General features: G+C 73.9%; 52 protein-coding genes, 1 tRNA gene and 3 pseudogenes (1 of these 56 cut by a window edge). 25 read left to right on the top strand and 31 right to left on the bottom strand.

Going from position 1 to position 55,729, the window contains the following annotated elements:
* Positions 1-507, bottom strand: the start of a protein-coding gene (locus LQ51_RS27505) for a DUF1501 domain-containing protein (RefSeq protein ID WP_231605906.1). It extends 867 nt beyond the left edge of the window; 507 of the gene's 1,374 nt are visible here — the first part of the coding sequence; the start codon lies at positions 505-507; its stop codon lies beyond the left edge, outside the window.
* Positions 508-521: 14 nt separating this feature from the next.
* A complete protein-coding gene (locus LQ51_RS27500; RefSeq protein ID WP_046570682.1) occupies positions 522-2,543 on the bottom strand; it encodes a DUF1800 domain-containing protein in 2,022 nt (673 codons plus the stop codon).
* A gap of 450 nt (positions 2,544-2,993) precedes the next feature.
* Between LQ51_RS27500 and LQ51_RS27495 the strand changes: the two genes are divergently transcribed.
* The gene (locus LQ51_RS27495; RefSeq protein WP_046570681.1) at positions 2,994-3,251 is read left to right on the top strand and encodes a DUF3040 domain-containing protein; all 258 of its coding nucleotides are present in this window, start codon (positions 2,994-2,996) and stop codon (positions 3,249-3,251) included.
* A 67-nt stretch (positions 3,252-3,318) separates the two neighbouring features.
* On the opposite strand, the gene LQ51_RS27490 is transcribed toward LQ51_RS27495, so the two are convergent.
* The 3 genes and pseudogenes from LQ51_RS27490 to LQ51_RS34645 form a co-directional block, all read right to left on the bottom strand.
* Positions 3,319-4,254: an SWIM zinc finger family protein gene (locus tag LQ51_RS27490; RefSeq protein WP_046570680.1), complete on the bottom strand. Its 936-nt coding sequence runs from the start codon at positions 4,252-4,254 to the stop codon at positions 3,319-3,321.
* Entirely contained in the window at positions 4,251-6,197 is a 1,947-nt protein-coding gene (locus LQ51_RS34650) for a DEAD/DEAH box helicase (RefSeq protein WP_369799902.1), read from the bottom strand. The genes LQ51_RS27490 and LQ51_RS34650 overlap by 4 nt, the downstream gene beginning before the upstream one ends.
* 695 nt (positions 6,198-6,892) lie before the next feature.
* Positions 6,893-7,547 (bottom strand): annotated as a pseudogene (locus tag LQ51_RS34645) (ATP-dependent helicase); the annotation flags it as partial.
* Between the two features lie 64 nt (positions 7,548-7,611).
* On the opposite strand from LQ51_RS34645, the gene LQ51_RS27480 reads away from it, so the two are divergent.
* Positions 7,612-8,484: a carbohydrate kinase family protein gene (locus LQ51_RS27480; RefSeq protein ID WP_046570677.1), complete on the top strand. Its 873-nt coding sequence runs from the start codon at positions 7,612-7,614 to the stop codon at positions 8,482-8,484.
* 121 nt (positions 8,485-8,605) lie between these two features.
* Here LQ51_RS27480 and LQ51_RS27475 read toward each other — a convergent pair whose 3' ends face one another.
* On the bottom strand, positions 8,606-9,127 hold the full coding sequence (locus LQ51_RS27475) for a DinB family protein (RefSeq protein WP_046570675.1): 522 nt from the start codon (positions 9,125-9,127) through the stop codon (positions 8,606-8,608).
* A gap of 85 nt (positions 9,128-9,212) precedes the next feature.
* On the opposite strand from LQ51_RS27475, the gene LQ51_RS27470 reads away from it, so the two are divergent.
* Positions 9,213-9,419, top strand: a complete 207-nt coding sequence (locus LQ51_RS27470; protein WP_046570673.1) for a hypothetical protein — start codon at positions 9,213-9,215, stop codon at positions 9,417-9,419.
* Between the two features lie 29 nt (positions 9,420-9,448).
* Here the strand turns inward: LQ51_RS27470 and LQ51_RS27465 are convergent, their stop codons facing one another.
* Together LQ51_RS27465 and LQ51_RS27460 are read right to left on the bottom strand one after the other, a co-directional pair.
* Positions 9,449-10,597 carry a polysaccharide pyruvyl transferase family protein gene (locus tag LQ51_RS27465; RefSeq protein ID WP_046570671.1) on the bottom strand — a complete coding sequence of 383 codons (1,149 nt, stop codon included), beginning with the start codon at positions 10,595-10,597 and terminating at the stop codon, positions 9,449-9,451.
* A 68-nt stretch (positions 10,598-10,665) separates the two neighbouring features.
* On the bottom strand, positions 10,666-11,274 hold the full coding sequence (locus LQ51_RS27460; RefSeq protein ID WP_046570669.1) for a TetR/AcrR family transcriptional regulator: 609 nt from the start codon (positions 11,272-11,274) through the stop codon (positions 10,666-10,668).
* A 161-nt stretch (positions 11,275-11,435) separates the two neighbouring features.
* On the opposite strand from LQ51_RS27460, the pseudogene LQ51_RS27455 reads away from it, so the two are divergent.
* Together LQ51_RS27455 and LQ51_RS27450 are read left to right on the top strand one after the other, a co-directional pair.
* Positions 11,436-11,672, top strand: a pseudogene (locus LQ51_RS27455) (dihydrofolate reductase family protein); the annotation flags it as partial.
* Positions 11,673-11,712: 40 nt separating this feature from the next.
* A complete protein-coding gene (locus LQ51_RS27450; protein WP_046570705.1) occupies positions 11,713-12,648 on the top strand; it encodes a phosphotransferase in 936 nt (311 codons plus the stop codon).
* A gap of 224 nt (positions 12,649-12,872) precedes the next feature.
* On the opposite strand, the gene LQ51_RS27445 is transcribed toward LQ51_RS27450, so the two are convergent.
* The 3 genes from LQ51_RS27445 to LQ51_RS27435 all read right to left on the bottom strand — a co-directional run bounded on the left by LQ51_RS27445 (position 12,873) and on the right by LQ51_RS27435 (position 15,760).
* Positions 12,873-13,670, bottom strand: coding sequence for an alpha/beta fold hydrolase (locus LQ51_RS27445; RefSeq protein WP_046570667.1), 798 nt, complete (start codon positions 13,668-13,670; stop codon positions 12,873-12,875).
* Between the two features lie 156 nt (positions 13,671-13,826).
* Positions 13,827-14,519, bottom strand: a complete 693-nt coding sequence (locus LQ51_RS27440) for a response regulator (RefSeq protein ID WP_046570666.1) — start codon at positions 14,517-14,519, stop codon at positions 13,827-13,829.
* On the bottom strand, positions 14,516-15,760 hold the full coding sequence (locus LQ51_RS27435; RefSeq protein WP_046570665.1) for a sensor histidine kinase: 1,245 nt from the start codon (positions 15,758-15,760) through the stop codon (positions 14,516-14,518). Before LQ51_RS27435 ends, LQ51_RS27440 begins: the two co-directional genes overlap by 4 nt.
* Before the next feature lie 201 nt (positions 15,761-15,961).
* Here LQ51_RS27435 and LQ51_RS27430 point away from each other — a divergent pair, with 201 nt between their 5' ends.
* The 3 genes from LQ51_RS27430 (at position 15,962) to LQ51_RS27420 (ending at position 20,641) form a co-directional block, all read left to right on the top strand.
* Positions 15,962-16,369 (top strand): DUF6220 domain-containing protein, encoded by a 408-nt coding sequence (locus tag LQ51_RS27430; RefSeq protein WP_046570664.1) that lies wholly within the window; start codon positions 15,962-15,964, stop codon positions 16,367-16,369.
* Complete coding sequence (locus LQ51_RS27425; protein ID WP_046570663.1) at positions 16,366-18,348, top strand: multicopper oxidase family protein; 1,983 nt, start codon at positions 16,366-16,368, stop codon at positions 18,346-18,348. Before LQ51_RS27430 ends, LQ51_RS27425 begins: the two co-directional genes overlap by 4 nt.
* 103 nt (positions 18,349-18,451) lie before the next feature.
* The gene (locus tag LQ51_RS27420) at positions 18,452-20,641 is read left to right on the top strand and encodes an MMPL family transporter (RefSeq protein ID WP_046570662.1); all 2,190 of its coding nucleotides are present in this window, start codon (positions 18,452-18,454) and stop codon (positions 20,639-20,641) included.
* A 65-nt stretch (positions 20,642-20,706) separates the two neighbouring features.
* Here the strand turns inward: LQ51_RS27420 and LQ51_RS27415 are convergent, their stop codons facing one another.
* Positions 20,707-21,189: a GNAT family N-acetyltransferase gene (locus tag LQ51_RS27415; RefSeq protein WP_197087933.1), complete on the bottom strand. Its 483-nt coding sequence runs from the start codon at positions 21,187-21,189 to the stop codon at positions 20,707-20,709.
* 220 nt (positions 21,190-21,409) lie between these two features.
* A complete protein-coding gene (locus LQ51_RS27410) occupies positions 21,410-22,891 on the bottom strand; it encodes an NCS2 family permease (protein WP_082159690.1) in 1,482 nt (493 codons plus the stop codon).
* Between the two features lie 340 nt (positions 22,892-23,231).
* Between LQ51_RS27410 and LQ51_RS27405 the strand changes: the two genes are divergently transcribed.
* On the top strand, positions 23,232-23,900 hold the full coding sequence (locus LQ51_RS27405; protein WP_231605903.1) for a TOPRIM nucleotidyl transferase/hydrolase domain-containing protein: 669 nt from the start codon (positions 23,232-23,234) through the stop codon (positions 23,898-23,900).
* Between the two features lie 15 nt (positions 23,901-23,915).
* On the opposite strand, the gene LQ51_RS27400 is transcribed toward LQ51_RS27405, so the two are convergent.
* The 5 genes from LQ51_RS27400 to LQ51_RS27380 all read right to left on the bottom strand — a co-directional run bounded on the left by LQ51_RS27400 (position 23,916) and on the right by LQ51_RS27380 (position 27,810).
* Positions 23,916-24,614 (bottom strand): lysophospholipid acyltransferase family protein, encoded by a 699-nt coding sequence (locus LQ51_RS27400; RefSeq protein ID WP_231605902.1) that lies wholly within the window; start codon positions 24,612-24,614, stop codon positions 23,916-23,918.
* A 2-nt stretch (positions 24,615-24,616) separates the two neighbouring features.
* A complete protein-coding gene (locus tag LQ51_RS27395) occupies positions 24,617-25,225 on the bottom strand; it encodes a TetR/AcrR family transcriptional regulator (RefSeq protein ID WP_046570660.1) in 609 nt (202 codons plus the stop codon).
* Positions 25,226-25,363: 138 nt separating this feature from the next.
* Positions 25,364-26,248 (bottom strand): fructosamine kinase family protein, encoded by an 885-nt coding sequence (locus LQ51_RS27390; RefSeq protein ID WP_046570659.1) that lies wholly within the window; start codon positions 26,246-26,248, stop codon positions 25,364-25,366.
* A gap of 99 nt (positions 26,249-26,347) precedes the next feature.
* Positions 26,348-26,839: a hypothetical protein gene (locus LQ51_RS27385; protein ID WP_046570658.1), complete on the bottom strand. Its 492-nt coding sequence runs from the start codon at positions 26,837-26,839 to the stop codon at positions 26,348-26,350.
* A 164-nt stretch (positions 26,840-27,003) separates the two neighbouring features.
* Positions 27,004-27,810, bottom strand: coding sequence for a GNAT family N-acetyltransferase (locus LQ51_RS27380; RefSeq protein WP_046570699.1), 807 nt, complete (start codon positions 27,808-27,810; stop codon positions 27,004-27,006).
* A gap of 67 nt (positions 27,811-27,877) precedes the next feature.
* Here LQ51_RS27380 and LQ51_RS27375 point away from each other — a divergent pair, with 67 nt between their 5' ends.
* Positions 27,878-28,486, top strand: a complete 609-nt coding sequence (locus LQ51_RS27375; RefSeq protein ID WP_231605901.1) for a GNAT family N-acetyltransferase — start codon at positions 27,878-27,880, stop codon at positions 28,484-28,486.
* Positions 28,487-28,690: 204 nt separating this feature from the next.
* On the opposite strand, the gene LQ51_RS27370 is transcribed toward LQ51_RS27375, so the two are convergent.
* The 6 genes and pseudogenes from LQ51_RS27370 to LQ51_RS27345 all read right to left on the bottom strand — a co-directional run bounded on the left by LQ51_RS27370 (position 28,691) and on the right by LQ51_RS27345 (position 34,864).
* A tRNA-Val gene (locus tag LQ51_RS27370) sits at positions 28,691-28,765 on the bottom strand.
* Between the two features lie 82 nt (positions 28,766-28,847).
* Positions 28,848-29,315: a peroxiredoxin gene (locus LQ51_RS27365; protein ID WP_046570657.1), complete on the bottom strand. Its 468-nt coding sequence runs from the start codon at positions 29,313-29,315 to the stop codon at positions 28,848-28,850.
* Positions 29,316-29,393: 78 nt separating this feature from the next.
* Positions 29,394-29,831: a DUF3052 domain-containing protein gene (locus LQ51_RS27360; RefSeq protein ID WP_046570656.1), complete on the bottom strand. Its 438-nt coding sequence runs from the start codon at positions 29,829-29,831 to the stop codon at positions 29,394-29,396.
* Between the two features lie 112 nt (positions 29,832-29,943).
* A pseudogene (locus LQ51_RS27355) lies at positions 29,944-32,013 on the bottom strand (transketolase C-terminal domain-containing protein); the annotation flags it as partial.
* A gap of 891 nt (positions 32,014-32,904) precedes the next feature.
* Positions 32,905-33,396, bottom strand: a complete 492-nt coding sequence (locus LQ51_RS27350) for a MarR family winged helix-turn-helix transcriptional regulator (protein WP_046570651.1) — start codon at positions 33,394-33,396, stop codon at positions 32,905-32,907.
* Positions 33,397-33,427: 31 nt separating this feature from the next.
* On the bottom strand, positions 33,428-34,864 hold the full coding sequence (locus LQ51_RS27345; protein ID WP_052745084.1) for an MFS transporter: 1,437 nt from the start codon (positions 34,862-34,864) through the stop codon (positions 33,428-33,430).
* Between the two features lie 109 nt (positions 34,865-34,973).
* On the opposite strand from LQ51_RS27345, the gene LQ51_RS27340 reads away from it, so the two are divergent.
* The gene (locus LQ51_RS27340) at positions 34,974-35,765 is read left to right on the top strand and encodes a helix-turn-helix transcriptional regulator (RefSeq protein WP_046570692.1); all 792 of its coding nucleotides are present in this window, start codon (positions 34,974-34,976) and stop codon (positions 35,763-35,765) included.
* Between the two features lie 87 nt (positions 35,766-35,852).
* Here the strand turns inward: LQ51_RS27340 and LQ51_RS27335 are convergent, their stop codons facing one another.
* The gene (locus LQ51_RS27335) at positions 35,853-36,257 is read right to left on the bottom strand and encodes a YjbQ family protein (protein WP_046570650.1); all 405 of its coding nucleotides are present in this window, start codon (positions 36,255-36,257) and stop codon (positions 35,853-35,855) included.
* Between the two features lie 224 nt (positions 36,258-36,481).
* Here LQ51_RS27335 and aceE point away from each other — a divergent pair, with 224 nt between their 5' ends.
* Positions 36,482-39,226 (top strand): pyruvate dehydrogenase (acetyl-transferring), homodimeric type, encoded by a 2,745-nt coding sequence (gene aceE / locus LQ51_RS27330; RefSeq protein ID WP_046570648.1) that lies wholly within the window; start codon positions 36,482-36,484, stop codon positions 39,224-39,226.
* Positions 39,227-39,430: 204 nt separating this feature from the next.
* Here aceE and LQ51_RS27325 read toward each other — a convergent pair whose 3' ends face one another.
* Positions 39,431-40,390: a helix-turn-helix transcriptional regulator gene (locus LQ51_RS27325; RefSeq protein ID WP_046570646.1), complete on the bottom strand. Its 960-nt coding sequence runs from the start codon at positions 40,388-40,390 to the stop codon at positions 39,431-39,433.
* Between the two features lie 62 nt (positions 40,391-40,452).
* Here LQ51_RS27325 and LQ51_RS27320 point away from each other — a divergent pair, with 62 nt between their 5' ends.
* Together LQ51_RS27320 and LQ51_RS27315 are read left to right on the top strand one after the other, a co-directional pair.
* Entirely contained in the window at positions 40,453-41,037 is a 585-nt protein-coding gene (locus tag LQ51_RS27320; protein WP_046570644.1) for a DinB family protein, read from the top strand.
* A gap of 1 nt (position 41,038) precedes the next feature.
* Positions 41,039-41,476, top strand: coding sequence for a VOC family protein (locus LQ51_RS27315; RefSeq protein ID WP_046570643.1), 438 nt, complete (start codon positions 41,039-41,041; stop codon positions 41,474-41,476).
* A gap of 109 nt (positions 41,477-41,585) precedes the next feature.
* Here the strand turns inward: LQ51_RS27315 and LQ51_RS27310 are convergent, their stop codons facing one another.
* A complete protein-coding gene (locus tag LQ51_RS27310; RefSeq protein ID WP_046570642.1) occupies positions 41,586-42,032 on the bottom strand; it encodes an SRPBCC family protein in 447 nt (148 codons plus the stop codon).
* Between the two features lie 185 nt (positions 42,033-42,217).
* Between LQ51_RS27310 and LQ51_RS27305 the strand changes: the two genes are divergently transcribed.
* The 3 genes from LQ51_RS27305 (at position 42,218) to gltX (ending at position 46,358) form a co-directional block, all read left to right on the top strand.
* Positions 42,218-43,567, top strand: coding sequence for a GH1 family beta-glucosidase (locus LQ51_RS27305; RefSeq protein ID WP_046570640.1), 1,350 nt, complete (start codon positions 42,218-42,220; stop codon positions 43,565-43,567).
* On the top strand, positions 43,564-44,841 hold the full coding sequence (locus tag LQ51_RS27300) for an MFS transporter (protein ID WP_046570638.1): 1,278 nt from the start codon (positions 43,564-43,566) through the stop codon (positions 44,839-44,841). The genes LQ51_RS27305 and LQ51_RS27300 overlap by 4 nt, the downstream gene beginning before the upstream one ends.
* 107 nt (positions 44,842-44,948) lie before the next feature.
* On the top strand, positions 44,949-46,358 hold the full coding sequence (gene gltX / locus LQ51_RS27295; protein WP_082159687.1) for a glutamate--tRNA ligase: 1,410 nt from the start codon (positions 44,949-44,951) through the stop codon (positions 46,356-46,358).
* 69 nt (positions 46,359-46,427) lie between these two features.
* Here the strand turns inward: gltX and LQ51_RS27290 are convergent, their stop codons facing one another.
* Positions 46,428-47,030 (bottom strand): copper resistance CopC family protein, encoded by a 603-nt coding sequence (locus tag LQ51_RS27290; RefSeq protein ID WP_046570691.1) that lies wholly within the window; start codon positions 47,028-47,030, stop codon positions 46,428-46,430.
* Between the two features lie 224 nt (positions 47,031-47,254).
* On the opposite strand from LQ51_RS27290, the gene LQ51_RS27285 reads away from it, so the two are divergent.
* On the top strand, positions 47,255-47,917 hold the full coding sequence (locus LQ51_RS27285; RefSeq protein ID WP_046570689.1) for a hypothetical protein: 663 nt from the start codon (positions 47,255-47,257) through the stop codon (positions 47,915-47,917).
* Between the two features lie 21 nt (positions 47,918-47,938).
* On the opposite strand, the gene LQ51_RS27280 is transcribed toward LQ51_RS27285, so the two are convergent.
* Positions 47,939-48,268: a hypothetical protein gene (locus tag LQ51_RS27280; RefSeq protein WP_046570635.1), complete on the bottom strand. Its 330-nt coding sequence runs from the start codon at positions 48,266-48,268 to the stop codon at positions 47,939-47,941.
* 211 nt (positions 48,269-48,479) lie between these two features.
* On the opposite strand from LQ51_RS27280, the gene LQ51_RS27275 reads away from it, so the two are divergent.
* The 5 genes from LQ51_RS27275 (at position 48,480) to fabF (ending at position 53,295) form a co-directional block, all read left to right on the top strand.
* A complete protein-coding gene (locus LQ51_RS27275) occupies positions 48,480-49,781 on the top strand; it encodes a PucR family transcriptional regulator (protein ID WP_304413738.1) in 1,302 nt (433 codons plus the stop codon).
* Positions 49,782-49,859: 78 nt separating this feature from the next.
* The gene (locus LQ51_RS27270; RefSeq protein WP_046570631.1) at positions 49,860-50,795 is read left to right on the top strand and encodes an ACP S-malonyltransferase; all 936 of its coding nucleotides are present in this window, start codon (positions 49,860-49,862) and stop codon (positions 50,793-50,795) included.
* The gene (locus tag LQ51_RS27265) at positions 50,795-51,739 is read left to right on the top strand and encodes a beta-ketoacyl-ACP synthase III (protein WP_046570629.1); all 945 of its coding nucleotides are present in this window, start codon (positions 50,795-50,797) and stop codon (positions 51,737-51,739) included. Before LQ51_RS27270 ends, LQ51_RS27265 begins: the two co-directional genes overlap by 1 nt.
* An 87-nt stretch (positions 51,740-51,826) precedes the next feature.
* The gene (locus LQ51_RS27260) at positions 51,827-52,066 is read left to right on the top strand and encodes an acyl carrier protein (RefSeq protein WP_007072348.1); all 240 of its coding nucleotides are present in this window, start codon (positions 51,827-51,829) and stop codon (positions 52,064-52,066) included.
* 2 nt (positions 52,067-52,068) lie between these two features.
* Entirely contained in the window at positions 52,069-53,295 is a 1,227-nt protein-coding gene (fabF, locus tag LQ51_RS27255) for a beta-ketoacyl-ACP synthase II (RefSeq protein WP_046570626.1), read from the top strand.
* 103 nt (positions 53,296-53,398) lie between these two features.
* On the opposite strand, the gene LQ51_RS27250 is transcribed toward fabF, so the two are convergent.
* Positions 53,399-53,620 carry a hypothetical protein gene (locus LQ51_RS27250; protein WP_046570624.1) on the bottom strand — a complete coding sequence of 74 codons (222 nt, stop codon included), beginning with the start codon at positions 53,618-53,620 and terminating at the stop codon, positions 53,399-53,401.
* A gap of 111 nt (positions 53,621-53,731) precedes the next feature.
* On the opposite strand from LQ51_RS27250, the gene LQ51_RS27245 reads away from it, so the two are divergent.
* Both LQ51_RS27245 and LQ51_RS27240 read left to right on the top strand, forming a co-directional pair.
* On the top strand, positions 53,732-54,442 hold the full coding sequence (locus LQ51_RS27245) for a class I SAM-dependent methyltransferase (RefSeq protein ID WP_046570623.1): 711 nt from the start codon (positions 53,732-53,734) through the stop codon (positions 54,440-54,442).
* An 84-nt stretch (positions 54,443-54,526) separates the two neighbouring features.
* Positions 54,527-55,165, top strand: coding sequence for a lipoprotein (locus tag LQ51_RS27240; protein ID WP_052745083.1), 639 nt, complete (start codon positions 54,527-54,529; stop codon positions 55,163-55,165).
* Positions 55,166-55,168: 3 nt separating this feature from the next.
* On the opposite strand, the gene LQ51_RS33550 is transcribed toward LQ51_RS27240, so the two are convergent.
* The coding region (locus LQ51_RS33550) for a hypothetical protein (RefSeq protein WP_197087932.1) at positions 55,169-55,729 on the bottom strand (561 nt) is incomplete at its 5' end.

Here is a 55,729-nt window from a genome sequence, read left to right as displayed (position 1 = left end):
GAGCCGGGGGTCGGAGACCGCCGGCACGAAGCCGAGCTGGCCGGCCTTGAGCCACTTCTCCAGCGGAGCGAACGCGCTGGTCAGCTGGAAGCCGCGGCCGAGGGCCAGCGAGTCGTTGCCGAGCAGCAGGTCCGGACGCGCCTTGCCGAGCACCGGGTCGTCGGCGGGGGCGACCAGGCTCAGCCCGTCCAGCCCGCCGTAGAGGAAGACGTGGATCAGCGTGCCGGTCTTCGTCGCCGCGAACGACGCCGAGGTGGTGACGAACTGGGCGGTGGCCAGCGCGGTGGCGGTGGCGGCGGCGCCGGCCACGAAGGTCCGGCGGGTGACGCCCCGGCCGTCCTGCTGGGCCTCCTCCAGTTCCTCCAGCCGGCGGTACCGGTCCGTCTCGGCGGCGTTCTCGGCCGCCACGACGTCCGCCTCGGCGCGCAGCAGCGCCTCGGCCGGGTTGTCGGCCAGCCGCCGCAGGTCGGGGCATTCGGGGTGCAGGGGGTACGGGTTCACGGTCATCTCCATCGAATGCCTCACCGGAGGTGGTGCTGGGGGGACGCGAGGATCGTCCGCGCGACCGCGGCGATGGCCCCGTTGAACGTGGCGTCGACCTTCGTGCTGGCCGACACCCCGGCGACGGCCAGGACGAGGGCCTTCTCCCGGGCGCTCAGCTTCTGGTGCACCAGCCGCAGGGCCAGGGCGTCCAGGTACGCCCCGGCGGTGGCCGGCGGCCGGGCCACCAGCTTCTCGGGCTTCACGTAGGTGAACTGCTGGCGGCCGCCCGCGATCAGGGTGCCGGCCTCGTTCCAGCCGTCGACCATCGTCCCGGCCGACGTCCACGCGACGTAGACGTCGGCGTACCCGTCCGGGGTGGGCTTGCCCATCGGGTACTGGCCCAGCTCGCGGAGCTTGTCCTGGATCTGCCGCAGCCCTTGGGCGAACGGGGTGCGCCGGCCGTCGCCCTGGAAACCGGGGGACGCCTCCGGCCCCACCCCGAGGGCCCGGTACGTGGCGACCAGGTACTCCATCGGGCGGCGGACCTTCTGGCCGACCGCGGCCCAGAACTCCGAGGAGCGGAAGAGCGTGGCCAGCACCGGCCGGATCTGCCCCCGGTTGGTGGTGTACGCCTTGGCCAGCCGGTCCACCAGGGACTTCGGCGGGGTGTCCGAGACGAACCGGGTGGCCAGGTTGCGGGCCACGTAGCCGGCGGTCGACGGGTGCAGGGCGATGTAGGTGATGTACTGGTCGATCACCTTGTCGGCGCCCTCGGCGGAGCTGTTGGCGTGGCTGAACCCGAGGATCTTCACCTTGCCCAGGTAGTGCCGCTCCGGGAAGAACTTGTACTTCCCGTCGGCGACGCCCCGGCCGGTCTGCAGCAGCGCGGCCTGCCGGACGTCCTTCTCGGTGTAGCCACCGTCCACGCCGACCGAGTACAGCTCCAGGTTCTCCCGGGCCAGGTTCTCGTTGACCGCGTCCTTACGGGAGTCGGTCTGGTTCAGGTAGAGCAGCAGCGCCGGGTGCTTGTTGGCGGCCACCAGCATCTCCGGGTAGCTGCCCAGCGCGTGCTTGCGGATGACGTCCCGGTCGAACGCGTTGCGGTAGTTCTCGCCGCCGTCGAAGTCGGCGGCCACGTGCAGGAAGTCGTTCCAGAAGTCGACCATCACCTCGAAGAGCTGGCGGTCGGACCAGATCTGCCGGGCGATGGTGGCGTCCACGGTCTCCCGCGCCGGGTCGACCCCCCGCTCGTTGAGCTGCTCCCGCTGGTCGCGCAGCTGCGTCGGGCTCAGCTTGAGCGAGGGCAGCTCGGCCAGCTTCAGCTCGGCCTTCGTGGGGGCGATCTTCTCCGGCTGGAGCTGCCCGCGCAGCCAGTCGTCGATACCGACGCGCTTGACCTCGGCCATCATCGTCGCCGTCGGACCGAAGGTGGTCCGGCTCAACAGGTGCCGGATCGGGTCCTTGGCGAGCACCGTCTTCACGGTCACCTTGGTCGCCGCGGCGGCTTCGGCCGGGCTGCCGTAGAGCCGGCCGCCGGACGGCGAGTTCCGCTTCAGCGCCGCGCCGGCCCGGGAGCCCATGTAGCTCTCGTTCTGCTCGGTGTAGGTGCGCACCGTGCTGGGCTGCTGTCCGCTGGGGCGGGAGGCGGTGCCGTCGGTAGCCACCGTGCCGGTCGCGTCGCCGGCCTGCGGGCCACCGCCGAAGATCCCCCGCACCTGCGGGGACATCGCCAGGGCGGCGCCACCGGCGACCACCGCGGCGCCGCCGAGCGCGACGAGGGCACGCCGCCGGCCCGTCCGGGGCTCGTCGTCATCGTCCAGATCGGGCAGTCCGGGGTTGGCGGTCGGGGCGTACCCGGCGGGAGCGAAGCCGTCGGGGCCGACCCACTGCCCGCCCTGCGGCCCGGCCGCGCTGGGGTACGCGGCGTATCCGGAGCCGGCGGGTGGGCCGCCGTACGACGCGGCGTCCAGGTCGCGGTACCCGTCCGGGCGGGGGGTGTGGGGTCCGTCCCAGCCGCGATCGTCCCGGGGACGCCGCGGCGGCACGTTCAGCTCGGCCATGTTCCTGTCCCGTTTTCTTTCAGCGCCGGCGCGCCTGCGGCCGGTGAGGGCGGCGGGGCGGCGACGTGCCGGAGGAGTTGCTACGGGAAAGTAACCATGGGTTCCGGGCCGCTCAAGGGCCGCCGTCGGCGCCCCCGAGGGCACTTAAGGCACCACTCAGCCCTCGGTGCCGGCGCGTGGTACGCCCCGTTCCGGTCGCCACCGTCCGGAGCAGGGCAGACCCGGGCGCGACGCGCCGCCGGGTAACGTTTTCGGCCCCGGCTGCGCTGTGCGCGCCGTTAGCGGGCACAGCAAAACTTAAGTCACCGATAAGCCCGTGCTGAGGTGCTCCGACCGGAAGGTCCCGCGGGTCCGCGCGGCCGGCGAAAGTAGCGGCAGCAGCGGCGCGTGACCGGCGGCCGTTGCGGGTATGCCGCCGAACCGCTGAAGCCGTGAGGGGAAGGCACCGCCATGCTCAGCAAAGAGGATCAGCGCAGGTTCGAACAGATCACCCGCCAGCTGCGGGAGAGCGACCCGCACTTCTTCGCCCGGCTCGATTCCCGGGCCCGGGCCCGCCGTGGCCGGTACCTGATGCTGCTGACGATCGTGCTGTGGGCCTCGCTGCCGGCGATGACCGTTCTCGCCGGCCGGCTCGCCGGCGCGGTCTGTGCCGTGGTGCTGCTGGCCAACGCCGGCCTCATGTGGCGGTTCCGCCGACGCTGGCTGTAACCGTGCCGGCTCCGGCGGGGACCGGGGCGGCTCCGGCGATGCCGGTCGGGGCCGGGACGAGGTGGGGTCAGCGCGGCCCGGTCTCCGGGTCGGGCCCGCCGAATTCCCGGTACGCCCGGCGCAACCGCTCCACCAGACCCGGCCCGCCGAGGTCGGCGCCGGGCGGGGCGAGCTGGCGCAGCAGCAGTTCCGGCCCGGTCGGCAGGGTGGGCGGCCGGTCGGGCAGCGGCACCGGGGACAGCCAGAACCGGTCCACAGTGTCCGCCGCCGACACCGCCGGCAGCCCGGTCAGCACCCGCGCCGCCCCGGCCACGGGCAGCTCCGCGGGAGCCGGACCGTCCACCGCGACGGCCGGTCCGCCCGCCGGCACCGCCGGGCCGTCCGGCGCGGCGTCCACGGCGTCGGCGCCCCGCAGCGTACGCAGCCGTTCCAGCAGCTCGGCCCGGCCCCGGCCGCGCCAGTGCAGGAGCCGGAACGGGTCGGCGTCGAACGCCTCGGCCAGCAGGTAGAAGGTGGCCGCCAGGTGTTTGCACGGCACCGCGAAGTCGGGGCAGCCGCAGCGCTGGTCGAGTTCGTCCACCTGGGCCGGGAAGAGTGGCGCGCCGGCCGCCGCGAACAGCTCCTCCAACTCGGCGGGGAGGTCCCCGGCGAGCAACCGGGCGCTGAAGAACGCCTGTCCGGCCAGCTCGGCCGCCAGCCGCTCCCACACCTCGTCCGGGTACGCGGCGAGCCGGATCCGCACCGGGTACGGCTCGGGCCGGGAGCCCTGCACGCTGGCGGTGACCAGCCCGGGGGCGACGTCGAGCCGGACCACCTGCCCCCGGCGCGCGTACGCCCGGCCGCGGGTGAGCCGGGTGCCGAGCGCGAACGACTCCAGCACCTCCAGGAACCGCCGGGACCACCAGGAACGGCCGATCGCGCCACGGGTGCTGCGGGCCCGGAGTCCACCCTCGACCCGCCGGGGCGGCCCGAAGTCGGCGAACCGGGGCGGCTCGGGACTCATTCGACCACCGCCCCGGACTCCAGCGTGAACAGCTCGCGCAGGGTGTCGGTGGAGAGCTCGGTGACCCACTGCTCGCCGGTGCCCACCACCCGCTGCGCCAGCCCGCGCTTGTCCGCGATCATCGCGGCCACCTTCTCCTCGACCGTGCCGGCGCAGACGAACTTGCGGACCTGCACCCGGCGGCGCTGGCCGATCCGGAACGCCCGGTCGGTGGCCTGGTCCTCCACGGCCGGGTTCCACCAGCGGTCCACGTGCACCACGTGGTTCGCCGCGGTCAGGGTGAGGCCGGTGCCGCCGGCCTTGAGCGAGAGGACGAACAGCGGCGGCCCGTCCGGGGACTGGAACCGGGTCACCATGGCATCCCGGTCGGCCTTGCCGACGCCACCGTGCAGGTAGAGCACCTCCCGGCCGGTCCGGGCCGACAGGTGCCCGCGCAGCATGCCGCCGAACTCGGCGTACTGGGTGAAGAGCAGGGCCCGCTCCCCCGCCGCCAGCACCTCGTCGACGATCTCCTCGAGGCGTTCCAGCTTGCCGGAGCGGCCGGCCAGGGCCGAGCCGTCGTGCAGCAGCTGCGCCGGGTGGTTGCAGACCTGCTTGAGCCGGGTCATGGTGGCCAGCACCAGGCCGCGGCGCTCCATCCCGTCGCTGGACTCGATCTTCGCGAGCATGTCGTCGACCACCGCGCGGTAGAGCGCCGCCTGTTCCGCGGTGAGGTTGCAGAGCACCTCCATCTCCAGCTTCGCCGGCAGGTCCGAGATGATCGACGCGTCGGTCTTGAGCCGGCGCAGCACGAACGGGCCGGTGATCCGGCGCAGCCGACCGGCCACTTCGGCATCGCCGTGCCGCTCGATCGGCTCGGCGAACTTCTTCCGGAACGTGGCGGCCGGTCCGAGCAGACCGGGGTTGGCGAACTGCATGATCGACCAGAGGTCGGCGAGCCGGTTCTCCACCGGCGTACCGGTGACCGCGACCCGGTGCCGGGCGGGCAGCGCGCGAACCGCCTCGGCCTGCCGGGTGGCCGCGTTCTTGATGGCCTGCGCCTCGTCCACCACCACCCGGTGCCAGTCGATCCCGGCCAGGTCGTACGCGTCCCGGGCGGCCACCGAGTAGGTGGTGAGGACCAGGTCGGCCGCGTGCACGGCGGCGGCGAACTCCGCCCCCCGGGCGCGCTCCGCGCCGTGGTGCACGTGCACGCGCAGCCCCGGGGTGAACCTCGCCGCCTCCCGCTGCCAGTTGCCGACCAGCGACATCGGACAGACCAGCAGGGTGGGTCCGGCCGCCGGCGGATCCCCGGCGAGCAGGGCGAGCAGCTGCACGGTCTTGCCGAGCCCCATGTCGTCGGCGAGGATCCCGCCCAGCCCCAGCGACTGGAGGAAGGCCAGCCAGGCCAGCCCACGCCGCTGGTAGGGCCGCAGCGTGCCGGCGAAGCCGGGCGGCGGGTCGGCGGGGGTGAGCCGGCGTTCCGCCTCCCCGGCCAGCAGCTCGCCCAGCGCCCCGTCGGCGGTCACCTCCAGCACCGGCAGCCCGTCGGTCCGGTCGCCGTCGCCGGTCAGGCCCATCCGCAGCAGGTCGGCCACGGTCAGCTCACCGGTCGAGCGGAGCAGGCGCAGCCCGGCCTCCAGGCGGTGCGGGTCCAGCTCCACCCAGCGGCCCCGCAGCCGCACCAGCGGCGACTTCACCTCGGCCAGCGAGGCCAGCTCGTCGGCGGTCAACGGCTGGTCGCCCAGGGCCACCTCCCAGCGGTAGTCGACCAGGGCGTCCAGTCCCAGCCCACCGGCGGCGACCGTGCCCGGCGCGGTCCGGCCACGCGCCCGCAGCCGGGCACCGAGGCGGGACGAGGACCGCCGCCACCAGGACGGCAGGAGAACCCCGAAGCCGGCGGCGTGCAGCACCGGCGCGCCCTCCCGGAGGAACCGGTGCGCGCCCTCGGCGTCCAGCTCCATGCCCTCCGGTGTGGCGGTCCGCAGTGCCGCGTCCAGTTCGGGCCAGAGCCGGCTGGCCCGGCCCAGCTCGGCCAGGAGCGTCTCCTGCGGGTCGATCCCCCGGCCGGCCAGGGCCCGCGCGGCTCCCCGCCAGACCTGCGCGGCGGCCACCACGAGGCCCGGCTCGTCGACCGGTTGCAGGCCGAACTCGACCCGCCAGGCGCCGCCCTCGACCAGTTCGGCAACCGGGTCGGTCACCGGCTCGATGAGCCGGAACGCGGCCCGGACCGCGCCGCCGACGGCGTCGCGCTGCCAGGCGTCCAGCTCGGTGCGGAGCAGATCCAGGGCGGCGGGTTCGGTGGTGAAGGCGCGTTCCACGCCGGTCAGCGCGGCCAACCAGCGCGGCACCGGGCCGCCCGGACGCATCCCCCGGTGCAGCCGCAGCTCGCCGAGGGCGGCGCGGGCGGCCGCGTCGGCGAGCGCGTCGAGGGCGGCGGCGAGCACCTCGGCGGGCTCGGCGAGGCCATCCGCCCCGACCGCGCCCACCGACCCGGCCGGCAGGCTCTCCGTCGGGGCGGTACCGGCCGCCGGGACGTCGCCGGCGGCGCGTGCGGGCGCCGGGGCCGGCGCTGACCCGGAGCCGCTGTCCGGCACCGGGCCGGTCCGCGCGGGCGGCTGCGTGTCGGGCGCCGGGGTGGCGTGCGGCAGGGCCGCCGTCCACTCGACGGCGGCGCGGGCGGCCGGCGGCAGGGCCTCGGCGAGCGACCGGGCCCAGGCCGCGTCGGTGCCGGTGAGCAGCGGCCGCCACAGCGCCCGCGCGGTCACCACGTCGGAGGCGTCGACCGCACGCAGGTGCCGCCGGCCCCGCACGCCCGGACTGACCGGGCACGCCGGGGCCGTCGTGGGGAACGGGTCGGTGACCGCGGGCAGTACCCGGCCGCGGCTGACCAGGTCGGCGGCGAACGCGGCCAGCTCGACGAGGTGGCGCAGCCCGGCCCCCGGCACCGCGTCCCCCGGCTCCAGCTCACGGAGCAGCGCGTACGCGGCGTCCGGGGCGTACCGCAGGGCCGGGACCCGCCAGCCGGCGAGGGTGACCGGGCCGCGGACCGGCTCCCCGACGGTGGTCCGGACCAGCTCGGGCGAGTCCAGCGGCGAGCCGGCCCGGGTGGGCAGGCGCAGCAGCACGGCGGCGGGCCGGCCCGGCGGCCCACCGAGCGCGGCGGCCAGCGTGGCGTGGTCGGCGGCGAACGGGTGCGGCCGCTCGCGCGGGGCGCGGCCGGGGCGGCGCGGCGCCCGGGCCGGCAGGGTGCTCTCCTCGCCCCACACGGCGAGCCCGCCGCCGGGCAGCCACACCCCGTGGATGACCAGCACGCACTCCCCCTCGACGACGTCCGGGGGCAAGGATAGGCGGCCGGGCCGGACTAGTCTCGGCGCCATGGTCGATCTGCTCGTGATCGGTGGTCTCGGCGTGGACATCCGCGTCCGGGTGCCGGCCCTGCCGCCGGCCGCCGCGGACTCGCTGGCGGTGCCCCCGATCGACCTGCGGATCGGCAACACCGGCGCGGGCGTGGCGCTCGCCGCGCACGCCCTGGGGTTGCGGGTGACCGTGGTGGACGTGTTGGGCGCGGATCCGGCCGGCGACGTGGTCCGGACCGCGCTGGCCCGCACCTCGGTACGGACCGTGCTGGCCGACGCCCCGGCCGGCACCCGCCGCTCGGTGAACCTGGTCGACCCGGCCGGCCGGCGGATGTCCCTCTACGATCCCCGCCCGTGGTCTGGGCCGGCGCCGTTCGCCGCGGCCGAGCTGACCGCGCTGGTCCGGGACGCCGCGCACGTCCATGTGTCGATCATGGATTGGGCCCGGGACGCGCTGCCGGTGCTGCGCGCGGGGCTGGCCGACGGGGTGGTGCTCTCCACCGACCTGCACGACTGGGACGGCGAGAACGACCACCACCGCCCCTTCGCCGACGCGGCCGGGCTGGTCTTCCTCAGCGACGTCCGGCTCGGTGACCGGGCCGGCAAGGTGGCCGCCGGCCTGGCGCCCCGGACCGTGCTGGTGACCGGCGGGGCGGCCGGCTCGACGCTGCACGCCCCGGACACCCCGCCGATCCGGGTGCCGGCCGGTACGCCGCCGGGGCCGGTGGTGGACACCAACGGTGCCGGCGACGCCTTCGCCGCCGGCCTGATCGCCGCCCGGCTGCGCGGCGGGTCCCCGCTCGACGCCGCCCGGTACGCCGCCCGGGTCGCCGCCGCGGCGTGCACCCACGACGGGATGGAGTACCCGGCCGGCCTGCTGCCGCTCAACTGATCCCCGCCGGGGCCGTCCGGTCGCCGCCGCCCGGTCCCGCCGGGCAGACGCGCCCGGTCCCGCCGTGGGTCAGAGCGCCCCGGTCCCGCCGTGGGTCAGAGCGCTCCGGTTCCGCCGTGGGTCAGAGCGCTCCGGTCTCGCCGTCGGTCAGCTCGCGGAGGATGTCGGCGTGGCCGGCGTGCCGGGCGGTCTCCTCGATCAGGTGGATCAGCACCCAGCGCAGCGACACCTCGCCGAGTTGCGGGTGCGGCACCACGTGGTCCAGGTCGAAGCGGGCCGCTATCGCCCGGGAACGGTCGCACGCCGCCCGGTACGCGTCCGCGAGGCCCGCCACGGTCTCGCCGGGTGCGAGCGTGAAGCTGGCCCGGGCCTCCTCCTCGGTGGTGAGGTAGACGTCGCCGGGCTGCGGCGCGAAGAGGCAGGGCAGCCAGTTCCGCTCGACCAGGGCCAGGTGCTTCAGCAGGCCGGCCAGGGTGGTCAGGGAGGGCACCAGGCGCCGGACCGCTTCGGCGTCCGCCAGGCCGTCCGCCTTGCGCAGCACGACGGCACGGTGGAAATCGAGGAACGCGTCGAGCACCGCCCGTTCGTCACCCGTACGGGCGAGGACCGGACCGAGGGTCGGGTCGATCGTCGGGTTCGTCATTTCCGGACCCTAGTCCCGGCCCCGGCCGGCTCGCAGCCCCGCTATTCGCGTCCTGCCCCGGCGATCGCCGGGGCAGGATGGGCGCATGGCATCAACGGTGCAGATCCCCCTGGTGGGTGGCGGGGCCGACGGCGAAACGGTCACCGTGGAGCTGGACCCGAACGGCCGGCCGCCGCTGACCCACCACCACCTGGGGCCGGCGGGGCTGGCCGAGGCGCAGATCTACGAGCTGGAGTCGGACGACCAGGAGGGCCGTCCATGGATCTACGCCTGGCGGGGTCCGGCGGCCTGAGCGGCGGGTCCGGCGGCCTGAGCGGCTCCTCAGGCACCGACCCGGGTGAGGGTGCGCGACCGGATGCTCTCCAGCACGCCCCGGGTCACCGCGGAGGTGCCGTGGGCCTGCTCGCAGACGGCCGCCACCCGCCGGGCGGTCTCGTCGGCCCGCGCCTCCCGCTCGTCCCAGAGCCGGTCGACCTCCGCCAGCAGCGGGCCCTCCACCTCGCGCTCCACCCCGCGCAGCGCCGGCACCCCGAGCCGTTGGGCCAGGTCGAAGACCTTTCCGGCGTACGGCAGGGGCAGGAACGGGGTGCCCATCATGGCCGCGAAGATGAGGAAGTGCAGGCGCATGCCGACCGCGAGGTCGAAGTGCTTCATCAGGCCGAGCACCTGCCGCGGGTTGTAGGCGTTGTGCAGGATCCGGCCCCGCTCGGCGGCGACCATGTGCGACATGACTCCGTGCGAGTGCCGGATGTCGTCGCGTTCCATCGGCACGAAGAGCACGTACGCGTCGATCCGGTGCACCAGGAAGTCGCTGATCTGGGCGAGCAGCCGGTGGTAGCCGTCGACGTCGAGCCGTTCGGCGGCCCGGCCCGGCTCCCGCACGCTCAACCCGACCAGGCGCGTGCCGGCGGGTACGCCCTCCTCGCGCAGCCAGCTCGCCGGGAACTCCTCGGGCTCCAGCAGGAACGCCGGGTCGGCGGTGACGGTGATCGGATTGAGCAGCCCGGCCTCCTCCAGCACCATCCGCGACTCCTGGTCGCGTACGGTCAGCTCGGTCGCCCCGGCCAGGGTCTCCCGCACCATGCCGGTGTCCACCCCCTCGGTGAGCGGGCCGACCCCGACCGCGTACGTCAGCAGCGGCAGGCCGCGCTCCTGGGCGACCCGGACCACCCGCAGGTAGCGGCGGGCCTCCTTGTCGTAGAGGATGCCGCCGCCGCCGAGGATGAGCAGGTCGAGCTGGGCCAGGATGGCCGAGGAGTCGACCCGGCTGACACCTTCCCAGGGCACCGCCTCGACATCGGGGTGGGCCAGCGCGGTGTGCGCGGGGTTCCGGGAGAACACGATGATCCGGGCGTTCGGCTCCTGCTGGCGCAGATCGGCCAGGAGGCCGGTCAGGATCGCCTCGTCGCCGAGGTTGCGTCCGCCGTACGAGCCGAGCACACCGATGGTCAGTCCGGCGCCATCCCTCATCCGTTGCTCCTCCCCGAGGCTGGTTCCGCGCCGGTTTCCCGCTGGCCTCGGGGACATACCTGGTTTGATCACGATCGGCCGGTGGCGGTCGGCGGCGGTCCGTCGGGCGCGGCGCCGACCAGGCGGGACACCAGGGCGGAAACCACCTGCTCGGCGTCGAACCCGGCGTCGACGGAGGTGGTGAGCAGGTCCAGCAGGAACCCGTCCACCGCGTAGTGCAGCAGCGCCACCTCGAACGCGCCGCCGGGCAGCCCGGCGGCGACATGGAAGGCCACGTCGTCGGCGTACCCCCGGCGGAGCACGTCGCCGAGCGCCTGGCGCAGCTCGGGCCGGCGGGCGGCCTCCAGGCGCAGCTCGAACAGCGCCCGGGTGAGGTCGGGCTCGCGGGTGGTGCGCTCGACGATGTAGCGCAGGTAGTCGGCCACCAGTTCCAGCGACGGCGTACGCCGGCCGAGTTCGGCCAGGACCGCCGGGTCGGGCGCCAGCCGCGCGAAGATGCGCTGGGCCAGGCCGGCGAGCAGCGCCGCCCGGGACGGGAAGTAGTTGGAGGCGGTGCCGGTGGGCACGCCCGCCTCGGCGTCGACCGCTCGGTGGGTAAGGCCGCGCGCCCCGGCCGCGGCGAGCACCCGGAGCCCGGCGTCGGCGAGCAGGGTACGGCGTTCCGGGTTCCTGGCCATGCCGCCACCCTAGCAACAACCACGACAGGTGTTGTACATTCTCCCGACCACGACAGTCGTCGTGGTTATCCCGGACGTATCGGAGTCGGTTTGCGTAAGCTCGTGTACTACGTCGCCAGCACCCTCGACGGCTTCATCGCCGCCCCCGACGGGTCCTACTCGTCCGCGACCTGAAGCAGCGGCCCGGCGGCGACATCTGGCTCTGCGGCGGCGGCAGCCTCGCCGGTCAGCTCCTCGACGAGGTCGACGAGCTGGTGGTCAAGCTGAACCCGGTGCTGATCGGCAGCGGCATCCCGCTGGTCGACCGGGGCTTCGCCGCGCACCGGTTCACCCTGGCCGAGACCCGGCCGTTCGACAGTGGCGTGGTCGTCCTGCGCTACACCGCCGGGGCGCGGTAATCGGTTGCCCCGGCCGGGCGGCGTGGCGCACGGTGAGGCGGTGACCAGCGCGACGAAGACCCGGATCCACTGGACCGACCTGCCCGGCCACGTCCGGGCGGCGGTCGAGGAGATCCTCGGCGACCCGGTGACCGCCGCGGTCTCGCAGTCCGGCGGCTTCTCCCCCGGCACCGCCGACCGCGTCCGCACGGCCGGTGGCCGGCGCGCGTTCGTCAAGGCGGTCAGCCCGGCCCAGAACGACCGCAGCCCAGCTCTGCACCGGGCCGAGGCGCTGGTCGCCGCCGCGCTGCCGGCGGCCACGCCGGCGCCCCGGCTGCTCGGCAGCTACGACGACGGCGACTGGGTGGCGCTGGTCTTCACCGACGTCGAGGGCCGCCACCCGGTGACGCCGTGGGACGCCGCCGAGCTGGCCGCCGTGCTCGCCACCCTGGAGACCATGGCCGCCGTGCTCACCCCGGCGACCGTGCCCACCGCGCCCAACGCCGCCGACCAGCTCCGGTACGACTTCGCCGGCTGGCACCGGATCGCCGCCGACCCACCGGCCGACCTGGACGGCTGGGCCCGGTCCCGGCTGCCGCAGCTGCGCGCCGCCGCCGAGCGCGGGCTCGCCGCGCTGGCCGGGCAGACCCTGTGCCACCTCGACGTCCGGGCCGACAACCTGCTCATCGGCCCGGACGGCACGGTCAGCGTGGTCGACTGGCCGTGGGCCTGCCGTGGACCGGCCTGGCTGGACAGCCTGCTGGTGCTGATCAACGTGCAGGTCCACGGCGGCCACGACCCGGAGGCGCTGCTGCGGGCCCGGCCGCTCACCGCCGACGTCGACCCGGCCGACGTGACCGGCGTGCTGGCCGGCTTCGCCGGCTTCTTCCTGGACGGCGCGCGGCAGCCGCCACCGCCCGGCATCCCGACCGTACGGGCGTTCCAGCGGTTGCAGGGCGACGCGCTGCTGCCCTGGCTGGCCCGCCGGCTGGGCTGATCCGACCGAATGCCGGTCCCTGCCTTTCCCCCTGACGACCTGGCCGGCAGGCTACGGCGGGACGGACGGCCGGTGGTCGGCACATCGCCTGAAACCGATATGCCTCTGCGGCATCCTTATGCCTGAGAGGCATATCGCTGCAAAGTGGTGTGCCGAGGACGGGGCGTCACCGACGGTGAACATCGACGAGCCCGCACCGTCAACCTGGTGAATCCCGTGGGCGGTTACTCGGGGGCGCGCAGCGTGTGGGTGAGGAACGGCAGCACGACGCCGGGCAGCGCCGGCGAGCCGAGCACGTCGTAGTGGGTGAGCCCGGGCAGCACCGCCAGCCGGGACGCGGGCCGGTCGGTGCCGTCCCCGCCGGCGTCCCGGTGGCCGCCGCCGAGCAGCCCGAAGAGCTCGGCGACGTGGCGGACCGGGATCGCGTCCGCGTCGGCGTAGACCAGCAGCACCGGCATGGGCAGGGCGGCCACCTCGGTGGACCAGTCGTACTCGCGGCGCAGCAGCGCACCGGTCTTCGCCCAGAGCACCGGCCAGTCCTGCGGGCGCGGGGCGACCGACGCGTACCGCTCGTGCGGCGGGGTGCCGCGCATCCGCTCGCCGGTCCGGGCGTCCTGCGCGGCCATCGCCGCCAGCACCTCCGGGTACCAGCCCTGCCGGCGGCACGGCGTGGAGACCAGCACCAGCCGGCGGACCAGGGCGGGGTGCTGGATCGCGGTGCGCAGGGCCACCCCGCCGCCGAGCGAGTAGCCGAGCAGGTCGGCCGCCGGCAGGTCGAGGTGGCGCAGCAGAGCGGCCACGTCGTCGGCCAGCGACTCGTAGCGCAGCGGCCGGTCCACGTCGGCGGTGCGGCCGTGCCCCTGCAGGTCGACCGCGATCACCTGACGGCGGGCGGCCAGCGCCGGCCGGATGGGGGCGAACGTCTCCGTCGAGCCGTACCCGCCGTGCAGCAGGAGCAGCGGCTTCCCGGTGCCGTGCACCTCGTACCAGAGGTGTAGTCCGTTGACGTCCGCGTAGCTCACCCGGCGTCCTCCCGTCCGCGCGGCCGACGGCCTGCCGGTGTCACGTGCCCACCCATCTTCGCCTCCGGGCCCCGGTGGATGCGGGTGAAAGCGGGCGGCCGACGGCCGGTTCGGCGTTCCGCCAGCCGCGCCGGTGGTCGCCGGAGCGGTGGGCGGTTACGGGCCGACCAGTCCGGTCTGGTAGGCGACGACAACCAGTTGGGCGCGGTCCCGCGCACCCAGTTTCGCCATCGCGTGGCTGACATGGGTGCGCGCGGTTGCCGGGCTGAGGAACAGTTCGGCACCGATCTCGTCGTTGCTCAGGCCCTGGCCCACCAGGGCCAGCACCTCGCGCTCGCGCTGGGTCAGCACCGCGAGCCGGTCCGCCGCGGCCTGGGTCGCCGTTCGGTGCGCGGTGAACTGGCCGATGAGGCGTCGGGTGATCCGCGGCGCGAGCAGCGCGTCGCCGGCGGCGACCACCCGGATGGCATGCAGGAGTTCGGCCGGTCCGGCGTCTTTGAGCAGGAAACCGCTGGCGCCGGCCTGTAACGCGTCGAAGACGTACTCGTCGGTGTCGTAGGTGGTGAGGATGAGGACGCGGACCTGCTCCAGGCCGCGCATCCCGGCGATCTGCGCGGTGGCTTGGATCCCGTCCAGCTTCGGCATGCGGATGTCCATGAGGACGACGTCGGGGCGGGTGGCACGGGCCCGCTCGACGGCCTCGGCACCGTTGGTGGCCTCCCCCACGACCGTGATGTCGTCCTCGAGGTCGAGCAGCACCTTGAACCCGGAGCGCACGAGGCCCTCGTCGTCGGCGAGCAGCACCTTGACCGGGGCGTGGATCAGCGCCGACCCGGCCGCCGCGCTCATCGGCGGGGCCCGGTCGGGGCGAGGGGCAGCCGGGCGTTGACTTCGAACCCGCCGCCCGGCGTCGGCCCGGCGTCGAGTTCACCGCCGAGCAACTCACAGCGCTCGCGCATGCCGACGATCCCGCGGCCGGGCCCGGCCGACGTGCCGGCGCGGGCCCGGTGCTGGGACGGTAGGCGCAGGTCCGCGACGTCCTCCGCTGCGGCGGCGCGGCGGCCCTCGTCGGTCACCCGGATCTGCACGGCGTCGACGCCCGGGTGCAGCGCTATCGTCACCCGGGTCGGGCCGACGTGGCGGATCACGTTGGTGAGGGATTCCTGCACGATCCGGTAGGCCGCGCTACCGACCGCGCTCGGCAACGGCGTCTCCGGGGACGTTTCCTCGATCTTGATGTCGAGTCCGGCCTCGCGCGCCTTGACGGCGAGTTCGTCGATCTGCCCGAGCCCGGGGTACGGCACCCGTCCGTCATCGTCGTCACGCAGGACCCGGAGGATGGCCCGCATCTCGCGCAGCGCCCGGGAACTGGTCTGCTCGATCGCCCGCAGCGCCTCGCGTGCCACGTCCGGCCGCTTGTCGAGCACGTGCGCGGTGACCCCCGACTGGACGTTGATGATGGCGATGGCGTGCGCGACCGTGTCGTGGACCTCGCGGGCGATCCGGAGCCGTTCGGCGTCGACCCGCGCCCGCGCCTCCTCCTCGCGGGTCCGTTCGGCCAGCTCGGCACGCTCCTGAGCCTCGGCGGCGATGACCCGCCGGGACCGGAGGGACTCGCCGAGGGCCGCACTCATGACCGACGCGCCGATCCGGAAGAACACCCAGCCGATGGCGGCGCGTGGCTCGATGTCGGCCGCGGCGACCAGCCACCCGACGGTGAGCAGGCTCGTGCCCACGCCGGCCACCACCAGCGACCGGCGCCCGTCACCGTACGCCGTGAGGGTGTACAGGGCGACGAAGAGGCCGAGCCAGCCGGGCCCGTCCGGGAAGTCGAGACCGTAGTACACCAGGCTGGCGAGGGCGGCGGTGACGAACACCGGCACCGGCCACCGGCGACGGACGGCCAGGGCCAGGCCACTCACCGCGAGCAGCGCGTAGCCGAGGTTTCCGAAGTGACTGAGCGAGCGGAGTTCTCCCTCGCCGGCGACCTTGGCGACCGTGCCCTGCACCTGCATCACGGTGATGAAGAGCGCGAGCGCCACGTCCTGCCCCACCACCCGCAAGGGGAACGACACGGTACGTGGCTGCATGCCGTGATCGTACTGTTCCCGCCCACCGACGACGCTCGGCCGAGCTGCGCGACCGACTACGCCGACGGGCGTAGGGAGATCCGGTGCGGCTACGCCGGATTGCGTAACGCCCGCCATCCACGGCCAGAGGCGACAGCCGCCGCACCGGCGCGACGATCGCCGCCATGAGCGATCACCCCCTCCGAATTCGAGGAGCGCGCCATGCGTAGATTCTTCGCCGGCCTGGCGGCCCTGCAGATGCTGGCCGTCGTCACGCAGTTCTTTCTGGCTGCCAGCGGGGCTTTCGACACGGCACCCAACGACGAGTCCTTCCAGCCCCACCGCGCGCTGGGCGGCGTCATCGTGCTGATCGCCGTCCTGGTGACCGTCGTCGCCGCGGTGTCCCGGATGCCCGGGCGGCTGATCGGCATGAGCGGCCTGGTCGCCGGACTCGCGATTGTCCAGTTCCTGATCAAGGGAGTCGCCACGGCGCTCGACGGCACCGCCGGCGGGCTCGTCTTCGGCCTGCACGCGGTCAACGGGCTGGCCATCGTGGCGGTGACCGGGACGATCATCCGGCAGGCCCGGCAGTTGTCCAGGCCGGCCACGCCCGCGCTACCGGCGCCATGAGCACCGGCTCGTGGATCCTTCTGGACCACGTCGTCGCGCTGCTGAGCATCGCCGCGTGGTTCGCCGCCGGCGTGACACTGGCGCTGCGGCGGACCCGGCTGACGCCGGCCGTCCTGGGCACGGCGGTGCTCGTGACGCTGCTCCGGGTGGGCACCGTGGGAATGCTGGCCGGCCGGGGCTGGTGGTTCGTGCAGGAGAAGGTGCTGCTGGGGCTGCCGATGCTGGGCGCCGCCGGCGTCGGCGCCGTGCTGCTCGCCGGCCCGTACCTGCTCGCGGCAGGCCGGGGGCGCACCGTCGGTCGGTCGGTACGCGCCGTCGTCGCGGTCTTCACCGCGGCCTACGCCGCGCTGGCCGGCCTGGTGGTGACCTTCCTGGTCGGATATCCGCTCACCGCAGGCACCGCCCTGATCACGGTCTCGCTCGTCTGCGCCGGCGCGTTGCTGACCGCGCGGGTGGTCGCTGCCCCCGCCGAGAGCACCGCTGCGGTGGATGTCGCGCCGGCACCGGAGGATCGACGGGCGATCTCGCGCCGCCGGTTCATCGCCTGGACGGGTGGCGCGGTCGTGGTGACCACGGCGGGTGCCGGCACCGGGCTGTCGTTCCTCCCCGCCGAATCGGTGACCCGGGGCGGCGGCCCCGGGCGCCCGTCGCGGGCCGGCGTGTCGGTGGCCGACCTGCGGGGCGCTGACGCACCGGCGCCGGGTGGCACCGTGCGGCGGCACGTGCTCACCGCGAAGCAGGCCACGGTACGGCTCCCGTCCGGTCGAGAGGTCGACGCCTGGGCCTTCAACGGCCAGGTCGCCGGCCCGGCCCTCACCGCGACCGAGGGTGACCTGGTCGAAGTACGGCTACGCAACGCCGACATCGAGGGCGGTGTGACCCTGCACTGGCACGGCTACGACGTGCCGTGCGGCGAGGACGGCGTACCGGGGGTGACCCAGCGGGCCGTGCCACCCGGTGCGGACTTCGTCTACCGGTTCCGCGCCGACCAGGTGGGCACCTACTGGTACCACACCCACCACGCGTCCCACATCGGCGTACGTAAAGGGCTGTACGGAAGCCTCGTGGTGTCACCGCGCGCCGGCCAGCGGGCGGACGAGCAGGTGGACCTCACCCTGCCCGTGCACACCTTCGACGGCACCGTCGTGATCGCCGCGCGGGACGGCCGGACCGAGCACCCCGCGCCACCCGGTACGCCCGTGCGGCTGCGACTGATCAATACCGACTCGGATCCACACCGGATCGTCCTCGCCGGTACCCCGTTCCGGCTGGCCGCCGTCGACGGTCGGGACCTCAACCAGCCCGGGGAGGTCCGCGACGTTGGACTGTACCTGCCCGCCGGCGGCCGGTACGACCTGGTCTTCCGCATGCCCGACCGGTCCGTGGCACTCGTTGTCGACGACGATCGAGCGGGCGGACTACGGCTGCGCCCGCCCGCCGATGCCCCCGCGGCAACGCACGTGGCGGACACCTCCGGTCTGCCGGAACTCGACCTGCTGCGATACGGCGCCCCGGCCGCCGTACCCTTCGATCCGGGCAGGGCCGACCGGCACTTCACCATGGTCCTCGACCGCGGCATTGCCCTGGTGAACGGCCGCCCGGCGTACGCGCAGACCGTCAACGGCCGAGGCCACCCCGGCATCCCCGACCAGCTCGTCGCCGATGGCGACGTGGTCCGGATGACCGTCGTCAACCGGAGTCTGGAAACGCATCCCTGGCATCTGCACGGCCATTCCGTGCTGATCCTGTCCCGGGACGGAACGCCGTCGACGGGCAGTCCGCTGTGGGTGGACACCTTCGATGTCCGCCCCGGCGAGACGTGGGAGGTCGCCTTCCGCGCGACGAACCCCGGCATCTGGATGAACCACTGCCACAACCTGCCCCACGCGGAGCAGGGCATGATGCTGCGGCTCCGCTACGCCGGCGTCACGACGCCGTTCGGCGGCCCGCACGGCGAGGGCGCCACCCATGAACACTGATCCGGCCCCCGCCGCTGGTCGGCCCACTGCCGGCCCCCGCCGCTGGTCGGCCCACTGCCTGCGCCCCGTGCTGACGCACATCCGCGCACCGAAATGACGACCGATGACTGAGGAGAAGATGATGGCGACCGAGGCTCCCCGTGCGGATGGAGCGCTGGCGAGACTTGCCCGGTTCTGTTACCGGCGCCGCCGGCTCGTCCTGTTGACCTGGATCGTCGGGGTGCTCACCCTGGCGTTCCTCGGCTTCACCTTCGGTGCCGCCCCGGACAACGAGTACGCCGGTGGTAACAGCGATTCCGCCAAGGCGCAGGCGCTGATCGAGAAGCACTTCCCCGAGCAGCAGGGCGACACCCTGACTCTCGCGATCAAGGCGGAGAAGGGGGTCGACGACCCCGGCGTCCGGCAGAAGATCGAGAAGGTCATCGCGGAGCTGGACGCCTCGCCCATCACCGGACCGGTGACCTCGCCGTACGAGGACCCGAAGCTGGTGACGCAGGACCGTCGGATCGCCCGTACGATCATCCCGCTGACCGCGAAGGATGTGGCGAAGACCGAGGTCAAGCCGCTGGTGGACACGGTCAAGGAGGCCTCCGGCGACGGCGTGACGCTGGGGCTGGGCGGGGACAGGGCGGAAAAGGCCGAGACGCCGCCGCAGGGCCCGGCCGAGAGCATCGGCGTCCTGTCGGCGGCCGTGATCCTGTTCATCGCCTTCGGATCGCTGGTGGCGATGGGCCTGCCGATCATGACCGCGCTGCTGGCGCTCCTCGGTGGTGTCGCCCTGATGAAGCTCGTGGGGCATCTGGTCCCCGCGCCGGACTTCGCGGTGGTCTTCGCCGTGCTGATCGGACTCGGTGTCGGCATCGACTACGCACTGTTCATCGTGACCCGCTACCGGGACGCCCTGGCGGACGGCGACGCTCCGGAGAGCGCCACGGTCAAGGCCATCACCACCGCCGGTCGCGCGGTGCTCTTCGCCGGCACGACGGTGGTGATCGCGTTGCTGGGCCTGGTCGTCATGGGTGATCAGATGTTGACCGGCATGGCCGTTGCCACGTCGGTGGCCGTGCTGGTCACGGTGAGCGCCGCGGTGACCCTGCTGCCGGCGTTCCTGGGCTTCACCGGCCACAAGATCAACTCGCTGCGCCTGCCCCGCCGCGCGTCCCGCCGGGCGAGGGCCGGGGGCGTTCCGGTCAAGGACCGTCGTACCCTCGCCGAGCGCTGGGCGGGCGTGGTGCAGCGGTGGCCGCTGCCCGCCGCGCTCCTGGCCGGCGCGGTCATGCTGGTGCTGGCCGTCCCCGTGCTGTCGATGCGGCTGAGCATGCCCGACGCCAGTGTCCAGCCCCACGACAGAAGCAGCTACACCTCCTACGAGATCATCTCCGAGGGCTTCGGACCTGGCTACGGCGCGCCCCTGATCTTCGCCACCGAAGTCGACTCCGCCGGCGCCGATCTGCAATCGGTCGTCGCGGCGGTCGGCAGGACCGACGGCATCGCCTACGCAACCCCGCCGAGGGTCAGCGCGGACGGGCAGGCCGTCACCTTCATGGCCTTCCCGCGGACCGGGTACCAGGACGAGGCGACCACGGACCTGGTGCACAAGCTCCGCGACGACGTGCTGCCCAGGGCATCCGGCGGCCGAGAGGTCTACCTCGGCGGCCCGAACGCCGCCACCATCGACTACGCCGACAGGATCGGTTCCCGCCTGGTTCCGATGATCGCCATCGTCATCCTGCTGTCCCTGGTGGTGCTCATCGCGCTGGTCCGGTCCGTCACGATCGCGCTGCAGGCCGCCGTGATGAACGTCCTGTCGATCGCCGCCGCCTACGGCGTGATCGTCGCGGTCGTCCAGTGGGGATGGTTCGGCTCCGCCCTCGGATTTCCCACCGAGATGCCGGTCACGACCTACATCCCGGTGACGATGTTCCCGCTCCTGTTCGGGCTCGCCATGGACTACGAGGTCTTTCTGATCTCGCGGGTCCGGGAGGAGTACGAGCGCACCGGCGACACCCGGCTGGCCGTCACCCGCGGGCTGGCACAGACGGCCAAGGTCATCACGGCCGCCGCCGCCATCATGATCGCCATTTTCATGACCTCGCTGCTCGGCCCCGACGTCTCCCTCAAGCAGGGCGGCCTGGGCATGGCCGTCGCCGTGCTCATCGACGCCACCATCGTCCGGATGGTCCTCGTCCCCGCGGTGATGGAACTGTGCGGCAAGGCCAACTGGTGGATGCCGGGACGCCGAGCACCGAAGGCGACCCCGGCTGCCAGGGTCGGGGAGGAGGCCAGAGCCTGACCCCTCCCCCGGGTCGGGTGCGGTGGTGGTCGCCGGGGCGACCACCACCGCACCCGGGGCCGGCGTTACTCGGCGACGTACCGGTGCAGCGGGCCCTCGTCGGTCTCCACCACGCCGTCGCGGCGCAGGCCGGCCTTTTCCAGCACCCGCACCGACGGCACGTTGGCCGGGTCGACGGTGGCGTGCACCTGGGTCACCCCGGGCAGGGTGCGGGCGTGGGCCACCAGGGCGCGGACCGCCTCGGTGGTGTAGCCGCGGCAGCGCCGCGACGCGACGATGCCGTACCCGAACTCGACCGCGCCGTCGGTGGGCGGCAGTTTCAGCCCGATGCCGCCCACGGTGAGGCCGGTCTCCCGTTCGATCATGAGGCGGTGGCCGTGCGGCCGGCCGGGGTTGCCGGCGATGATCCCGGCGATCAGCCGCTCGCCGTCGGCCGGGAAGTCCGCCGCCCAGTGCGGGCGCCGCTGCCCGGCGACGACGGCGGCGACGTCCTCGGCCGGCCAATGGCGCAGCACGAGTCGTTCGGTGGTCAGGTCAGGAAGAAACAACGCGATTCTCCAAGGTCATGGAGTGACCCGGGTCGCGGTCGATCAGCGCGCGCGACCCGGAAGAGGGCAGGGAAAGAGAAGCTCATGGCGGTCCATGGCCTCATCTCCCCCTGCGCCACGACGGTCGCGTGTCCGCGCGACGCACCCTAACCCATGATCTGGATACGCCGCGCCCCCGCTGCCTCGGGCCGGGGGCAGCGGGGGCGCGGGCGAGGACCGGTCAGCTGACGCCGGTGACGGCCTTGACCAGGTTGATGCCGAAGTAGATCACGAACGCGGCGGCGACCGCCCACATCAGCGGGTGGATCTGGCGGGCCCTGCCCTGCGCCACCCGGATCGCCACCCAGCTCACGAAGCCGGCGCCGATGCCGTTGGTGATCGAGTAGGTGAACGGCATGAGGGTCATGGTCAGGAACGCCGGGACGGCGACGCCCACGTCGGTGAAGTCGATCTCCTTGACCTGGCGGATCATCAGCGCGCCGACGATCACCAGGGCGGGGCCGGCGGCCTCGCTGGGCACCAGCGACACCAGCGGGGTGAGCAGCAGCGCGCCGAGGAAGAGCACGCCGGTGACCACGCTGGTCAGGCCGGTACGCCCACCGTCCGCGATGCCCGAGGAGGACTCGACGTACGTGGTGGCCGAGGAGGCGCTGCCCGCACCGCCGGCAACCGCCGCGACACCGTCGACGAAGAGCACCTTGCCCAGGCGCGGCATGTCGGTGCCGTCCTCGGTCGCCAGGTTGGCCTGCTTCGCCAGCCCGACGGTGGTGCCCATCACGTCGAAGAAGTCGGCCAGCACCAGGGTGAAGACCAACAGCAGGGCGGTCACCAGGCCGACGTGCGCGAACGCGCCGAACGACACGTTGCCGATCAGGTGCAGGTCCGGCTTCTGCACCAGCGGGTCGGGCAGGGTCGGCACGTTCAGCCGCCACCCGTCCGGGTTGGGCTTGCCGTCGACCACGGCCCCGCCGGGCTTGGCCAGGGCGTTCACGATCACCGCGATGATCGTGGTGGCCACGATGCCGATCAGCACGCCGGCCTTGACCTTGCGGGCGACCAGGATGCCGGTGACCAGCAGGCCGACCAGGAAGACGACGGTGGGCCAGCCGTGCAGGGTGCCGTTGCTGCCGGAGCCGAGTTGCAGCGGCACGCCGGAGCCGGCCCGGACGAAACCGCCGTCGACGAAGCCGATCAGCGCGATGAACAGGCCGATGCCGGCCGCGATGGCGGCCTTCAGCTCGGCGGGAATGGCCCGGAAGACGGCCTTCCGGAAGCCGGTGAGCACCAGCACGGTGATGATCAGACCTTCGATGACCACCAGGCCCATCGCCTCGGCCCAGGTCATCTGGGAGGCGACCGCGTACGCGACGAACGCGTTCAGGCCCAGGCCGGTGGCCACCGCGAACGGCACCCGACCCACGACGCCCATCATGATCGTCATGACCGCGGCGACCAGGGCGGTGACCCCGGCGACCGGCGCGATGCCGAGCAGGTTGCCGTCCTTGTCCGGCGCGGTGCCGATGATCAACGGGTTGAGCACGACGATGTACGCCATCGTCGCGAAGGTGGTGAGCCCGGCCAGCACCTCGCGCTTGACGGTCGAGCCACGGCGGGTGATCTCGAAGAAGCGGTCGAGGCGGCCGCGCTCGGCGGGCTCCGCGGGGTCGACCGGGGCAGCAGGATCCTGCGTAGTCACGCTCATGGCGTGGCTTACTCCGTTCCGGGTTGGCCGGCCGGACATGCCGGCCAGGCGGTGGGGGTGCAGCCGTCCCGATTCGGTTGGCCCGGAGAACGTCGGTACGGCTGGGCTCCACGGATCCCGTGAAGCGCTACGAAGCCGCACCCCGGGGTCCGGGGAGCGACTTCGCGACGCCCACTCTAACCGTCGGGTAACCACCGGTGGCCTGCCCCTACGCGTACGCCGGGCGCGGGGTGGTCAACATCACCGCGGACGCACCGTGGTGCCGACGACGGACCCGGTCGGCAGCTGGACGGCGGCAAATCCCTGGCCGGCCGGCGGGGCGTCGCCGATGATTGCTGCCATGGCCACCACCGGACGAGCTGACGCGTTCACCGTCGAGACGACCGACGGCCGGCTGGGCGGCAACGCCGCGTCGATCCGGGCGACCGCCGCCGCGCTGGCGAAGGCCGAGTCCGCCGCGGCCGTGGTGCTCGTCGAGGGGATCAGCGACCAGATCGCCGTCGAATCGGCCGCCCTGGCCGGCGGTCGCGACCTGGCGGCCGAACGGGTCGTCGTCGTGCCGATCGGCGGCGCGCACGCCATCGGCCGCTTCCTGACCAGGCTGGCCCCGCTGGACACCCGGGTACGCCTCGCCGGCCTCTGCGACCTGCTGGAGGAGGAGGTGTTCCGGCGTGCCCTGGTGGCGGCCGGGGTCGGCGCGCCGGGCAACCGCGCCGAGATGGCGCGGCTCGGGTTCCACGTCTGCGTCAAGGACCTGGAGGACGAGCTGATCCGCGCCCTGGGCACCGCCGGGGTGGAGGCGCTCCTCGAAACGCAGGGCGACCTCCGGTCGTTCCGCTCGTTCCAGAGCCAGCCGGCCTGGCGGGGCCAGGAGCCGCAGACGCAGCTGTGGCGCTTCCTGCGCAGCAGCTCCCGCCGCAACCTGCGCTACGCCCGCCTGCTCGTCGAGGAGGCGGTACGCCGGGACGCCCTGCCCCGGCCGCTCGACGCCCTGCTCAACGCCGTCTGATCCGTTCGCCGCCGGCTACGCGGCGGTCGACAGTTCGTTGTAGCCCGGCGCCTGCTCCTGGCCCGACAGCCGCTGGATCGCGGCCATGATCTCGTCGGTGACGGCCCGCCGGGCCCGGCCGGTACTGCCGGCGGGCTGCGCGGCGAAGCGCAGCGGCGTACCGAACCGCACGGTTATCCCCCCGAGCCGGGGCAGCCGGGCACCGACCGGTTGGACCCGGTCGGTGCCGAGGACCGCGACGGGCACGACCGGGGCGCCGGAGGCGAGCGCGAGCCAGGCGACCCCGGTACGGCCCCGGTAGAGCCGCCCGTCGCGGGACCGGCTGCCTTCGGGGTGGATGCCGAAGGCCCGCCCGTCGGCGAGCACGTCGAGCGCCAGGTGCAGCGACGCCTGGGCCGTGCGGTGACCGCCCCGCTGCACCGGGATGGCGTCGATACCGGTGAGGCAGGTACGGGTCAGCCGGCCCTTGAGCCCGGGCTGGCGGAAGTATTCGGCCTTGGCGAGAAAGGCGACCGGCCGGGGCGCCGCCAGCGGGATCACCACGCTGTCGATGAAGGACAGGTGGTTGGCGGCCAGGATCACCGGACCCCGCCGGGGCACGTTCTCCCGTCCTTCGATCACCGGCCGGAAGGCCAGTCGCGCCACCGGGACCAGCAGCGACCGGATGGTGGTCTGGAGCAGCACGTCGTCCTCCGGGGGGTCAGTGCCGGCCACCCTCAGGTGGCTCGGGTGCGGGTGGCCTTCGCCGGCCCGAGGTGGGCGTCCAGCGCGGCGCGCAGCAGCGTTTCGACGTCCTCGGTCCGCACGGTCGTCTGCAGGCTGCCCCACTGCCACAGCTCGGCGATGCCGTGCAGGTTGGCCCAGAGCGCGCCGGCGGTGACGGATGCCGGGCGGGCGTCGGCCGCCTCGGCTCTGGCCGCAAGGACCAGGTCGACCAGTACGCCGAACAGGGCGCCGCTGGCCTCCCGCAGGCCGATTCCGTTGCCCCGCAACAGGTCGTGCCGGAACATGAGCTCGAACATGCCGCGGTTGGTCCGGGCGAAGTCGAGATACAGCCGGCCCAGTCCGAGGAGTTGGGCGTACGGATCTGGCGGTGCCGTGCGGATGAACTCGGCGACCTGCTGGCCGAGCTGGTGGTAGCCCTCCCGCGCGATGGCGGCCAGCAGGGCCTGGTGGGTCGGGAAGTGGCGACGTGGCGCACCATGCGAGACGCCTGCCTGGCGGGCGATCTCGCGCAGGGACAGCGCGCGGGTGCCCTCCCGGGACAGCAGGTCGACCCCGACCGCCACGAGGCGGGCGCGCAGGTTGCCGTCCGAGGTCGACACATATTAGGTCTACCACCCCGCCGTAGACACTGTCTACTGGGTGGTCGAGGGGCGTGGGCGGCGCGTCCGGGTGGGGTCGGGACAGGGACCGGCGACCAGACCGCCCTCCCCTGCGACTCGCACCACCCCGGCGCGGCGTCAGGTACCCGGCCGGAACGGGGCGAGGGTGGCGCGGATCTGGTCGGCCGCGCCCCAGTCGTCGTCGAACTGGGCCAGCACGGCGAGGTGCTGCCGCAGCTGGATGATCGGCATGCGGGCCGGCCAGTCGCGGTCGAGGCCGGTCAGCTCGGCGTAGACCGCGAAGAAGCGCTGCGCCTCCGGCGGCGGCGCGGTGGTCCACAGGTGGGCGAGGTCGACCTCGGCCCAGGTGTAGGACACGGCCGGATCGATCACCGCCGGCCCTCCGTCCGGGGTGGCCAGCACGTTCTGGGCCCAGAGGTCGCCGTGGGTCAGGCAGGCCGGGCGGTCGGGCAACAGGTCGGGCAGCCGGTCGCACAGCCGCTCCAGGGCCGCCCGGTCGCCCGCGTCGAGGGCCGCCTCGACGCGGGGCTCCCCGAGCCAGCGCAGCAGCCGGTGCTGCGCGAAGAAGGCGAAACCGTCGTCGTGCCAGGTGTTGACCTGCCGGCGACGGCCCAGCCAGTTGTCCCGGTGCCAACCGAAGCGTGGCTGGGTGGTGCCCAGGTGCAGGCGGGCGAGCGCGTGCGCGAACTGCTCCCAGAAGGTCTCCCTCGGCGGCCTGGGCCGCAGCACCGACAACACCAGCAGGTCCCGGTCGGCCAGGATCACCTCGGGCGTCGACAGGCCGCCGAGCTCGCGCAGGGCGGCCAGCCCTTCGGCCTCCGCGACGAAGACGTCGTCGGCCGGCGCCTCGGCGAACGCCTTGACGAACACCGGCGGCGCGTCCCGGCGGGTGGCTATCCCCGCGAGCGCCGCCAACCCGCCCGCCGCCGGCTCGACCGTGTCGACGTCGGTCAGCCCGGCGTGGTGCAGGCGCTCCAGCAGCAACGTCGGTGACCGCGGCACGGCTCGCTCCTCATCTCGGGGCCGCTCGTGGGCACGATCCTAGGTGCCCGACGATCAACCGGCGAAGCCTGACGATGGCCACCTGTCAGCGTTGGCACCCTACTCATGATCGCCACGCGTCACGGCGGCATAGCGCTGGCCGAGTTTTTCGCGGGAGTATTGCAGCCGATGAGCGGCGTTGGCGCTGGTGGAAGTCACTTCAGGTGCCGCGATCGACGATACCCACCAGCCCGGCTCAACCTTCGCGTGCAGGATGAGGGTCGAGATCTCGATGATCTCTTCGACGATGGACAGCGCCCACTCCCGCTCGTCCTTCAACAGGAAGGGCGCGGCGTCGATCAGAAGCAGGTTCACCTCTCGACGCTCCATGACGCCCAGTGGAACCGGACCCTCACCAAACCTGGCAACCTGACGGAAGGCACTCTCCACCTCGGACAGCTTCGTCCACACCTTCGAGAGATATTCAATACGCTTCGCCCGGTACTCCTTGGACCGCTCGCGTGCCTGCGTACGACGCCATTGCCAGAATCCCGCCCCGATCACCAGGAGCGTGCCAACGAGAGTGAACAGTGACGCATAGATCTGGGACATTCACGCCTCGCCTGGTCGCCGGTCAGCCGTCGAAACACGCGCCGATCCTTCCCCACCGGAGCAACAGCTGGACCGCCGTGGCCGTTCGGATCGCTCTCGATGCCCTGGACGGCGCCAGCCTTCATGCGGCATACAGCCGCTACCAGTGACCGTGGCCCAACGCGCTACCGCGCGCCACCGGACGTGACCCCAGCGTCGCGGTCGCCTTGGTGGGCCGCGATCCTGAGGCTCAACTGGGCACCGCACTCCTGAAAGCCGAGCCGACGGGCGAGCCGTCGCGACGGCTCCGGGCGTGCCCGCCACTGCGGCAGTAGGTGGTTCTGAAGCGCATCCGCCACCGCGGCGGAAGCCACCTCACGGGCCAACCCACGGCCTCGGAGACGGGTGCTGGTCAGCACGCAGAGGTGCGCGACCGAGCCAGGCCACTGGCGGTAACCCGCCGCCGCTGCCACCTGCCCGCCGTCCCGGACGACGAACACCGGCGATGTGATGTCGTCGATCCCGCTCTCCGCAACGTCGTCCGCGGCGACATCCGCGACCAAGCAGCGCGGTGAGGGTCGGCGTGTAGGACGGCACCACCCGGTCCGATCAAGGTCTGGGTGGCCCGGCGGCAACCGGGCCACGTCGGCACCTCTCGTCGCCGGCCGGAACTCCCGCTCATCGAGATACGCCAACGAGGCGGGACCGAGCATGTCCACGACGCCGGGCCGCCCGCTCCACCGCTCAGGCTCGACGGCCGCCCGGGGCGGCCCCCCGGCAAGCGACCCGCGCAGGAAGCGGGCGGTGGCAGCGTCCGGCGCGGTGGCGATGCCAGAGCCTCCCACCACCACGATGCCGACCCATCCCGGCGGGCACAGCCGCGACTCGGGAGCGACAACCACCCGCACGCCGTCCGCCGGGAAACCGGCGGGCACGCCGGCGAGGCTGCCCCAGAGGTCCTGAACGCGGTCCAGCAGCGCCGATCGAGGCATCGACGTATCCTCCCCGGCTGCCGTCTCGCCGGCCACTGACTTCCCGCCGGCCGGCGCCCCGCAGCGCTTGGAGGGCGCCGGCGGCCGAGAATCGGCCAACGGCAGCTGGACGCTGCACGTCGGCCGCTGCGTGCTGGCGATCCGGCATCATGATGGCGTGCTGAACCCCGTCACCCTTCGGCCGTTCCAGCCCGACGACCTGCCGCTCGTGGAACGGCTCTGGCAGCTGTACCGGCACGACCTGTCTGAGTTCCGTGGCATGCTGCCGGACGACACGGGCCAATTCGCACCGGGCAGGTTGCCCACCTACCTCGACGACCCGGACAGTTCCGGCTACCTCTTCCACCAGGACACCAGACCCGTGGGCTTCGCGTTTGTGTCCGGCTTGGCGATCCAGCCCCTGCACATCTCCGAATTCTTCGTCGTCCGAGCCGTACGCCGCTCGGGCGTCGGACGGTTCGCCGCCCGGGAGCTCTTCGCCAGACACACGGGCGCCTGGGAGGTGGCCTTCCAGGAGGAGAACCCTGGTGCCGCCCGCTTCTGGCGCCGGGTCGCCGCCGAGGTGTGCCCGACGGGCTACCGCGAGGAACGGCGTGCGGTGCCCGACAAGCCGCATCTCCCGCCCGACACGTGGCTCCTGCTGACCACCTCTGCCCGACCGATCAGCCCTCGGTGAGCTGGGCGGGCAACCGTGGCGAGCTGCCGGAACAGTCCACCATCGTCCGTCAAGCTCTGCTTGACGGACCGCAACGGGGGGCCGCGATGGAGCCGTCGATGCATGCGGCAGGCGCTCGGAATCTCGACGGACAGCTCTCGTGATCGCTCCTGCTGTCACCGCCCCGGGAGTGCACTTCTCGGGGCGGTTTTCGCTGGTGGTTGGTGGTGGGCGCGGCAGGTTTCGAACCTGCGACCCCTCGCTTGTAAGGCGAGTGCTCTCCCACTGAGCTACGCGCCCGGAACGCCCGTACGGCGGGCCGGAGGTTGGCAAGCTTACCTGCCGGCCTCCGACCCGGTCGAACGGCGTGCCCGAGGTGGGATCAGGCGGCGACGGCCTCGGCCAGCGCCTTGCGCCACCCTTCCTGGTCCCGGGGCTCGCCGGGCAGGTTCATCTCGGCGAAGCGGACCACGCCGGCCTTGTCGATGACGAAGGTGCCCCGGTTGGCGATGCCGGCGACGTCGTTGAACACCCCGTACGCCTGGGCCACCGTGCCGTGCGGCCAGAAGTCGGCGAGCAGCGGGAACTGGTAGCCCTCCCGGTCGGCCCAGATCTTGTGGGCGTAGACCGAGTCGACGCTGACGGTCAGCACCTGGACGTCGTCGTTGACGTACTCGTTGAGGTTGTCCCGCACCTCGCAGAGCTCGCCCTGGCAGATGCCGGTGAAGGCGAGCGGGTAGAACACCAGCAGCACGGTCCGCCGGCCGCGGAAGTCGGCGAGCCGGACCTCCTGGTTGTTCTGGTCCTTGAGCACGAAGTCCGGCGCCTCGGCGCCAACCTCGATGGGCATGCGTACTCCTCGGGTCGAGTCTGGAGATGATCAGCCTGCCACACCCGGGCGGTGCCGCCGCCGGGTACGCCCGGGCGGCTACTTCTTGCTCTTCGACCCGCGCCGGAGCACGAGACGGGCGCCGCTCCAGTCGCGGCCCGCGTTGATGGTGGAGGTCTGCTGGAGGCCGGCGGTCTGCGCGCTCTCCGCGACCTCGCTCGGCTCGACGTGACCGTCCCGGCCCGCCTTCGGCGTGAGCAGCCAGACCACGCCGGCGTCGGCGAGCGGTCCGAGGGCGTCGACGAGGAGCTCGAAGAGGTCACCGTCGCCGTCGCGGTACCACACCAGAACCGCGTCGACCACCTCGTCGGTGTCCTCGTCGACCAGCTCTCCACAGCGGTCGGTCAGGGCGTCCCGGAGATCCTGGTCGACGTCGTCGTCGTACCCCATCTCCATGACGACCATCCCCGGCTCGATCCCGAACCGGTCCGCCAGGCTGCGTACCCCGTCGGCGGCCTGACCAGCGGTCGCGCTCACTGTCGCGTGCCTCCTCATCTCATCCCTGCTCGCGGCGTCCCACTGATGCCGTCGGGCCAAGTCCACACAGTTGTGGCTCCCCGCGCAAGTGGCGCACCGGGTGGAACGGAATTTACCGTGCCAGCAGCGTACGGGCACCCTCGGTGATGGCGTCCTCGGAGACCAGAACCTGACGCGCCGCCGGACCCAATGGTACAAACGAGTCAAGTCCGGCGACCCTGCGCGCGGCCCCGACATACCCGGCGTCGACCAGCGCGGCGATCACTCCCTCGCCCACCCCACCCGACCTGCGGGTCTCGTCGACGACCAGCACCCGCGACGTGACCGAGGCCTCCCGGATGATGTCGGCCACCGGCAGCGGGGCCAGCCAGCGCAGGTCCACCACCCGGCAGCCGATCCCCTCGTCGGCGAGGGTGGCCGCCGCGCGCAGGGACATCCGTACCCCGTTGCCGAAGGTGATGATCGTGACGTCCTCGGCGGAGCCCACCCCGTACACCCGGGCCCGGCCGACCGGCACGTGCCCGGCGGCCCAGGCGCCCGGCTCGGCGTACCCGGCCAGCCACTCGCCGTCGCCGTCGGCGTACAGGTCGCGGGTGTGGTAGAGCGCGATCGGCTCCAGGAAGACGCTCACCGTGCCGTCCACCCCGGCGGCGGCCAGGCAGGTCCGCAGCATCGGCGCGGCGTCGTCCGGCCGGGCCGGCACCGCGACGACCAGTCCGGGTACGTCCCGGAGCACGGCCACCGAGTTGTCGTTGTGGAAGTGGCCGCCGAACCCCTCCTGGTACGCCAGCCCGGCGATCCGCACCACCATCGGGTTGCGGAACGCCCCCCGGGAGAAGAAGCGCATGGTCGCCGCCTCGCCGCGCAGCTGGTCCTCGGCGTTGTGCAGGTACGCCAGGTACTGGATCTCCGGCACCGGCAGCATCCCGGCCAGGCCGGCCCCGAGCCCGAGCCCGAGGATCGAGGTCTCGTCCAGCAGCGTGTCGAAGACGCGGGCCGGACCGAACCGGTCCCGCAGCCCCTTGGTCACCCCGTACACCCCGCCCTTGGCGGCGACGTCCTCGCCGAAGACGGCCATCTCCGGGTGGGTCAGCATGCCGTCGGCGAGCGCGGCGTTGATGCTCTGCGCCAGGGTGAGCGGTCCGGCCAACTCGGGCAGCTTGCCGCCGAAGCGGGCGGCCCGGGCGGCCGCGTCCGGCCCCGCCGCCCGGGCCGCCGCGTCGGCCACCGTCCGCGAGACGCGCGCCGGCCGGCGGGGGGCCAGCTCGGCCACCACCTCCGCCGGGGAGGCAAGCTTCGGCTCGTCCAGCACCTCCTCGGCGATCCGGCGGAGCTGCCAGCCCCGCTCGTCGTACCGGGCCAGCAGTTCCTCGCCCTCGGCGAAGCCCGCCTCGACGAGCAGCCGCGCGGTGGCCAGCAGCGGGTCCCGCGCGGCGTCGGCGGCCAGCTCGGCCGGGCTGCGGTACGCGGTCTCCGCGTCCGCCCCGGCGTGCCCCATCAGCCGGACGGTGCGCAGGTGCAGCACGGCGGGGCGCCGGTGCCGGCGGACCCAGGCGGCGGCCTCGGCGGCCACCCGGTACGCCTCGACCGGGTCGCTGCCGTCCGCGGCGAAGTAGCGGATCCCCGGCTTGGCGCGCAGCGTCGCCTCGACCCAGCCCTCCGGGGACCGGACGCTGATCCCCAGCCCGTTGTCCTCGCAGACGAAGAGCACCGGGATGCGCAAGCCGGTGTGGTCGTACCAGCCGGCGGTGTTGAACGCGGCCGTGGCGGTGGCGTGGTTGATCGAGGCGTCGCCGAAGGAGCAGACCACGATGGCGTCGGGCGGCCACGGCGAACCGGTGCCGGTGTCCCCGCCGGCCCGGCGGGCGGCGCCCTGGTCCTCCGCAGCCCGGCGGGCGGCGCCGGTGTCCTCGGCGGCCCGGCGGGCGGCGCCCTGATCCTCCGCAGCCCGGCGTGTGGCGCCGGTGTCGTCGGCGGCCCGGCGGGCGGCGCCGGTGCGGCGCAGCCGTTCCAGGGCCAGCCCGGTGCCCACCGCGCGGGGCAGGTGCGAGGCGATCGTGGAGGTGGTTGGGACCACGGCCAGGTCGGCCCGGCCGAACACCTTGTGCCGGCCGCCCGCGATCGGTTCGCAGGCCGAGGCGACCATGCCCCGGAGCACGTCCCGCGCCGCCTCCGCGTAGGCGTCATCGGGGTTCGGCGGGGGCAGCGGCGGCGCGTCGACCTCGGCCCGGCCGGCGCTGTCGACCGCCACGGTGGCGCCGGCCGGGAGCGGGGCCGCCTCCTCGCCGGGCCCGGTGAGCCCGGCCTGGCCCGCCGGGGCCGGGCCCGTCCCGCCGCCGGCGGCCGGCCCGGGCACGGCGGTCCGGTCCGCGGTCGAGGGCAGGCCGGTCGACCGCTCCTGCACCGCCGCTGGGTCCGCGCTCGCCGCGCTCCCCGCCGGCGGCTCCGCCGGACCGCCCGCCGCCGGATCGTCCGCCGCCGGACCGCCCGCCGCCGGGTCGTCCGAGCGGACGTCCGGTGCGACCGAGCGGACGTCCGGCTCGTCCGGGCGGGCGGCCGGTGCGGCCGGGAGCATCCCGTCGATCGGGGTCCGGGCCGCGGGGATGTCGGCCGCCGGCCTGCCGGCCCCGTCGTCACCGGTGCCGTCGGCGGGCTCGGCCGGTGCCGGGAAGTCGCCGGCGGCCTGGGCGGCGCGCACGCAGTAGAAGGCCCCGGACCGGTAGTGCAGCAAGGCCGGGTCGGTCGGGCGCAGGGCCGCGGCGACCACGGCGTTGCCCTCGTGCCCCGCCGAGCCGATCGTGTAGTAGCCCTCCCCGAAGCCGCGCAGCCAGCGGCCGGCGAGGTCCAGCAGCCGGCTGGTCACCTGGGCGTCGAAGAGCGCCAGCGCCTGCGCTCCGGTCAGCGGCGCGCCGTCGGCGAGCGGCTCGGCCAGGTCGCGGCGCCGGGCGGGGGCGCCGAGTTCACCCAGGGCCGCCCGGAACCGGTCGTCGAGATCTTGCGGGAAGGTCACGTCGGACAGCATTACCGACGCGGGCCCGGGTCGCCCAGTCGGACACGTACCACGCGCTGCGGCTCAGTCCTCCGCGCACCGCTCCGGGCAGCCCCCGTCGGAGACCTTCCAGACCAGCTCACGCAGGGTGGCCAGCTCCCCGGTGGTGAGCCCGCCGAGGAGTCGCGAGTCGGACATCACCCGGTGGACGTGATCGCGTACCCGTCGGCCGGCGTCGGTCACCACGAGCGCCTTCTGCCGCCGGTCGGCCGGGTCGACCCGCCGTTCCACCAGCCCGGCCTGCTCCAGCTTGTCGACCAGGGCGGTGACGTTGGACCGGTCACAGCCCAGTTGCTCGGCCAGCTCGCGGGCCGGCAGCGGGCGGTCCGGGTCCAGCTCGTGCAGGGCGCGGGCGGTGGCCGGGGTGAGCCCCAGGCCGGTGAGCTCGACGTCCTGGTGGTGGCGCATGGCGGCGGCGATGTGCAGGATCCGGCGCACGGCGTCTCCGGCCAGGTCCGCGCGGTCGCTCGCGTCGGGGCCCGTCGAGGAGAGGACTGGGTACGCCACGAGGAGCATTCTACTTGCTCGGCAGCAGTTGACTCGCCAACTATTGACCAGTCTCGGATCGGCTGACCAGGTGATCCGCGCCGACTTCCGGCCGGACGGACGTCGACGCGGCGGTGCGCAGCGCGCGGCGGGCGGCCAGCGCGCCGGCCAGGAGCAGGGCGGCGGTGAGCGTGGCCGGGGCCGCCGGGGCGTCCGGGCGGGCCAGGTGCAGGCCGCCGATCACCGTCACGCCCAGCACCGCGGCCAGCAGCGTGCCGGTGGAGACCAGCGCGGAGAGCGCGGCGGCCGAACCGACCGGCACGCTCGCGGTGAGCCGGGTCACCAGGGGGCTGAACGACGCCGCGTGCGCCGCGCCACCGGCGAGCAGCAGGACACTGCCCAACGACCACGGCCAGCCGGCACCGGAGAGCAGGGCCACCGCCAGCACCACCGCCCCCAGCACCAGCGGCCCGCCGACCGACAGCCGCCGGCCGATCCGCTCCGGCAGGCGCGGCGCCGCCAGGCCGCAGAGTGCGAAACCCGCGGCGTACGGGACGAAGGCGAGCCCCGCGGCCAGCGCCGTGAAGCCCAGCCCGTCCTGCAGGCGCAGGGTGAGCACGAAGAGGAATCCGGCATAACAGCCCATCGCCACGCAGCAGGCCAGCAGCCCGGCCGCCACCCCCGGCCGGCGCAGCACCGCCACGTCCAGCAGCGGGTCCCCGCCGCGCCGGGCGCGCCGGGCCTCGTACCTTAGGAAGAGCAGGAGCCCGGCGGCGCCGGCGGCGACCGCCACCGGCGTCGTCCAGCCGGGCCAGCCCAGGTCCCGGCCGAGCACCAGCGGACCGACCAGGACCAGCATGGCCGCCGACAGCAGCAGCACCCCCGGCACGTCCAGTCGCTCGCGGCGGTCCGGCGTCGCGGGCGGGCCGGCCAGCGCCCGCCGCCCAGCGGTCAGCAGCACCAGCCCGACCGGCACGTTGACCAGGAACGCGGTCCGCCAGCTCAGGCCGCCGGGATCGACGGTGACCAGCAGCCCGCCGATCACCTGGCCGGCGGCCACACCGAGCGCCAGCACCATCGCGTACGCGCCGATGGCCCGGGCCCGCGCCGGACCGGCGATCCGGGCCTGGATCAGCGACAACACCTGCGGCACCAGCATCGCGGCGGCCGCCCCCTGCACCATGCGGGCCAGCACCAGGACCAGCGGGCCGGGCGCGAGCCCGCAGGCCAGCGAGGCGAGGGTGAACCCGGCCAGGCCGAGCCGGAACACCCGGGCGTAGCCGTACCGGTCGCCCAGCCGCGCGCCGGCGACCACCAGCACCGCGAAGGTGAGCGTGTAACCGGCGAGGACGAGTTGCTGCACGGCCGGCGGAGCGGCCAGGTCGGCCCGGATCGCGGGGGCGGCGACCGTCGCAATCGAGGTGTCCATCGAGGACATCGCCTGCCCGGTCAGCAGGACGGCCAGCAGGGCGGCGGCGCCGCGGTTCGGCTCGGTCACGGCCGCCAGCCTGCCGGCCCCGCCGGCCCCGGTCTTGTCGATCCTTGCGGCGGCGCCCGGCCGGCGCGCGGCCCGCCGAACCGCTGCCCGGCGGCCTACGCTGGCCGGCATGCACACCGCCACGCCGCTGCTCCGGCACCCGGACTTCCGGGTCACCGCCGTGCGCTGCCGCGACGACCACACCCGCTGGTGCGGGCCGGAGGCGGCCAGCGCCTACGGGCTGGTGCTGGCCCTGCGCGGCGGCTTCCGGCGGGCCGGGCGCGGCGGGGTGGAGTACGTCGACGCGACGACGGCCTACCTCACCGTGCCCGGCGAGGAGGAGCGCTTCGCCCACCCGACGGCGGGCGGGGACGACTGCACCTCGGTGCACCTGTCGGAGCGGTTGTGGCGGGAGTTGTTCGCCGACCGGCCGGTCCCGGCCGTGGTGCACGTCGACGCGCGGGTCGACCTCGCCCACCGGCTGCTGCTGCGGTCCGTCCGCCGGGGGGACGCCGGGTTCGCCACCGCCGAGCGACTGGTCCGGCTGGTCGGCACGGCCACCGGGCCGGCGGCCGGCGGCACCGGGCAGAGCCGGCGGCTGGTGGAACGGGCCCGCACGGCGCTGCACGACGGCCACCCGGACGCCGCCGGGCTCGTCCCGCTGGCCCGCTCGCTCGGGGTCTCGCCGTACCGGCTGAGCCGGGAGTTCCAGGCGCTGGTCGGGGTGCCGCTCACCCGCTACCGCAACCGGCTGCGGGTCGGGCGGGCGCTGGACCGGCTGGAGCAGGGCGTCGACAGCCTCGCCGGGCTCGCCGCAGAGCTGGGCTTCACCGACCAGGCGCACCTGACCCGCACGGTCCGCGCCCAGCTCGGGCACACCCCGGGCGAGCTGCGCCGCCTGCTCGGACCCGCCGAGGGCTGAACCGCCGACCGCCCGGAGCGTGAGCCGCCGGCCGCCCGGAGCGTGAGCCGCCGGCCGCCCGGAGCGTGAGCGGCCAGCCGCCCCGGGTCAGCCGGCCAGGAAGGAGAAGCGGACCTTCCGGTTCGGGTTGTCGCCGTTGGTGTCCACCAGGCAGAGCGACTGCCAGGTGCCGAGCTGGAGCCGGCCGCCGAGCACCGGCAGGGTCGCGTACGGCGGGACGAAGGCGGGCAGCACGTGGTCCCGGCCGTGCCCGGGCGAGCCGTGCCGGTGCCGCCACCGGTCGTCGGTGGGAAGGAGGTCGTCCAGCGCGCGCAGCAGATCGTCGTCCGAGCCGGAGCCGGTCTCGATGATCGCCAGCCCGGCGGTGGCGTGCGGCACGAAGACGTGCAGCAGGCCGTCGCCCTGGCCGGAGACGAACCGCTCGGCCTCGGCGGTGATGTCCCGGACGGTCGGCCGGGACCCGGTCTGGACACTGATCACCTCGCTACGCATACGGCGCATTCTGCCCCACCCGGCCCGGCGGCGCGGCCGGCGGCGGAACGGACCCCGGCGGGGCGCCGGTCCGCCGCCCGGATGCGGCGCGGCCGGTAGCGCAAAGTTACTGGTGAGTACCTGTGTTGAGCGTCGCGTCTGAGGGAGGGAGACGTGACGACGAGCGGTATCAGGAGGCAGGATGGCGCTAGAGACCTAACCCACACAGAACCGAGGGAACGCCTGTGGCTACGGAACGCAAGCGCCCGGTGATCACCGCTGGTCTGCCGAGCCAGCTTCCGGACATCGACCCTGAAGAGACCAGTGAATGGGTCGAGTCGCTTGATGGTGTCATCGACGAGCGCGGAACCAAGCGCGCCCGCTACGTCATGCTGCGCCTGCTCGAGCGGGCCCGCGAGCGTCAGGTCGGGGTGCCGTCGCTGACGACGACCGATTACATCAACACCATCCCGCCGGAGCGCGAGCCGTGGTTCCCGGGGGATGAGCACATCGAGCGGCGGCTGCGGGCCTACATCCGGTGGAACGCGGCGATGCTGGTGCACCGGGCGCAGCGTCCGGAGATCGGGGTGGGTGGTCACATCTCCACCTTCGCCAGCTCCGCGTCCCTCTACGAGGTGGGCTTCAACCACTTCTTCCGGGGCAAGGACCACCCGGGCGGCGGGGACCACATCTTCTACCAGGGCCACGCCTCCCCCGGCATGTACGCGCGGGCCTTCCTCGAGGGGCGGCTCAGCGCCGACCAGCTCGACGGCTTCCGGCAGGAGCTGTCGCACCCGGGCGGCGGCCTGCCCTCGTATCCGCACCCGCGGTTGATGCCGGACTTCTGGGAGTTCCCCACCGTGTCGATGGGCCTCGGCCCGATGAACGCTATCTACCAGGCGCGGTTCAACCGGTACCTGCACCACCGGGGCATCAAGGACACCTCCCAGCAGCACGTGTGGGCGTTCCTGGGCGACGGTGAGATGGACGAGGTGGAGTCCCTCGGCGCGATCGGCGTGGCCGCCCGGGAGGAGTTGGACAACCTCACCTTCGTGATCAACTGCAACCTGCAGCGCCTGGACGGCCCGGTCCGGGGCAACGGCAAGGTCATGCAGGAGTTGGAGGCGTTCTTCCGGGGCGCCGGCTGGAACGTGATCAAGGTGGTGTGGGGTCGGGAATGGGACCCGCTGCTCGCGGCGGACACCGACGGCGCGTTGGTCAACCTCATGAACACCACCCCCGACGGTGACTACCAGACCTACAAGGCCGAGTCCGGGGCGTACGTGCGGGAGCACTTCTTCGGCCGGGACCCGCGCACCCGCAAGATGGTCGAGCACCTGTCCGACGACGAGATCTGGAACCTCAAGCGGGGTGGTCACGACTACCGCAAGCTCTACGCGGCCTACAAGGCGGCCATGGAACACACCGGCCAACCCACGGTGATCCTGGCCAAGACCATCAAGGGCTGGACGCTGGGCTCGCACTTCGAGGCCCGCAACGCCACCCACCAGATGAAGAAACTGACCCTGGAAGACCTCAAACTCTTCCGCGACCGGCTCTACCTGGACATTCCGGACAAGCAGCTGGAGGAGAACCCCTACCTCCCGCCGTACTACCGGCCGACCGACACCTCCGACGAGATCGAATACCTGCACGAGCGGCGCAAGCAGCTCGGCGGCTACCTGCCGACCCGTCGGACCACCGGCAAGACCCTGCAGATCCCGGGCGCCGAGCGGTTCTCCGACGTCAAGCGCGGCTCGGGCAAGCAGAAGGTCGCCACCACGATGGCCTTCGTCCGCCTGCTCAAGGACCTGATGAAGGACAAGGAGTTCGGCAAGCGCTGGGTGCCGATCATCCCGGACGAGGCGCGCACCTTCGGCATGGACTCGCTCTTCCCGACGGCGAAGATCTACTCGCCGCACGGCCAGCGGTACACCTCGGTGGACCGGGAGCTGTTCCTGTCGTACAAGGAGGCCACCACCGGCCAGATCCTGCACGAGGGGATCAACGAGGCGGGCTCGGTCGCCTCGTTCACCGCGGCCGGCACGTCGTACGCCACGCACGACGAGCCGATGATCCCGCTCTACATCTTCTACTCGATGTTCGGCTTCCAGCGCACCGGCGACGGGCTCTGGGCCGCGGCCGACCAGATGGCACGGGGCTTCCTGCTCGGCGCCACCGCCGGCCGCACCACACTCAACGGTGAGGGCCTGCAGCACGAGGACGGCCACTCGCTCCTGCTCGCCGCCACCAACCCGGCGGTGGTCGCCTACGACCCGGCGTTCGCGTTCGAGATCTCGCACATCATGGAGAGCGGCCTGCACCGGATGTACGGGGAGGCGCAGGAGAACATCTTCTACTACCTCACCGTCTACAACGAGCCGATCTTCCAGCCGGCCGAGCCGGAGGGTGTGGACGTCGAGGGCATCGTCAAGGGCATCTACCGCTACTCCCCGGCTCCCCGGGTCGACGGGGACGCGCCGAAGGCCAACATCCTGGCCTCCGGCACCGGCATGCAGTGGGCGCTCAAGGCGCAGCAGCTGCTCGCCGGGGACTGGGGGGTGGCCGCCGACGTCTGGTCGGTGACCTCCTGGAGCGAGCTGCGCCGCGACGCGGTGGAGTGCGAGGAGCACAACCTGCTCAACCCGGGCGCCGAGCAGCGGGTGCCGTACATCCAGCGGAAGCTGGCCGACGCCGACGGGCCGAAGGTCGCGGTCAGCGACTGGATGCGCGCGGTGCCGGACCTGATCGCCCGCTGGGTACCGGGCGACTACACCTCGCTCGGCACCGACGGCTTCGGCATGTCGGACACCCGGCACGCGCTGCGCCGACACTTCCACGTCGACGCCGAGTCGGTGGCCGTCGCGACGCTGCGCCAGCTCGCCGTGCGCGGCGCGGTGCCGGCCCACGTGCCGGCCGAGGCGGCCAAGAAGTACGCGCTGGACGACGTCAACGCGGCCCCGGTGGGCGAGACCGGCGGCGACAGCTAGGTCGTACCCGCGAAGGGGCCCGGCGTTTCGGCGCCGGGCCCCTTCGTCGTCCTTCGCTCCGTCCCGCGCCCACCGCCCGACCCGTCAGCCCGGACTGCGGCATTCCGTGGCCACCCCCCGACCCGTCAGCGCAGAATGCGGCAGACCGGGCCATCGGCGGGCCCGGCGGCCGCGGCCGGTCGGTCGCGATCGAAGGACGGCCGGTCAGTCGTTGCCGGCCATCGCGGCGAGGCGGCGGGCGAGCCGGGTGACGGCCGCCCGCAGCTCCGGCGGCTCCAGTACCCGGGCCTCGACGTCGAGCCGGGCCACCTGCGCGGCGAGCCACTCCCAGTCGTCCCCGCCGACGACGAGCACGCACCACCCGTCGCGATCGTCCTCGACCCGCCCCACCTGCGGCGGCACCAGTTGCCGCAGTCGGTCGGGCTCGGTGTGCACCCGCACCCGGGCGAGACACCGGTACGGCGCCTCGGTCACCGATCGTTGCACGTAGGCGACCGGGTCCGGGTGCTCCCGCGTCCGGAAGCGCCAGGTCGTCGCCACCACCTCGCGCATCCGGTCCAGCCGGAAGGTGCGCCAGTCGTCGCGGTCGACGTCCCAGGCCATGAGGTACCAGCGGCGGCCGGTGGTGACCATCCGCACCGGCTCGACGGCGCGCTCCCGTTCGGCGCCGTCGCGGTCGGCGTAGCGGAACCGTACGCGTACCGCGTCGCGGCAGGCCCGGGCGAGCGTCACCAGCAGCTCCCCGTCGATTTCGACGCCGGGACCGACCAGGGTTTCGGTGGCGTCGTGCACCGCCCGCACCTCGGCGCGCAGGCGGGCGGGCATCACCTGGTCGAGCTTGGCGAGCGCGCGCAGGGCCGCCTCGCCCGCCCCGGCGACCGTGCCGCCCGAGGCCAGCCGCAGGGAGACAGCCGTCGCGATCGCCTCCTCGTCGTCGAGGAGCAGCGGCGGCAGCCGGGTACCGGCGCCCAGTTGGTAACCGCCGCCGACGCCCGGCACCGCGTGCACCGGGTAGCCGAGCGTCCGCAGCCGCTCCACGTCACGGCGTACCGAGCGGTCGGTGACCCGCAGCTCGGCGGCGAGTTCGGCGGCGGTCCAGGAGGGTCGCCGCTGCAACAATGCCAGCAGCCGCAGCACCCGCTCGGTGGTCGCCTCGACGGTCATGCGGTCATGGTTCCACAAATCACGGAACGTTCCTGTCCGCTATTGCCGGCAGGGTGGGGAGCATGACAGACCGGAACCGACATCTTCTGCTGCGGGATCAGATCGACTGGCACTGGACCCACCAGGTCCGCGACCGCCTCAACGGCCTCACGGACGACGAATACTTCTGGGAACCGGTGCCCGACTGTTGGAACGTACGGCCGCGGGGCACCGGCACCGCACCGGTGCAGGGCGGGCAGGGCGCCATGACGATCGACTTCGCGATGCCGCAGCCCGAGCCGCCACCGTTCACGGCGATCGCCTGGCGACTCGGGCACGTGATCGTCGGTGTGCTCGCCGTCCGCAACGCCGCGCACTTCGGCCGCGCGCCGACCGACTACCAGTCGTTCGCGTACGCCCCGACCGCGGCGGCGGCCCTGGCCCAACTCGACGCCGAGTACGCCGCCTGGCGGTCCGGGGTGGAGTCCCTCGACGAAACCGGTCTCGCCCGGCCGTGCGGGCCGGCGGAGGGGCCGTACGCGGACCTTCCGATGGCGGCCCTGGTGTTGCACATCAACCGCGAGCTGATCCACCATCTGGCCGAGGTGTGCCTGCTCCGCGACCTCTACCTGCACACCCACCGGCAGACCCGACGGGAGGCGAGCTGAGATGGCCCGCGACGTGCAGATCACGTTCGACTGTGCCGACCCGGCCGGGTTGGCGGCCTTCTGGGCCGACGTCCTCGGCTACCGGTTGCAGGATCCGCCCGCCGGCTTCGCCTCGTGGGAGCAGGCGCTGGACGCCCTGGGCGTACCGCCGGAGCGGCGCAACGACGCCTCGGCGCTGGTCGACCCGGAGGGCGCCGGGCCGCGGCTGTTCTTCCAGCGGGTGCCGGAGGGCAAGCAGGCCAAGAACCGCGTACACCTGGATGTGCGGGCCGCGCCCGGTCTGGCGGGTGACGCGCGGATGGCGGCCCTGGAGGCGGAGGCGGCGCGGCTGGTCGCCCTCGGGGCCACCCGGCTGCGCCGCCACGAGCCGGCGCCCCCGCTCGGCGCCGGGCATCTCGTGCTGACCGACCCGGAGGGCAACGAGTTCTGCCTGGACTGACCGGCCGCGCGGCGCGGTCGCGCCGCCGGGCTCAGCTGACGATGGTCCGGCGTTCCTGGCGGGAACGCCGGACCATCTCCATCGCGGGCGACGCCGGGACCGGCTCCGGTCAGCCGACGGCGGCCAGGTCGGTGAGCCGGGCCAGCGAGTCCTCCAGGTCGGCGCCGACCCGGCGCAGGCCGAGCCGGAGCAGGGCGGCCTTGACCGGCCCGGCGGGCCAGCGTACGACGATGAGCCGCACGACGGTCCCGCCCTCCTCCTCGTCCGGGGTCAGCTGTACGTAGATCTCGGTGCGCGCCTCGGCCCGGGCGCCGGCGCCCTTGGCCCGCTCGCGCCACCCGATCAGGGTCGGCTCCTGGTAGGCGATCACCTCGGCCTCGTGCGCCGCGCCGCGCCCGGCCTGGACCAGTTGTCGCCGGCCGAAGCCCTCTCCGGAGAGGACCTCGGCCGCGCGGACCCCCGCCAGCCAGGCCGGCAACTGCTCGGCCCGCTGCACGACGTCCCAGACCGCTTCCACCGGCGCCATCACGTGCGCACTGCGTTCCACGAGGATCATCTTGTCTTTCCCCCACTTAAACCACATCCGCGATATTCGGCACTCTATGTGTAAATCGGACTTACCTGGACGGGTTCGGAAAAAGACACGCCGAAAGCCCTTGCCCCGCCTGGCTTTCGGGCCTATGGACCGGCGGCGCTCCGCGCCCTAGAGTCGCGAACACGCTTCGCGTTTCTGGAGGGCGAATGACGAGCACGCCGATGCCCGACTTCCCCGCCGGCTTCCGGTGGGGGGTCTCCACGTCCGCGTACCAGATCGAGGGGGCGGCCACCGCCGACGGCCGGGGTCCGTCCATCTGGGACACCTTCGCCCACTCCCCCGGCCGCATCGTCGACGGCAGCACCGGCGACGAGGCCTGCGACCACTACCACCGGTACGCCGAGGACGTCGCGCTCCTGGCCGGGCTCGGCGTCTCCGGCTACCGGTTCTCCATCGCCTGGCCCCGGATCCAGCCCACCGGCGCCGGGCCCGCCAACCCGGCCGGGCTCGACTTCTACGACCGGCTGGTGGACACCCTGCTGGCGCACGGCGTCGACCCGGTCGCCACGCTCTTCCACTGGGACCTGCCGCAGGCCCTCGAGGACGCCGGCGGCTGGCTCAACCGGGACACCGCCGCCCGCTTCGCCGAGTACGCCGACCTGGTCGCCGCCCGCCTCGGCGACCGGGTACGGCTCTGGATCACCCTCAACGAGCCGTTCATCCACATGAGCCTCGGGCACGGCATGGGCACGCACGCCCCCGGCCGGGCGCTGCTCTTCGACGCCTTTCCGGTGGCCCACCATCAGCTCCTCGGGCACGGCCTCGCGGTCGCCGCGCTGCGCGCCCGCAGCACCAGCCCGGTCGCCATCGCCAACAACTACTCGCCGGTGCGGCAGGCCGGCGACACCGACGCCGACCGGGCGGCCGCGGCGGCGTACGACGCGCTGCACAACCGGCTCTTCACCGACCCGCTGCTCGGGCGCGGCTACCCGGACGGCTTCGAGCTGTCGGTGGTCCGCCCCGGCGACCTCGACGCGATCGCCGCCCCCATCGACGTGCTCGGGGTGAACTACTACAACCCCACCGCCGTGCGGGCCGCCGAGCCCGACTCGCCGCTGCCGTTCGAGCTGGTGCCGCTGGACGGCTACCCGCGCACCGCCTTCGACTGGCCGGTGGTGCCCGACGGGCTGCGCGAGCTGCTCGTCGACCTCAAGCAGCGGTACGGCGACGCGCTGCCGCCGATCCAGGTCACCGAGAGCGGCTGCGCGTACGACGACGTGCCGGACGCCGACGGCCGGGTGCCCGACCCGGAGCGGATCGCGTACCTGGACGGGCACGTCCGGGCGGTCCACGCGGCGATCGCCGCCGGCGTCGAGGTGACCGGGTACTTCGTCTGGTCGCTGCTGGACAACTGGGAGTGGGCCGAGGGCTTCACCAAGCGGTTCGGCCTGGTGCACGTCGACTACGCCACCCAACGGCGCACCCCCAAGGCGTCGTACGCCTGGTACCGGGACGCGGTGATCCGGGCCGGTGCCGATCCGGGGCCGGCGCGGTGACCACGGTGAACCCGACGCCGGCCTCGCTACCGGCGGCGCTGGCCGAACCCACCGTGCCGGTGCGGCGGAGCTGGATCGCGCTGATCTTCGCGGCCAACCTGGGCGTCTGGATGGCCTTCTTCACCCCCCTCCAGGTGCTGCTGCCCCAGCAGATCGAACGGATCGCGCCCGGTGACAAGGAGGCGATGTTCGCGGTCGTCACCGGCCTCGGGGCGCTCGCCGCGGTGCTGGCGAACCCGCTCGCCGGGGCGCTCTCCGACCGCACCGTGCTGCGCCTGGCCAACCGGCACTTCGGCCGGCGGCACGTCTGGACCGCCACCGGCGCGGTGCTGGGCGCGCTGGCGCTGCTGCTGCTGGCCCGGCAGAACACCATCGCCGGGGTGGCGGTCGGCTGGGTCGCCGCGCAGGTCTGCTTCAACGCCATGCTGGCCAGCCTCACCGCCGCCATCCCGGACCGGGTGCCGGTGGCCCAGCGCGGCGGTGTCTCCGGCTGGGTGGGCATCCCCCAGGCGCTCGGCCTGGTGCTCGGCGCGGTGCTGGTCACCGCCGTGGTCACCGGCAACGCCGCCGGGTACGCGGCCGTCGCGCTGGCCGTGCTGCTGCTGTCGCTGCCGTTCGCGCTGCTCACCGAGGACGACCCGCTGCCCCGCGAGCACCGGCCGGTGCTCCGGGCGCGCGCGCTGCTCGCCTCCATGTGGATCAGCCCGCGCCGGCACCCCGACTTCGCCTGGGCCTGGTTCACCCGGTTCCTGGTCCAGCTCGGGAACGCGCTCGGCACGCTCTACCTGCTGTACTTTCTCACCGACGGGGTGCGGATGGCCGACCCCGAGGGCGCCCTGCTGGTGCTGATCCTGCTCTACACGCTCGGCATGATGCTCACCGCCGTGGTGTCCGGGCGGATCTCCGACCGGTCCGGCCGGCGCAAGGTGTTCGTGATCGTCTCCGGCCTGGTCATGGCGGTGGCCGCGGTGCTGCTCGCGGTCGTACCGACCTGGCCGATGGCGATCGTCGCGGCGCTGCTGCTCGGCGCCGGCTACGGCGTCTACCTGTCGGTGGACGCGGCGCTGATCACCCAGGTGCTGCCGGCCGCCACCGACCGGGCCAAGGACCTCGGGGTGATCAACATCGCGAACTCCGCCCCGCAGGTGCTCGGCCCGGCGCTCTCCGCGCCGATCGTGGTCCACCTGGGCGGCTACCCCACCCTGTACGCGGCCACCGCGGTGATCACCCTGCTCGGCAGCGCCCTGGTCCTCAAGATCCGCTCCGTGCCGTGACCCCCCGCCGGCCGCCGCCGGCCCGGTGACCGGGGTCCCGCCACCCGGGGAGGGGTTGAGCCGGGGCCCTTCCTTATCCGCTCGCGTGCCGCCGTAGGCTGGAGCACGTGACGGTACGTGTACGCTTCGCCCCCTCCCCGACCGGTATGTTCCACGTCGGCGGCGCGCGCTCCGCGCTGCAGAACTGGATCTACGCCAAGCAGCAGGGCGGGGTGTTCGTGCTCCGCATCGAGGACACCGACGCCGCGCGCAACAAGCCCGAATGGACCGAGGGCATCCTCTCCGCGCTCGACTGGATCGGCATCGCCCGGGGCAGCTACGAGGGCCCCCACTTCCAGTCCTCGTACGCCGGCGAGCACCGGGCCGCCGCCCAGCGGCTCTACGAGGGCGGCCGGGCGTACTACTGCGACTGCACCCGGGAGGACGTGCAGGCGCGGACCGGCTCGCAGTACCAGGGCTACGACGGCTTCTGCCGGGACCGGGGCCTGACCCCCGGGGAGGGCCGGGCGCTGCGCTTCCGCACCCCGGACGAGGGCGAGACCGTGGTGGTCGACCTGATCCGGGGCGAGCCGACCTTCGAGAACAAGCTGATCGAGGACTTCGTCATCGCCCGCGGCGACGGCTCCCCGGTCTTCCTGCTCGCCAACGTGGTCGACGACATGACCATGGGGATCACCCACGTCATCCGGGCCGAGGAGCACCTGCCCAACACCCCCAAGCAGCAGCTGCTCTGGGACGCGCTCGGGGTGAAGCCGCCGATCTGGGCGCACGTGCCCGTGGTGGTCAACGAGAAGCGGCAGAAGCTGTCCAAGCGGCGCGACAAGGTCGCCCTGGAGGCGTACCGGGACGAGGGCTACCTCGCCGCCGCGATGCGCAACTACCTGATGCTGCTCGGCTGGGCCCCCTCCGGCGACCGCGAGATCGTGCCCTGGTCGGTCATCGAGGAGGAGTTCCGGCTGGAGGAGGTGAACCCCTCCCCGGCGTTCTTCGACGAGAAGAAGCTGCGCGCGTTCAACGGCGAGTACATCCGGGCGCTGCCGGTCGAGGACTTCGTCACGGAGTGCCAGCCGTGGCTGACCGGGACGGAGACCATCGCCCCGCCGCCGTGGCAGCCCGCCGAGTTCGACGCCGACGCCTTCGCCGCGGTCGCCCCGCTGGCGCAGACCCGGATCGCGGTGCTCAGCGAGATCGTGCCGAACGTCGACTTCCTCTTCCTGGCCGACCCGCTGATCGACGAGGCGGCCTGGGCCAAGGCGATGAAGGAGGGCGCCGCGGACCTGCTGGACGCCGCGATCGCCGCCTTCGACGCGCTGGAGTCCTGGGACGCCGGGTCACTGAAGTCCACGCTGGAGGCGGTGGGCGCGGAGCGCGGGCTGAAGCTCGGCAAGGCGCAGGCGCCGGTCCGGGTCGCCGTCACCGGCCGTACGGTCGGCCTGCCGCTCTTCGAGTCGCTCGAGGTGCTCGGCCGGGACCGCACCCTGACCCGGCTGCGCGCCGCCCGGGTGCGCCTGGTCTGACCGCCGTGCCCGGCCGGGCCGTCGCTCCCGCGGCGGGCCCGGCCGGGGGGGCACCCGGTGCGGGCGGGCTCAGCGGCGGGCGGCACGGCGGCGCAGCAGCAGCCCGCCGCCCAGCACGACGAGCAGCGCCGCCACACCGAGCGCCCAGAACCAGCCGGTCCCCCCGCCCTCCATCCCGCGGGACGCGGCGGGACCCGGGGCCGGCGCGCTGCCGGACGGGGCCGGCGGGGTGCTCGGCGCCGCGCTGGTCGACGCCGGGGCGGCCGACGGCGTCCCGGCCGGGACGCCGGTGGTCAGGGTGAAGCGGAGCTGCCCCCGCACCGGATGACCGTCGGCCGAGCCGACCTGGTAAGCGACGAGGTACTCGCCGGCCCGGCCCGGCGTGAACGGCACGCTGACCCGCTTGCCGGCGAAGCTGGCCGCGCCGGTCGAGGCGGCCACCTCGCCCGGGCCGGTGACGGTGACCTTCGTGGTGGCCGGCGACGGGGTGGCCAGGAAGCGCAGCTCGATCCGCTCCGGCGGGGTCGCCAGCCGGGCGCCGTTCGCCGGGTCACTGCCGGCCAGCGAGTTGTGCGCGGCGGCCGGCGCGGCCGGCAGCAGCACCGGCACCCCGACCGCCAGGCCGAACACCATCAGCCCGCCACACGCCACGCGGGCGACCCTGCCCCCCATGAGCCCCTCCATCCGGGTACGATCCGGCCGCTGATCAACGACCGCTCATTGGTCGGTCGTAGATCGCAGATAGTTCCAAATACTGTTCCACTAGCTGCAACCGAGCGACGTTCTGCGGAGTCTTTGAAGGTGGGCACCCGAAGTTCGGGCCGGGCCACCGCCGTCGGCCGATCAAGCGTGACCTGCAGCGGATGCCACCCATCGAACGGGGCGAGGAGGCGGCGATGGTCCGTAAGGTGAAGCGGCTGCTGGCAGCCGTGGCGGCCGGTGCGCTCGCCGCCCTGTGCACGCTGACCCTGGCCGACGCCCCGGCCGCCCAGGCGGCCCCGAAGCCGAAGCTGCCACCGGCCGGAGTGGACATCACCGGCGACCGCCTCGACCAGCCGCTGCAACTGCGCGCCGACAGCCGCCCCGCCGAGGTCAACGCCGTCATCGACCAGGTGAAGTGGCTCGGGCAGACCGGCCAGCAGCGCGGCCCGGGCGCCAAGGACCTCGGTCCGAAGTACACGGTGGTGGTGCTCACCGGGGGCAACCCGGCGAAGACGTACGACCTCTACCCGCTCGCCAAGGGCGGGCCCCGGGTCTACCGGCCGGCCAAGCAGCCCGACCTGAGCAAGCCCCGGGCTGGCTGGTTCTTCGGCCGGCTCAACATGTCCGAGACGCTGCGCGGCGTCGGCGTGCCGCTGGAGAAGCAGTTCGACACGCTCAGCGGCGGCATCGGCGGTGGTGAACGGGTCATCCCCGAGGAGGCGCTGGACCCGGTGCAGGACATCGGCACCGCGATGGACGAGTTGCAGCGGCTGCTGCTACTCAACGTCGGTGTGGTCGTGATCATCACCGCCGGCCTCGCCGGCATCGCGCTGCTGATCCGCCGCCGCACCCGCTGACCGGGAGCCCCGGCCGCGGGGTCAGCACCAGCGCCGCGGCGGCCGCTCCCGGCGCAGCCTGCGGTTGCCCGGCCGGACCGGGCCGTGCCGGTGCCCGCCCGCCCAACCGGGCAGGTCGCTGCGGCAGCCTTCGTCGGCCGGCTCGGACCCGGCCGGCGGCACCGGCTCGGCGGGCCGGGGCCGGGGCAGCGACGCAGCGTCGTCGCGGTCCGGCCCGCGGCCGGCGGCCGGCTCGGCCGAGTGGGTCAGCCCCGTCCAGCGGGGCTGCTTGGCGGGCGCCGGCTGCTCGTGGTGGCCCGGCCGGCAGGGCTCGCCCTGGGCGCAGCCGTGCTCGGCCTCCCCGTGCGCCATCCCGGTCTCCTCACGTTCGCCATCGCCCGCCGGGCGGTCGCCCCGACGTGCCCTGACACCGTACTGGCCGGGGCCGACGGCGCGGACGGCGCGTACCCGTGGAGATCGTCCGGGACCGGCGCCGGCGCCGGGCGGCCGGTGGCCGGGTCGGTCACCGGCGGACAATCTGCCCCAGCCCGCCCGGGCGGCCCGCCGCCGGACCGACCTCGAGGTGCCGTCCCTGGTCAGGGCGTGTCAGGCTGGGGCGGTGAGCGAGCCGGGCGGGACCGAACTGGCGGCGACGCTGCGCCGGATCGAACGGGCGGCGGGCGCGCTGGCCACCGCCAGCGTGTCCCGGATGGACGAGACCCTGCCCTGGTTCCGGGAGCTGCCGGCCGACCAGCGGTCCTGGGTGATGCTGGTCGCCCAGGCCGGCGTCCGGTCCCTGGTGCAGTGGCTGCGGCAGGGCGGCGGCGCCACCGACAGCACCCAGGAGGTCTCCGACGAGGTCTTCGCCACCGCCCCACAGGCCCTGGCCCGCTCGATCAGCCTCCAGCAGACCGTCGCGCTGATCAAGGTGACCATCGAGGTGGTCGAGGAGCAGGTGGCGCACCTGGCCGTGGAGGGCGAGGAGCAGTCGCTGCGCGAGGCGGTGCTGCGCTTCTCCCGGGAGATCGCGTTCGCCGCCGCCCGGGTGTACGCCCGCGCCGCCGAGTCCCGCGGCTCCTGGGACGCCCGGTTGCAGGCGCTGCTGGTGGACGCGCTGCTGCGTGGCGACTCGCCGGACGTGCTGGCCAGCCGCGCGGCGGCGCTGGGCTGGTCGGACGCGCCCCCCGTCGCGGTGGCGGTGGGCCGCTCGCCGGGCGGCGAGGTGGCCGCCGTCCTGCACACCGTCTACCGGCAGGCCCGCCGGATCGGCGTCGAGGTGATCGGTGGCGTGCACGGTGACCGGCTGGTGATCGTGCTGGGCGGGGCGGCCGACCCGCTGGCGGCCACGGAGAAGCTGCGGTCCGCGTTCGGCGAGGGCCCGGTGGTGGTCGGCCCGGCCGTGCCCAGCCTGGACGAGGCGACGGACTCGGCGCGGGCGGCGCTGGCCGGGTTCCGCGCGGCGCCGGCCTGGCCGACCGCGCCGTGCCCGGTGCCCGCCGCGGAGCTGCTGCCCGAGCGGGCGTTGGCCGGTGACGCGGAGGCCCGGCGCCGGCTGCGGCACGACGTGTACGCGGCGCTGGTGCGCGCCGGTGGCGAGCTGCTGGAGACGCTGGACGCCTTCTTCGCCGCCGGTGGCACGCTGGAGAGCGCGGCGCGGGCCCTCTTCGTGCACCCGAACACGGTGCGGTACCGGCTCAAGCGGGTCGCCGAGGTGACCGGCTTCTCGCCGCTCGCCCCACGGGACGCGTTCGCCCTGCAGGTGGCGCTGACGGTGGGTCGCCTGGACCCGGTGGTCCCGGGGGTCACACCGGTACCGAACCAGACTTTGGGGCCGACCGGCCGGAAATCGCCACAGACAGGTGACGATCACCGCCGATCTTTGTAGGAACCATCCAAAGCTTCTAGTACGGTTTGGTGCCGTGCGTTACAGCGCGACCCGCGAGTATCCGTCAGAGTCGTAAGCGTGCTCGCCGTACTCTCCCCCGGCCAGGGTTCCCAGAAGCCCGGCTTCCTGACCCCCTGGCTCGACCTGCCCGACGCCGAGGCGCGGCTGCGCTCGTGGTCCGCGCTGGCCGGCGTCGACCTGGTCCACCTCGGCACCGAGGCGGACGCGGACGAGATCAGGGACACCGCCCGCACGCAGCCGCTGCTGGTCGCGGCCGCGCTGCTCGCGGCCGAGCACCTGCCCCTGCCGGACGGCGCGCTGGTGGCCGGGCACAGCGTCGGTGAGCTGGGCGCCGCCGCCCTCGCCGGGGTGCTCACCGCCGAGGCGGCCGTGACGCTCGCCGGGGTCCGCGGCCGGGAGATGGCCGCCGCCTGCGCCCTCGAACCGACCGGCATGGCCGCCGTGCTCGGCGGCGACCCGGACGAGGTGCTCGCCGCGATCGAGGCCCACGGGCTGCACCCGGCGAACCGCAACGGCGCCGGCCAGATCGTCGCCGCCGGCTCCCTCGACGGGCTGGACAAGCTCGCCGCCGAGCCGCCGACGCGGGCCCGGATCACCCGGCTGAAGGTGGCCGGGGCGTTCCACACCCCGTACATGGCCCCGGCCGAGGCCGCGCTGGCCGAGGTCGCCGCCGGCATCACCCCGGCCGATCCGGCCCGGACGCTCCTGTCCAACCTGGACGGCACCGCCGTCGGCGACGGGCGGGAGCTGGTCCAGCGGCTGGTCCGCCAGGTCACCGCCCCGGTCCGCTGGGACCTCTGCATGCGTACGCTGGCCGACCTCGGCGTCACCGGCGTCATCGAGCTGCCGCCGGCCGGCACCCTGGCCGGCCTGGTCAAGCGTGAACTCAAGGGCGAGGGCGCGCCGGAGATCGTCACCCTCAACACCCCCGACGACCTGCCCGCCGCGCGGGACCTGATCGCCCGGCAGGCGCGAACGGAAGGCACCCACTGATGACCGGCAGCAGGATCGTCGCGATGGGGCACTACCAGCCCTCGCGGGTAGTGACCAACGACGAGCTGGCCCAGATGGTCGACACCAACGACGAGTGGATCCGGGACCGGGTCGGCATCGTCACCCGGCGGATCGCCGGGGACGAGACGGTGGCCGACATGGCCACCGCGGCGGCCGGCAAGGCGCTGGCCAACTCGGGCCTGACCGCCGCCGACATCGACCTCGTCGTGGTGGCCACCTGCACCTCGGTCGACCGCAGCCCGAACGTGGCCTGCCGGGTCGCCGCCAAGCTGGGCATCACCGCCCCCGGCGCGTACGACATCAACACCGCCTGCTCGGGCTTCGCGTACGCGCTGGGCACGGTCGACCACGCCATCCGGGCCGGTGCGGCGCGCAACGCGATCGTCATCGGGGCCGAGAAGCTCTCCGACTTCACCGACTGGACCGACCGCTCGACCTGCATCATCTTCGGCGACGGCGCGGGGGCCGCGGTGGTCACCGCGACCGGCGACGACGAGCCGGCCGGGGTCGGCCCGGTGGTCTGGGGGTCGGTGCCGGAGAAGAGCGACGCGGTCCGCATCGAGGGTTGGCGGCCGTACATCGCGCAGGAGGGGCAGGCGGTGTTCCGCTGGGCCACCACGGCGCTGGCGCCGCTGGCGCTGCAGGCCTGCGAGCGGGCCGGGGTGGCCCCGTCGGAGCTGGCCGCGTTCGTGCCGCACCAGGCCAACGCCCGGATCATCGACGGCATCGTCAAGCGGCTCAACATCCCCGATGCGATCATCGCGAAGGACATCGTCGAGTCCGGCAACACCTCGGCGGCGAGCGTCCCGCTGGCCCTGTCCAAGCTGATCGAGCGGCGCGAGGTGCCGGCGGGCGCGCCGGTGCTGCTGTTCGGCTTCGGCGGCGGCCTGACCTACGCCGGCCAGGTCGTCCGCTGCCCGTGAAGACCCCCTCGGGCGCGAGCGCGCCGAGGAGTGACGACCGGCGTCGCCGGCCGTCGAGTGAACCCCCGATGAGAGGAACCAACCGCAATGACCCGTGACGAGATCACCGCCGGCCTCGCCGAGATCCTCGAAGAGGTTGCCGGGGTGAACCCGGACGACGTGGCCGAGGGGAAGTCCTTCACCGACGACCTCGATGTCGACTCGCTCTCCATGGTGGAGGTCGTGGTGGCTGCCGAGGAGAAGTTCGGCGTCAAGATCCCGGACAACGAGGTGCAGAACCTCAAGACGGTCGGGGATGCCGTCAGCTACATCGAGGCGCAGTCCTGATCATGAGTCGTCCCGACGTCGTCGTCACCGGGCTCGGCGCGACGACCCCGCTCGGCGGGGACGTCGCGTCGACCTGGGACGCCATGCTCGCCGGCCGCTCCGGGGTGAGTGCGCTCACCCAGGAGTGGGCCGAGCAACTGCCGGTCCGGATCGCCGCGCAACTCGCCGTCGACCCGTCGACGGTGCTCGACCGGGTCAAGCTGCGGCGGCTGGACCGTTCCGAGGCGATCGCCCTCATCGCGGCTCAGCAGGCCTGGGCCGACGCCGGGCTGGCCGATTCCGGGCTGGACCCGGAGCGGTTCGCGGTCAGCGTCGGCTCCGGCATCGGCGGCGCCACCACCCTGCTCGCCCAGGACGACATCCTGGAGGCGTCCGGCCCGCGGCGGGTCTCCCCGCACACGGTGCCGATGCTGATGCCGAACGGCCCGGCCGCCTGGGTCGGGTTGGAACTCGGCGCCAAGGCCGGGGTGCACTCGGTGGCCAGCGCCTGCGCGACCGGCGCGGAGGCGATCGCGCTCGGGCTGGACATCATCCGCGCCGGCCGGGCCGACGTGGTGGTGGCCGGCGGCACCGAGGCGGTCATCCACCCGCTGCCGATCGCCGGTTTCGCCTCGATGCGGGCCATGTCGACCCGCAACGACGAGCCGGAGAAGGCCTCCCGCCCGTGGGACAAGGGCCGCGACGGCTTCGTCCTCGGTGAGGGCGCGGGCATCGTCGTCCTGGAGCGCGCCGACCACGCCGCCGCCCGCGGCGCCCGGGTGTACGCCCGCCTGGCCGGTGCCGGCATCACCTCGGACGCGTACGACATCGTGCAGCCGCACGCCGAGGGCGAGGGCGCGATCCGGGCCATCGCCCGGGCGGTCGCCGACGCGGACGTCGCCCGGACCGACATCGTGCACGTCAACGCGCACGCCACGTCGACTCCGGTGGGCGACATGCTGGAGATCGGCGCGTTGCGCAAGGCGGTGGGCGACCACCCGGTGCTGACCGCCACCAAGTCGATGACCGGGCACCTGCTCGGCGCGGCCGGTGCGCTGGAGTCGATCGCCACCATCCTGGCCATCCGCGACGGGATCGTCCCGCCGACGATCAACCTGGACGACCCGGATGAGGGGCTCACCCTCGATGTGGCCGCCCACAAGGCGCGCCACCTGGAGGTCCCGGCGGCGCTGAACAACGCGTTCGGCTTCGGTGGGCACAACGTGGCCCTCGTCTTCACCCGCGGCTGAGCGCCGCGCCGGTCGCCGGGGTGACCGGCGGTGCCGTGCACAGGGTCCGCGCCCGTTCCGGGCCCGGACCCTGTGCGCGTCCCGGGCCGGAGCGCGGTCCCGGTCAGCTCCGGTTGCGGGGGTGCTGGCGGGCGGTGCGCTCGTTGCCGCGCCGGTAGTTGCCGGTCCAGCGGGCCATCACCAGCTGGGGGTCCTGGTCGACCTCGGCGAGGAACTCGGCGGCCCGGCCGCCGCGCAGGGTGGTCGCCGCCCGGCCGTGGTGGGTGATCACCACGGTGCCGTCGGTCCGTGCCAGATAGTCGAAGCCCTGCGCCTGCTGTCCCATGGCCGCCCACCCTGCCAGCGCCCGGCGCGCCGCGCACCGGATTTTTCCCGCTCCCCGGACCGGCCCCGGCCCGTCCCTTAGGGTGGATTTGTCCGAACCGAGGGGCACGGGGTGGAAGCGACCGAGATCCGCAAGCTCGCCGCGCTCGAGGACAGCCACTGGTGGTACCGGGAGCGGCGGGCCCTGCTGGCCAGGGCGCTGCGCCGGCTCGCGGCGACCGGGGTAAGCCCGGCGCGCGCGCTGGACGTCGGCGCGGCCGGCGGCGGCAACACCCGCGTGCTGCGGGCCCACGGCTGGCGACCGGTCGCACTGGAGTACAGCGCCGAGGGCGCCGCGGTGGCCCGCGACCGCGGCCTGCCCGTGATCCGGGCCGACGCCCGGCAGCTGCCGCTCCCCCCGGCCGGCCTCGGCCTGGTGGTCGCCTTCGACATCCTGGAACACCTCGACGAGGACCACCTCGCCGCCGCCGAGATCCGGCGCGTCCTGCGCCCGGGCGGCACCGCGCTGATCGCGGTGCCGGCCGACCGGCGGCTCTGGTCCGCCCACGACGTGGCGGTCGGGCACGTCCGCCGCTACGACCGCGCCGGCTTGCGCGCCGTGGTCGAACAGTCCGGGCTGGTCGTCGACGAGCTGTGGAGCTGGAACGTGCTGCTCCGCCCGGTGGCCGCCTGGCGGCGCCGCCGGGCCACCGGCAGCGATCTCGCAGACCTGCGTCCCGTGGTCAACCTCGGGCTGCGCACCGTCGTCACCGCCGAGCGGTACCTGCCGGTGAAGGCGCTGCCCGGTGTCTCGCTGATGCTGCGCGCCCACCGCCCGGCCTGACCGGGGCACCGGAAACGACGAAGATCTACTAACATCCCTGGTCCGCCGTCGAGCACGACGGCACGGAACGCAGGAGGACAGGGAATGCTGCGACGTACCGCGACGGCCGTGCTGGCCGCGCTGGCCCTGGCCGGGGTCGCCGGCTGCGGCGACGAGCAGCCGCAGACCGCCGCGAGCGGGTCGGCGTCGCCGAGCCCGACCGCGTCGCCGGTGGTGGCCGGGCCGCCCTGGTACGACGACGTCGCCCCGGCCGAGGCGGCCCTGGAACTCGGCGACCGGGCCAGCGCCTGCCCGATGGAACTCCTCATCTCGGCGCCGGCGAAGTGGCGGGCGAAGGCGGTGAAGAACGGCCGGGACGCCGCGATCGGCGGTGCCGTGCCGGTCTGTGAGATCGACGCCAAGCCCGCCGGTCACCTCGGCTTCCTCCGGGTCTGGAAGGCGGACACCCCGGGCAACCAACAGGAGGTCCTGGACCGGTTCCTCGACGCGTACGGCGAGGTCACCGACCGGCAGTACCGGCGGACGAAGGCCGGGCCGCTCGACGCCCTCGAAACGACCTACGTCGCGGAGAGCGGTACCCACGAGCGGGCGATCCTGGTGTCGACCATCTGGGGGCGGTTCCTGCTCACCCTGGGCGGCCCGGACGACGCGGAGCACCAGGCCATGCTGCCGGCGTACCAACTGGCCAAGCAGACCGCGAAGAACAACCGGGACTGGGAGTAGCGCTCAGCGCAGCCGGTACACCGCCAGCCGGGCGGTGTCGTAGCGCAGGTCGGCCAGGGTGCGCAGGGTCGGCGACTCGCGGCCGACCTGGCGGTCCACGACCAGCCAGCGCACCCCGTACCGGTCGCGCAGGGCGGCCAGGCCGGCCGCGGTGGGCGCGCTGAAGGCGGCGTCGTTGGCGCGCAGCCGGGCGGCGTCCCAGAACGGCGCGTACGGGCCGGCGGGCCGGCCGACCATCCGGGGGGCGAACGCCCACCCCTCGACCAGCACCGACCGCTCGGCGTAGCCGCTGAGCCAGAACGAGCGGGCGTCGCACGCGCCGTCCACCACCTCCCGGCAGTGCACGTTGGTGGCGAGCACGTCGGCCGGGTCGCTGTGCGCGTGCACCCAGCGCGCCGCGGCCACCCGGGAGGCCGGCATCGACACCACCGGGTACGCCCCGCCGTTGCGGTGGGCGCGGGCCGCCGCCGCGTCCAGCACCAGCCCCGGCGCCCCGGCCAGCAGCACGGCGGTGAGCAGCACCAGGCCGCCCCGGCCGGCCAGCCCCGGCCAGCGGCCCGCCAA

The organism is Micromonospora sp. HK10, from assembly GCF_000982955.1.
Classification (GTDB): Bacteria; Actinomycetota; Actinomycetes; order Mycobacteriales; family Micromonosporaceae; genus Micromonospora.
Note: the sequence above shows the minus strand (reverse complement) of the source record. Positions and strands in the feature narration are given on the sequence as shown.

Bases quoted from the DNA above. Each gene is read 5' to 3' on its own strand.
- LQ51_RS27325 (WP_046570646.1), bottom strand. From the start codon at position 40,390: ATGACCGTCGAGGCGACCACCGAGCGGGTGCTGCGGCTGCTGGCATTG.
- LQ51_RS27320 (WP_046570644.1), top strand. From the start codon at position 40,453: ATGACAGACCGGAACCGACATCTTCTGCTGCGGGATCAGATCGACTGG.
- LQ51_RS27405 (WP_231605903.1), top strand. From the start codon at position 23,232: ATGGCCACCACCGGACGAGCTGACGCGTTCACCGTCGAGACGACCGAC.
- LQ51_RS27440 (WP_046570666.1), bottom strand. From the start codon at position 14,519: ATGAGCGCGGCGGCCGGGTCGGCGCTGATCCACGCCCCGGTCAAGGTG.
- LQ51_RS34650 (WP_369799902.1), bottom strand. From the start codon at position 6,197: ATGGAGCTGGACGCCGAGGGCGCGCACCGGTTCCTCCGGGAGGGCGCG.
- LQ51_RS27340 (WP_046570692.1), top strand. From the start codon at position 34,974: ATGCACACCGCCACGCCGCTGCTCCGGCACCCGGACTTCCGGGTCACC.
- LQ51_RS27420 (WP_046570662.1), top strand. From the start codon at position 18,452: ATGACTGAGGAGAAGATGATGGCGACCGAGGCTCCCCGTGCGGATGGA.
- LQ51_RS27425 (WP_046570663.1), top strand. From the start codon at position 16,366: ATGAGCACCGGCTCGTGGATCCTTCTGGACCACGTCGTCGCGCTGCTG.
- LQ51_RS27305 (WP_046570640.1), top strand. From the start codon at position 42,218: ATGACGAGCACGCCGATGCCCGACTTCCCCGCCGGCTTCCGGTGGGGG.
- LQ51_RS27480 (WP_046570677.1), top strand. From the start codon at position 7,612: ATGGTCGATCTGCTCGTGATCGGTGGTCTCGGCGTGGACATCCGCGTC.
- LQ51_RS27435 (WP_046570665.1), bottom strand. From the start codon at position 15,760: ATGCAGCCACGTACCGTGTCGTTCCCCTTGCGGGTGGTGGGGCAGGAC.
- LQ51_RS27260 (WP_007072348.1), top strand. From the start codon at position 51,827: ATGACCCGTGACGAGATCACCGCCGGCCTCGCCGAGATCCTCGAAGAG.
- LQ51_RS27380 (WP_046570699.1), bottom strand. From the start codon at position 27,810: ATGCCTCGATCGGCGCTGCTGGACCGCGTTCAGGACCTCTGGGGCAGC.
- LQ51_RS27280 (WP_046570635.1), bottom strand. From the start codon at position 48,268: ATGGCGCACGGGGAGGCCGAGCACGGCTGCGCCCAGGGCGAGCCCTGC.
- LQ51_RS27335 (WP_046570650.1), bottom strand. From the start codon at position 36,257: ATGCGTAGCGAGGTGATCAGTGTCCAGACCGGGTCCCGGCCGACCGTC.
- LQ51_RS27470 (WP_046570673.1), top strand. From the start codon at position 9,213: ATGGCATCAACGGTGCAGATCCCCCTGGTGGGTGGCGGGGCCGACGGC.
- LQ51_RS27250 (WP_046570624.1), bottom strand. From the start codon at position 53,620: ATGGGACAGCAGGCGCAGGGCTTCGACTATCTGGCACGGACCGACGGC.
- LQ51_RS27475 (WP_046570675.1), bottom strand. From the start codon at position 9,127: ATGACGAACCCGACGATCGACCCGACCCTCGGTCCGGTCCTCGCCCGT.
- LQ51_RS27465 (WP_046570671.1), bottom strand. From the start codon at position 10,597: ATGAGGGATGGCGCCGGACTGACCATCGGTGTGCTCGGCTCGTACGGC.
- LQ51_RS27410 (WP_082159690.1), bottom strand. From the start codon at position 22,891: ATGAGCGTGACTACGCAGGATCCTGCTGCCCCGGTCGACCCCGCGGAG.
- LQ51_RS27495 (WP_046570681.1), top strand. From the start codon at position 2,994: ATGCTCAGCAAAGAGGATCAGCGCAGGTTCGAACAGATCACCCGCCAG.
- fabF (WP_046570626.1), top strand. From the start codon at position 52,069: ATGAGTCGTCCCGACGTCGTCGTCACCGGGCTCGGCGCGACGACCCCG.
- LQ51_RS27385 (WP_046570658.1), bottom strand. From the start codon at position 26,839: ATGTCCCAGATCTATGCGTCACTGTTCACTCTCGTTGGCACGCTCCTG.
- LQ51_RS27365 (WP_046570657.1), bottom strand. From the start codon at position 29,315: ATGCCCATCGAGGTTGGCGCCGAGGCGCCGGACTTCGTGCTCAAGGAC.
- LQ51_RS27310 (WP_046570642.1), bottom strand. From the start codon at position 42,032: ATGATCCTCGTGGAACGCAGTGCGCACGTGATGGCGCCGGTGGAAGCG.
- LQ51_RS27240 (WP_052745083.1), top strand. From the start codon at position 54,527: ATGCTGCGACGTACCGCGACGGCCGTGCTGGCCGCGCTGGCCCTGGCC.
- LQ51_RS27430 (WP_046570664.1), top strand. From the start codon at position 15,962: ATGCGTAGATTCTTCGCCGGCCTGGCGGCCCTGCAGATGCTGGCCGTC.
- LQ51_RS27290 (WP_046570691.1), bottom strand. From the start codon at position 47,030: ATGGGGGGCAGGGTCGCCCGCGTGGCGTGTGGCGGGCTGATGGTGTTC.
- LQ51_RS27460 (WP_046570669.1), bottom strand. From the start codon at position 11,274: ATGGCCAGGAACCCGGAACGCCGTACCCTGCTCGCCGACGCCGGGCTC.
- LQ51_RS27490 (WP_046570680.1), bottom strand. From the start codon at position 4,254: ATGAGTCCCGAGCCGCCCCGGTTCGCCGACTTCGGGCCGCCCCGGCGG.
- LQ51_RS27265 (WP_046570629.1), top strand. From the start codon at position 50,795: ATGACCGGCAGCAGGATCGTCGCGATGGGGCACTACCAGCCCTCGCGG.
- LQ51_RS27500 (WP_046570682.1), bottom strand. From the start codon at position 2,543: ATGGCCGAGCTGAACGTGCCGCCGCGGCGTCCCCGGGACGATCGCGGC.
- LQ51_RS27285 (WP_046570689.1), top strand. From the start codon at position 47,255: ATGGTCCGTAAGGTGAAGCGGCTGCTGGCAGCCGTGGCGGCCGGTGCG.
- LQ51_RS27350 (WP_046570651.1), bottom strand. From the start codon at position 33,396: ATGCTCCTCGTGGCGTACCCAGTCCTCTCCTCGACGGGCCCCGACGCG.
- LQ51_RS27315 (WP_046570643.1), top strand. From the start codon at position 41,039: ATGGCCCGCGACGTGCAGATCACGTTCGACTGTGCCGACCCGGCCGGG.